Annotated in this window: 38 protein-coding genes and 3 tRNA genes (2 of these 41 cut by a window edge); 23 read left to right on the top strand and 18 right to left on the bottom strand. The window is 73.3% G+C overall.

Going from position 1 to position 57,671, the window contains the following annotated elements; all coding sequences use genetic code 11:
* Nucleotides 1-583 carry the 5' portion of a MerR family transcriptional regulator gene (locus ACFYW5_RS08570; RefSeq protein WP_389416190.1) on the bottom strand. It extends 464 nt beyond the left edge of the window, so the window shows 583 of its 1,047 coding nt (coding positions 1-583); it begins with the start codon at nt 581-583; its stop codon lies off the left edge, out of view.
* Between the two features lie 107 nt (nt 584-690).
* On the opposite strand from ACFYW5_RS08570, the gene ACFYW5_RS08565 reads away from it, so the two are divergent.
* The 5 genes from ACFYW5_RS08565 to ACFYW5_RS08545 all read left to right on the top strand — a co-directional run bounded on the left by ACFYW5_RS08565 (nt 691) and on the right by ACFYW5_RS08545 (nt 8,356).
* Nucleotides 691-1,572: a RimK family alpha-L-glutamate ligase gene (locus ACFYW5_RS08565; protein ID WP_389416189.1), complete on the top strand. Its 882-nt coding sequence runs from the start codon at nt 691-693 to the stop codon at nt 1,570-1,572.
* Nucleotides 1,573-1,672: 100 nt separating this feature from the next.
* Entirely contained in the window at nt 1,673-4,168 is a 2,496-nt protein-coding gene (locus tag ACFYW5_RS08560) for an ATP-binding protein (protein ID WP_389416188.1), read from the top strand.
* 155 nt (nt 4,169-4,323) lie between these two features.
* On the top strand, nt 4,324-5,769 hold the full coding sequence (locus tag ACFYW5_RS08555; RefSeq protein ID WP_389416187.1) for an acyl-CoA synthetase: 1,446 nt from the start codon (nt 4,324-4,326) through the stop codon (nt 5,767-5,769).
* On the top strand, nt 5,762-7,096 hold the full coding sequence (locus ACFYW5_RS08550) for a carboxyl transferase domain-containing protein (protein ID WP_389416186.1): 1,335 nt from the start codon (nt 5,762-5,764) through the stop codon (nt 7,094-7,096). The genes ACFYW5_RS08555 and ACFYW5_RS08550 overlap by 8 nt, the downstream gene beginning before the upstream one ends.
* Nucleotides 7,097-7,318: 222 nt before the next feature.
* Complete coding sequence (locus tag ACFYW5_RS08545) at nt 7,319-8,356, top strand: rod shape-determining protein (RefSeq protein WP_389416185.1); 1,038 nt, start codon at nt 7,319-7,321, stop codon at nt 8,354-8,356.
* A gap of 25 nt (nt 8,357-8,381) precedes the next feature.
* On the opposite strand, the gene ACFYW5_RS08540 is transcribed toward ACFYW5_RS08545, so the two are convergent.
* The 3 genes from ACFYW5_RS08540 to ACFYW5_RS08530 all read right to left on the bottom strand — a co-directional run bounded on the left by ACFYW5_RS08540 (nt 8,382) and on the right by ACFYW5_RS08530 (nt 21,780).
* Entirely contained in the window at nt 8,382-19,412 is an 11,031-nt protein-coding gene (locus ACFYW5_RS08540) for an amino acid adenylation domain-containing protein (RefSeq protein ID WP_389416184.1), read from the bottom strand.
* Nucleotides 19,372-20,655: an MFS transporter gene (locus tag ACFYW5_RS08535; protein WP_389416183.1), complete on the bottom strand. Its 1,284-nt coding sequence runs from the start codon at nt 20,653-20,655 to the stop codon at nt 19,372-19,374. Before ACFYW5_RS08535 ends, ACFYW5_RS08540 begins: the two co-directional genes overlap by 41 nt.
* A gap of 549 nt (nt 20,656-21,204) precedes the next feature.
* Nucleotides 21,205-21,780, bottom strand: a complete 576-nt coding sequence (locus ACFYW5_RS08530; protein WP_389416182.1) for a hypothetical protein — start codon at nt 21,778-21,780, stop codon at nt 21,205-21,207.
* Between the two features lie 306 nt (nt 21,781-22,086).
* Between ACFYW5_RS08530 and ACFYW5_RS08525 the strand changes: the two genes are divergently transcribed.
* On the top strand, nt 22,087-24,387 hold the full coding sequence (locus ACFYW5_RS08525; protein ID WP_389416181.1) for a polyprenyl synthetase family protein: 2,301 nt from the start codon (nt 22,087-22,089) through the stop codon (nt 24,385-24,387).
* 58 nt (nt 24,388-24,445) lie between these two features.
* Here the strand turns inward: ACFYW5_RS08525 and ACFYW5_RS08520 are convergent.
* From ACFYW5_RS08520 to ACFYW5_RS08510, 3 genes are all read right to left on the bottom strand, one after another.
* Nucleotides 24,446-24,522: transfer RNA gene (locus ACFYW5_RS08520), tRNA-Ile, on the bottom strand.
* 178 nt (nt 24,523-24,700) lie between these two features.
* Nucleotides 24,701-24,773 (bottom strand) — tRNA-Asn (locus ACFYW5_RS08515).
* 5 nt (nt 24,774-24,778) lie between these two features.
* A tRNA-Asn gene (locus ACFYW5_RS08510) sits at nt 24,779-24,851 on the bottom strand.
* Nucleotides 24,852-24,984: 133 nt separating this feature from the next.
* Between ACFYW5_RS08510 and ACFYW5_RS08505 the strand changes: the two genes are divergently transcribed.
* The 4 genes from ACFYW5_RS08505 (at nt 24,985) to ACFYW5_RS08490 (ending at nt 30,532) form a co-directional block, all read left to right on the top strand.
* A complete protein-coding gene (locus tag ACFYW5_RS08505; protein ID WP_389416180.1) occupies nt 24,985-25,290 on the top strand; it encodes a YtxH domain-containing protein in 306 nt (101 codons plus the stop codon).
* Nucleotides 25,291-25,326: 36 nt separating this feature from the next.
* Nucleotides 25,327-26,766 (top strand): FGGY family carbohydrate kinase, encoded by a 1,440-nt coding sequence (locus ACFYW5_RS08500; protein ID WP_389416179.1) that lies wholly within the window; start codon nt 25,327-25,329, stop codon nt 26,764-26,766.
* Between the two features lie 104 nt (nt 26,767-26,870).
* Nucleotides 26,871-28,604 carry an ABC transporter ATP-binding protein gene (locus tag ACFYW5_RS08495; RefSeq protein ID WP_389416178.1) on the top strand — a complete coding sequence of 578 codons (1,734 nt, stop codon included), beginning with the start codon at nt 26,871-26,873 and terminating at the stop codon, nt 28,602-28,604.
* Nucleotides 28,604-30,532, top strand: a complete 1,929-nt coding sequence (locus ACFYW5_RS08490) for an ABC transporter ATP-binding protein (RefSeq protein ID WP_389416177.1) — start codon at nt 28,604-28,606, stop codon at nt 30,530-30,532. Before ACFYW5_RS08495 ends, ACFYW5_RS08490 begins: the two co-directional genes overlap by 1 nt.
* A 33-nt stretch (nt 30,533-30,565) precedes the next feature.
* Here the strand turns inward: ACFYW5_RS08490 and ACFYW5_RS08485 are convergent, their stop codons facing one another.
* The 5 genes from ACFYW5_RS08485 to ACFYW5_RS08465 all read right to left on the bottom strand — a co-directional run bounded on the left by ACFYW5_RS08485 (nt 30,566) and on the right by ACFYW5_RS08465 (nt 37,468).
* The gene (locus tag ACFYW5_RS08485; RefSeq protein ID WP_389416176.1) at nt 30,566-31,837 is read right to left on the bottom strand and encodes an RNA polymerase sigma factor; all 1,272 of its coding nucleotides are present in this window, start codon (nt 31,835-31,837) and stop codon (nt 30,566-30,568) included.
* Nucleotides 31,838-31,941: 104 nt separating this feature from the next.
* Nucleotides 31,942-33,843, bottom strand: a complete 1,902-nt coding sequence (gene dnaG, locus ACFYW5_RS08480; RefSeq protein WP_389416175.1) for a DNA primase — start codon at nt 33,841-33,843, stop codon at nt 31,942-31,944.
* Between the two features lie 29 nt (nt 33,844-33,872).
* Nucleotides 33,873-35,138, bottom strand: a complete 1,266-nt coding sequence (locus ACFYW5_RS08475; RefSeq protein WP_389416174.1) for an NAD(P)/FAD-dependent oxidoreductase — start codon at nt 35,136-35,138, stop codon at nt 33,873-33,875.
* 135 nt (nt 35,139-35,273) lie between these two features.
* Nucleotides 35,274-36,554 (bottom strand): deoxyguanosinetriphosphate triphosphohydrolase, encoded by a 1,281-nt coding sequence (locus ACFYW5_RS08470; protein WP_389416173.1) that lies wholly within the window; start codon nt 36,552-36,554, stop codon nt 35,274-35,276.
* A gap of 38 nt (nt 36,555-36,592) precedes the next feature.
* A complete protein-coding gene (locus ACFYW5_RS08465) occupies nt 36,593-37,468 on the bottom strand; it encodes a sirohydrochlorin chelatase (protein ID WP_389416172.1) in 876 nt (291 codons plus the stop codon).
* A 172-nt stretch (nt 37,469-37,640) separates the two neighbouring features.
* Between ACFYW5_RS08465 and ACFYW5_RS08460 the strand changes: the two genes are divergently transcribed.
* Both ACFYW5_RS08460 and ACFYW5_RS08455 read left to right on the top strand, forming a co-directional pair.
* The gene (locus ACFYW5_RS08460) at nt 37,641-38,309 is read left to right on the top strand and encodes a vancomycin high temperature exclusion protein (protein ID WP_389416171.1); all 669 of its coding nucleotides are present in this window, start codon (nt 37,641-37,643) and stop codon (nt 38,307-38,309) included.
* Between the two features lie 103 nt (nt 38,310-38,412).
* Nucleotides 38,413-40,530, top strand: a complete 2,118-nt coding sequence (locus ACFYW5_RS08455) for a molybdopterin oxidoreductase family protein (protein WP_389416170.1) — start codon at nt 38,413-38,415, stop codon at nt 40,528-40,530.
* Here the strand turns inward: ACFYW5_RS08455 and ACFYW5_RS08450 are convergent.
* Complete coding sequence (locus ACFYW5_RS08450) at nt 40,525-40,932, bottom strand: gamma-glutamylcyclotransferase family protein (protein WP_389416169.1); 408 nt, start codon at nt 40,930-40,932, stop codon at nt 40,525-40,527. The genes ACFYW5_RS08455 and ACFYW5_RS08450 overlap by 6 nt on opposite strands.
* Before the next feature lie 110 nt (nt 40,933-41,042).
* Here ACFYW5_RS08450 and ACFYW5_RS08445 point away from each other — a divergent pair, with 110 nt between their 5' ends.
* Complete coding sequence (locus ACFYW5_RS08445) at nt 41,043-42,695, top strand: M4 family metallopeptidase (protein ID WP_389416168.1); 1,653 nt, start codon at nt 41,043-41,045, stop codon at nt 42,693-42,695.
* A gap of 12 nt (nt 42,696-42,707) precedes the next feature.
* Here ACFYW5_RS08445 and ACFYW5_RS08440 read toward each other — a convergent pair whose 3' ends face one another.
* Nucleotides 42,708-43,580, bottom strand: a complete 873-nt coding sequence (locus tag ACFYW5_RS08440) for an NmrA family NAD(P)-binding protein (RefSeq protein ID WP_389416167.1) — start codon at nt 43,578-43,580, stop codon at nt 42,708-42,710.
* An 81-nt stretch (nt 43,581-43,661) separates the two neighbouring features.
* On the opposite strand from ACFYW5_RS08440, the gene ACFYW5_RS08435 reads away from it, so the two are divergent.
* Complete coding sequence (locus tag ACFYW5_RS08435) at nt 43,662-44,111, top strand: winged helix-turn-helix transcriptional regulator (protein WP_389416166.1); 450 nt, start codon at nt 43,662-43,664, stop codon at nt 44,109-44,111.
* Between the two features lie 512 nt (nt 44,112-44,623).
* On the opposite strand, the gene ACFYW5_RS08430 is transcribed toward ACFYW5_RS08435, so the two are convergent.
* Entirely contained in the window at nt 44,624-45,208 is a 585-nt protein-coding gene (locus ACFYW5_RS08430) for an NADPH-dependent FMN reductase (RefSeq protein ID WP_389416165.1), read from the bottom strand.
* Between the two features lie 248 nt (nt 45,209-45,456).
* On the opposite strand from ACFYW5_RS08430, the gene ACFYW5_RS08425 reads away from it, so the two are divergent.
* Entirely contained in the window at nt 45,457-45,978 is a 522-nt protein-coding gene (locus ACFYW5_RS08425) for a hypothetical protein (RefSeq protein WP_389416164.1), read from the top strand.
* A 108-nt stretch (nt 45,979-46,086) separates the two neighbouring features.
* The gene (locus ACFYW5_RS08420) at nt 46,087-46,710 is read left to right on the top strand and encodes a class F sortase (protein ID WP_389416163.1); all 624 of its coding nucleotides are present in this window, start codon (nt 46,087-46,089) and stop codon (nt 46,708-46,710) included.
* Here the strand turns inward: ACFYW5_RS08420 and ACFYW5_RS08415 are convergent.
* On the bottom strand, nt 46,648-47,037 hold the full coding sequence (locus tag ACFYW5_RS08415) for a winged helix-turn-helix transcriptional regulator (protein ID WP_389416162.1): 390 nt from the start codon (nt 47,035-47,037) through the stop codon (nt 46,648-46,650). The two genes, ACFYW5_RS08420 and ACFYW5_RS08415, sit on opposite strands and share 63 nt — an antisense overlap.
* Before the next feature lie 95 nt (nt 47,038-47,132).
* Between ACFYW5_RS08415 and ACFYW5_RS08410 the strand changes: the two genes are divergently transcribed.
* The 5 genes from ACFYW5_RS08410 to ACFYW5_RS08390 all read left to right on the top strand — a co-directional run bounded on the left by ACFYW5_RS08410 (nt 47,133) and on the right by ACFYW5_RS08390 (nt 53,276).
* Nucleotides 47,133-48,032: an NAD(P)-dependent oxidoreductase gene (locus tag ACFYW5_RS08410; protein WP_389416161.1), complete on the top strand. Its 900-nt coding sequence runs from the start codon at nt 47,133-47,135 to the stop codon at nt 48,030-48,032.
* A gap of 347 nt (nt 48,033-48,379) precedes the next feature.
* Nucleotides 48,380-49,594, top strand: coding sequence for an NAD(P)/FAD-dependent oxidoreductase (locus tag ACFYW5_RS08405; protein WP_389416160.1), 1,215 nt, complete (start codon nt 48,380-48,382; stop codon nt 49,592-49,594).
* On the top strand, nt 49,594-52,188 hold the full coding sequence (nirB, locus tag ACFYW5_RS08400) for a nitrite reductase large subunit NirB (protein ID WP_389416159.1): 2,595 nt from the start codon (nt 49,594-49,596) through the stop codon (nt 52,186-52,188). The genes ACFYW5_RS08405 and nirB overlap by 1 nt, the downstream gene beginning before the upstream one ends.
* Nucleotides 52,185-52,583 (top strand): nitrite reductase small subunit NirD, encoded by a 399-nt coding sequence (gene nirD, locus ACFYW5_RS08395; RefSeq protein ID WP_389416158.1) that lies wholly within the window; start codon nt 52,185-52,187, stop codon nt 52,581-52,583. Before nirB ends, nirD begins: the two co-directional genes overlap by 4 nt.
* A gap of 45 nt (nt 52,584-52,628) precedes the next feature.
* On the top strand, nt 52,629-53,276 hold the full coding sequence (locus ACFYW5_RS08390; protein ID WP_389416157.1) for a LysE family translocator: 648 nt from the start codon (nt 52,629-52,631) through the stop codon (nt 53,274-53,276).
* A 3-nt stretch (nt 53,277-53,279) separates the two neighbouring features.
* On the opposite strand, the gene ACFYW5_RS08385 is transcribed toward ACFYW5_RS08390, so the two are convergent.
* Nucleotides 53,280-54,206 carry an oxidoreductase gene (locus ACFYW5_RS08385; protein ID WP_389416156.1) on the bottom strand — a complete coding sequence of 309 codons (927 nt, stop codon included), beginning with the start codon at nt 54,204-54,206 and terminating at the stop codon, nt 53,280-53,282.
* Nucleotides 54,207-54,397: 191 nt separating this feature from the next.
* Here ACFYW5_RS08385 and ACFYW5_RS08380 point away from each other — a divergent pair, with 191 nt between their 5' ends.
* Together ACFYW5_RS08380 and ACFYW5_RS08375 are read left to right on the top strand one after the other, a co-directional pair.
* Nucleotides 54,398-55,558: an alkaline phosphatase PhoX gene (locus ACFYW5_RS08380; protein WP_389416155.1), complete on the top strand. Its 1,161-nt coding sequence runs from the start codon at nt 54,398-54,400 to the stop codon at nt 55,556-55,558.
* A gap of 134 nt (nt 55,559-55,692) precedes the next feature.
* Complete coding sequence (locus tag ACFYW5_RS08375; RefSeq protein ID WP_389416154.1) at nt 55,693-56,091, top strand: LAETG motif-containing sortase-dependent surface protein; 399 nt, start codon at nt 55,693-55,695, stop codon at nt 56,089-56,091.
* A gap of 115 nt (nt 56,092-56,206) precedes the next feature.
* Here ACFYW5_RS08375 and ppdK read toward each other — a convergent pair whose 3' ends face one another.
* Nucleotides 56,207-57,671, bottom strand: the 3' portion of a protein-coding gene (ppdK, locus tag ACFYW5_RS08370) for a pyruvate, phosphate dikinase (protein WP_389416153.1). It continues 1,241 nt past the right edge of the window; only the last 1,465 of its 2,706 coding nucleotides appear in the window; its start codon lies off the right edge, out of view; it ends in the stop codon at nt 56,207-56,209.

Raw genomic sequence — 57,671 nt, 5'->3', positions numbered from 1 at the left:
CGTGCGCGGCGTCCCGGAGCGCCTCCTCCAGGAGGTTCAGCACGTTCCCGGCGGGCAGGTCCGTCGTCTCCAGGCGGCGCAGCGCGGCCACCGCCGCGTCGCTCGCCGGGCCGCCCCCGGGGCCGTAGCCGTCGGCCACCGCGAGCAGCCGGGTGCCCGCGTACGCCGTGTCCTGGTTGGCCGGGCGGACCAGGCCGCGGTCCGAGCGGGCCGAGTGACGCAGTTCCAGCATGGTGGTGTCCTTCCTCGATGTCGTCGTCAGCTGGTCGATCAGGAACGCGGCCAGGTCCCGTCGTACAGCCGTCTCCGCCTCCACGCCCGCCCAGTACGCCCGGATCTCCGCCGCCGCCTCCCCCGGGTCCAGCATGCAGACCTCCCGGATGCGGGCCAGCGGCATGCCGATGCGGCGCAGCCAGGCCACCAGGCGGGCCCGTTCGAGCTGGGCGGGGGCGTAGCGGCGGTAGCCCGTCTCCGGGTCCACGTGCGCGGGGCGCAGCAGGCCGAGTTCGTCGTACAGGCGCAGCGCCTTGGGCGACAGCCGGCAGGCCCGCGCGAAGGCCCCGATCGTCAGCATCTCCTCCATGGGTCGATGCTGGGGCTTCACCGAGGGGGAAGGTCAATGCGGTTGTCCCGGCCACGGGCGCTGTGGTTAGCCTGCGGGCGTCCTGCCGTACGAGTCTGGAGCCCGCCGTGTCCCGAATAGCCCTGGCCACCTACGACCCCCGGCCCGAGCCGAGCCACGACCGTGACCTGCCGGTGCTGCGCGAGGCGCTGGCCGCCGCCGGGGCCGCGGCGGACATCGCGTACTGGGACGACGAGGGCGTCGACTGGGGGGCCTACGACCTCGTGCTGATCCGGTCGACCTGGGACTACAGCTGGCGCACCGCCGAGTTCCTGGCGTGGGTCGAGCGGTGCGGCAAGGTGACGCGGCTGGCGAATCCGCCGGCCGTCGTGCGGTGGAACGTCGACAAGCGGTACCTCGGGGACCTCGCCGGGGCGGGTGTGCCCGTGGTGCCCACGCGGTATCTCGCGCCGGGCGCCGCGGCGGACCTCCCCGACGACCACGAGTACGTGGTCAAGCCCACCTCCGGGGCCGGCGCCCGCTATGCCGCCCGCTACACGCCCGACCAGCACGCCACGGCCGTACGGCATCTCGCGCGGATGCACGAGGAGGGGTTCACCGCGATGGTGCAGCCCTATGTGCGCAGTATCGACAGCCGGGGTGAGCGGGCGCTGCAGTTCTTCGGCGGGCGGTTGCTGCACGCCAGCCGCAAGCAGGCCGTGCTGGCGCCGGGGACGGCCTTCGACGCGAAGAAGGTGGCGCACCCGGGTCTGGAGCCGTGGACGCCGAGCCCGGCCGAACGCGCCGTCGCCGAGCGCGCCCTGGCCGCCGTACCGGACGCGGCCGGGCTGCTGTACGCGCGCGTGGACCTCGTCGACGGGGAGGACGGGCAGCCGCGGGTGATGGAGCTGGAGCTGGTCGAGCCGAACCTGTTCCTGTTCCTGCATCCCGGGTCGACCGAGCGGGTGGTGGCGGCGGTGCTGGCCGCGGCCCGGGCCGGTCACCCGTAGCGGCGGGAAATCCGCGAACCCGCCGTGCTGTGCGGATCTTCTGCTTACGCTGCGGGGAAGAGCACGCGTGCGTGACCACAGCAGAGGGCGTGACCGGATCGTGGGCGGATCCCTTTCGCGGCGCACCTCCGGCTTCCCCGCGGAGCTGACCAGCTTCGTGGGGCGACGGGACGAGTCGGCGGACGTCAGACGGCTGCTGGCCGAGGGCCGGCTGGTGACGCTGACCGGGCCCGGCGGGGTCGGCAAGACCCGGCTGGCCTCGCACGTGGCGAAGCGGACCGCGCGCGCCTTCCCCGACGGGGTGTGGCTGGTGCCCCTGGCCGCGCTGGCCGACGAGGCGTTCGTGCCGCATGCCGTGGCCGACGCGCTGGGGGTGCGCAACGAATCCGGGCGGCCGCCGCTGGACGTCCTGGCGGAACATCTGCGGGGCCGCGCTCTGCTGCTCGTCCTGGACAACTGCGAGCACCTGCCGCGCAGTTGCGCCCGCCTCGCGCAGACCCTGCTGGCCGCCACCGAGGGTGTGCGCATCCTGGCGACCAGCCGGCACCGGCTCGGGCTCCCCGGTGAGCGGCTCTACGAGGTGCCGCCGCTGCCCACGCCCGAGCCGGCGGAGCTCGGCGCCTCGGCCGCCGAGCACTTCCCCGCGCTGCGGTTGTTCGCGGACCGGGCGGCGGCCGTGCTGCCCGGGTTCACGGTCGACGAGGGCAACCAGCAGGCGGTGGCCCGGCTGTGCCGTCGGCTCGACGGGCTGCCGCTCGCCATCGAGCTGGCGGCGGTGCGGGTGCGCGCGCTGGGCGTGGACCAGCTCGTCCAACGGCTCGACGACCGCTATCAGTTGCTGACCGGCGGCGACCCGGCCTCGGCGCCCCGGCATCGCACCCTGCGCTCGGCCGTCGACTGGAGCCATGAACTGTGCACCCCGCAGGAGCAGTTGGTGTGGGCACGACTGTCGGTGTTCGTCGGCGGCTTCGACCTGCCGGCGGCGGAGGCCGTGTGCGCGGGCGAGGGGCTGGGCGAAAGACTGGGCACGGACGACGGACCGGGCACGGACGACGGACCAGGCGCGGGACCGGGCACGGACGACGGACCAGGCGCGGGGCCGGGCGCGGGCGCGGGGCCGGGGGCGGGCGCGGGGCCGGGGGCGGGGCCGGGGGTGGGCGCGGGGCCGGGGGCGGGGCCGGGGGCGGGCGCGGGGCCGGGGGCGGACGACGGACCGGGCGCGGGGCCGGGCACGGGCGCCGTACGGGGCGCGGGCGCCGTACGGGACGCGGTTGCTGGGCTCGTCGGCAAGTCGGTGCTGATCCGTGAGGGGCGCGGCGGGCAGGACCGGTACCGGCTGCTGGTCTCGCTGCGCCACTACGGCCTGGAGAAGCTGGCGGACATCGGCGAGGTGACCGTCACCCGGCGCCGGCACCGCGACCACTTCGCGCGGCTGGCCGCCACGTACGAGCAGACGTGGTTCGGCCCCGACCAGGCCGCCGTCACCGACCGGCTGCGGCTGGACCGGGACGACTTCCGGGCCGCGCTGGACTTCTGCGTCACCACCCCCGGCGAGGCCCAGCACGGGCTGCGGATGGCCGCGACGCTGTGGTTCCACTGGGTGGCGGGCGGCGCCTGGGGCGAGGGCCGGCACTGGCTGGACCGGGCGCTGCGGACCGGGGCGCGCCCCGAGGCGGCGCTGACCCGCGCCATGTGGGCGGGCGCGCTGATGACGCTCGTGCACACCCGCACCGCGGCCGTCCTCGCCGGCGCCGACCCCCCGCACGGCACCCGGTCCGCCGACGCGGAACTGCCCGTGCCGGCCCCGCCCCCGATGGCACCCGACGTCTACGGCACCGGCCGGGCGGCCACCACCACCGTCGGCTTCGTCGTCCTCACCCGCGTCGAGCTGGCCTGCACCCTGGTCAGCCGGGGCCGGGCCCGCGAGGCGACCGGGCTGTGTGCCGAGGCCGTCGCCGTCTGCGAGGCGTACGGCGAACAGTGGGCGCGCGCCTGGGCGCTGCGCACGCTGGGCCTGGCGCACTGGTCGCTGGGCGAGTACGACCGGGCCGCCGAGCACGCGCGGGCGTGCCTGCGGCTGCCGTACACCGGCCACCGGCGCCAGAGCCTCGCCCGCACCCTGGACCTGCTGTCCGCGGCGGAGGCGCTCGCCGGGCACGCCGAGCGGGCCGCCGTGCTGCGGGGGGCCGTCGACCGGATCTGGCACGACATCGGCGGCGATCCGGCCCAGCCGCAGGGCGCGGCGCGCCCGGGTCCGGCCGAGCGGCACGCGCGGCGGGCGCTCGGGGACCAGGGCTACGAGCGGGCCCACCGGCGCGGCGCCGCCCTGTCCCGCGACGACGCCCTCGCCTACGCGCTGGGCACCCTGCGCCGCCCGGCGACCGGCACGACCGCCGAACCGGACACCCGCCCGCTCACCCGCCGGGAGGCCGAGGTGGCGGCGCTGGTCGCGCGGGGCCTGACCAACCGGCGGATCGCCGAGACGCTGGTCATCTCGCAGCGCACCGCGGAGGGCCACGTCGAGCGCATCCTGGTGAAGCTGGGCTTCAGCAGACGCAGCCAACTGGCGGCCTGGTTCACGGCCCGGTCGGCCTGAAAGGGGTCGCGCCGCGGGAGGGACGCGTCGGCCACGTCCCACGGGTGGCGTGGGCGCACTCACACCGGCAACCGGGCGATGCGGGGCGGTTATCCGGGGTTCGGTCGGCATCATGGCGTAACCGGAGCCCGTACGACGCCCAAGGAGTACGACGCGTGTCCACTCTCTTCCCGGCCCTGGCCGACGGCCCGCCCGACCGGACCGCTCTGCGGTTCGGGGAGCGGTCCCTGACGTACGCCGAACTCGCCGCCGCGACCGGCGCCCTGGCGGACCGGATCGCGGGGCGCGGCAGGGTCGCGGTGTGGGCCACCCCGGCGCTGGAGACCGCCGTGGCGGTGGTCGCGGCGCTGGAGGCCGGGGTCGCCGCCGTGCCCCTCAATCCGAAGTCGGGCGAGAAGGAGCTCGGACACATCCTGTCCGACAGCGCACCCGGCCTCGTACTGGCCGCGCCGGGTGACGAACTGCCTGCGCCACTAAGGGCTTTGGAGCGCGTGGACGTCGACGTGCGCGCCACCGGCCCACGTCACCCCCGGCCCGCCGACGACGAGGACCCCGCCCTCGTCGTCTACACCTCCGGCACCACGGGACCGCCCAAGGGCGCCGTCCTGCCCCGCCGGGCCGTCGCCCACACCCTCGACGCCCTCGCCGACGCCTGGCGGTGGACCGGTGACGACGTCCTCGTGCACGGCCTGCCCCTGTTCCATGTGCACGGTCTCGTCCTCGGCATCCTCGGACCGCTCCGGCGCGGTGGATCGGTGCGGCACCTCGGCCGGTTCAGCCCGGAGGGAGTCGCGCGCGAGCTGGCCGACGGCGCGACCATGCTGTTCGGCGTGCCGACGATGTACCACCGCATCGCCCAGGCGCTCCCCGGGGACCCGGCGCTCACGCGGGCGCTGGGCACCGCACGGCTGCTGGTGTCGGGTTCGGCGGCGCTGCCCGTGCACGACCACGAGCGGATCGCGGCGGCGACCGGGCGGCGGGTCATCGAGCGGTACGGCATGACCGAGACGCTGATGAACACCAGCATCCGCGCCGACGGCGAGGCCCGCCCCGGGACGGTCGGGGTGCCGCTGCCGGGCGTGGAGCTGCGGCTGGTGGAGGAGGACGGGGCACCGATCACCGCGTACGACGGGGAGACGGTGGGCGAGATCCAGGTGCGCGGTCCGAACCTGTTCACCGAGTACCTGAACCGGCCCGACGCCACGGCGGACGCCTTCACGGCCGAGGGCTGGTTCCGCACCGGGGACATGGCGGTGCGCGACCCCGACGGGTACGTCCGGATCGTGGGCCGCAAGGCCACCGACCTGATCAAGAGCGGGGGTTACAAGATCGGGGCGGGCGAGATCGAGAACGCGCTGCTGGAGCACCCCGCGGTGCGGGAGGCGGCGGTGACAGGGGAGCCGGACGCCGACCTGGGCGAGCGGATCGTGGCGTGGGTGGTACCGGCCGACCCGCAGGCCCCGCCCGGCGTCGAGGAGCTGGCCGAGCACGTGGCCCGGCGGCTTGCCCCGCACAAGCGGCCGCGGGTGGTGCACCACTTGGACGCGCTGCCCCGCAACGACATGGGGAAGATCATGAAGCGGGCGCTGAACCATGGCTGACCGGCTCCGCGCCCGGGAGTTCCTCGCCCTGGTCACCGACGACTTCGTCGAACTCCCGCACCCCGAGCGGGACTCCGCGCCCGACGGCCCGCTCGGCTGGCGCGGGTACGACGGCTCCCGGCTGCGGGCCGCCGAGCGCACCGGCGAGGAGGAGTCCGTGGTCTGCGGCACCGGGCGCGTCGGCGGCACCCGGGCGGTGCTGATCGCGTTCGAGTTCGGCTACCTCGGCGGCTCGCTCGGCGAACGCACCGGCGACCGGCTGGAGGCGGCCCATGCGCACGCCCGGCGCTACCGGCTGCCGGTCGTGCCGCTGATCGCCACCGGCGGCAGCCGGATGCAGGAGGGCATGCTCGCCCTGACCCAACTCCAGCGCGTGGCTCGCGAGTCGGTGCTCACGCGGCAGGCGGGCCTCGCGCAGATCGCCGTCCTGCGGGACCCGACGACGGGGGGCGGCTGGGCCACGCTGGGCGCGGGCGCCGACGTGGTGCTGGCGCTGCCCGGCGCCCAGGTCGGTTTCGCCGGGTCACGGGTGCGGCCCGTGACCGCGGACCCCGCCGCCTACACCGCGGAGGCACAGGTGGCGGCGGGCGCGGCCGACGCGCTCGTGGAGCCGGAGGAGCTGCGCCCGACGCTGGCCCGGTGGCTGCGCCTGCTGACGGCGCCCTCGGGGGAACCCGCGCCGGTGCCGGCGCCCCTCGGCTCCACGGAGCTCCCGGCGACCGGCTGGGACGCGGTACGCCGGGCCCGCACCCCCGAACGCCCGCGCGCCGAGGCCTATCTGGACGCCTACTTCACCGAGCGCGTCGCGATCGGCGGTGACCGCGCGGGCGGCACGGACCCGGACGGCATGCTGTGCGGCTTCGGGGAGCACCAGGGCCGTACGGTCGCCTACGCGGCGCAGACCGGGCGCGCCACCCGGCCCGCCGGATACCGCACGGCCGCCCGGCTGATCCGGCTCGCGGACCGGCTCGGCATCCCGGCGCTGACGCTGGTGGACACCCCGGGCGCGGCGAATGACGCGGAGGCGGAGCGGCAGGGCGCGGGGGCGGCCATCGCCGACCTGTTCTCGGCGGTGGCCGCGGCGCGGACGCCGGTCACCACGCTGGTCATCGGCGAGGGCGGCTCCGGCGGGGCGCTGGCGCTGGCCGCGCCCGGCAACACCTGGGCCACCCCGGACAGCTACTTCTCGGTCATCGCACCGGAGCTGGCGGCGGCCATCCTGAAGCGCCCGCCGCACGAGGTGGAGGCAACCGCGGACCAACTCCGCATCCGGCCGCAGGACTTGGCAGGGCTGGGGGTGATCCGCGGTGTCGCACCGAGCGGCTGACTCCGCCACAGGCCCGCACAGCTCGGGCTCTCTCCACCCCTCGAAAGCCGCCGCCTCCACTGACCTTATGGAATATTCATAAGGGAGATAAGCGACAAAACCCCCCATTCAGCGGCGCCCCGCCCGGCCCACCACAACACGCGCCGTCTCCCCGCCCCCCGCACGATGCGAGTGAGGCCCGCCACCCGGCGGGCCACGGTCCGTGCTCTCGGGAGGCCTGCCATGACCGCCAGTCTGGAGCAGCTGCGCCGCTGCCACTTCGCCGTCGACCTCGGCGCGGCGAGGACGCGGGTGTACGTGAAGGGGGCCGGGCTCGTCGTCGACCAGCCCTCCGCCGCCGCCGTGAACACCCGCACCGGCGCGCTGATCGCGGTCGGCGAGTTCGCGGAGAAGATGACCGGCCGTACGCCGGACTACATCCGTGTCGTCCGCCCCGTCTCCGGGGGCACGGTCGTGGACATCGAGATGGCGCAGCGCATGCTGCGGCATCTGCTGGGCGACAAGATCCGCCGCAATCTGCGCCGCAAGCCGCGGCTGCGGGCCGCCGCGTGCACCCCGCACGACGCCGATCCGCTGGCCCAGCGCGCGGCCATCGAGACGCTGGTCGGGCTCGGGGCGCGCCGGGTGGAGCTGGTCGACACGCTGATCGCCGCCGCCGTGGGCTGCGGGCTGCCCGTGGAGCGCCCCGAGGCCACCATGATCATGGTGTGCGGCGCGGCGGCGACCCAGGTCGCGGTGCTCTCCCTCGGCTCGATCGTGACGGCCCAGCGGATCGCCGTCGGCGGCGAGGCCGTGGACCACGCGATCGTCCAGCACCTGCGCCACCAGCACGAACTGGTGCTGCCGAGCCAGTCGGTACGGCCGCTGCAGCTCGCCCTGTCCGGGAACGGGCTCACCCCGCACGGGCCGGCCTCCACGGAGATCCACGGACGGGACGTCGCCACCGGCCTGGCCCGCTCGGTCCAGGTCGACACCGCCGCCGTACGGAACGCCATCCAGACCCCGCTGACCGCCGTGCTCGACGGGATCGGCAAGGTGCTCCGGGACTGCCCGCCCGACCTGGTCGCCGACCTCGCCGACCGGGGGATCATGATGGTCGGCGGCAGTGCCCTGCTGCCGGGCTTCGACCAGATGCTGCGGCAGGCCACGGGGATGCCCGTGCACATCGCCGAGCGCCCGGACGTGTGCGCGGTCCAGGGACTCGGCACCATGCTGGAGGGCCGCATCCAGCCCCTGGAACTGGACCCCCTGGGCTCCTGAACCCGAGCCGGTCCCCCGCGCGCTGTCACGGCAGCCGCTGGAGCAGCGCGGTGAAGGTGTCGGCCCACCCTTCCACGGTCGACGCGGTGAACAGGTCCGTGGAGTACTCGAAGGTGACCCTGATCTCCGTCTCGCCCGGTTCCAGCACGACGTAGAGCTCGGTGCGCGCCACCTCCGGTAGCGCCAGGCCCGCCACCTGGGTCCGCAGCGGGGACAGGTCCAGGGTCGGCGGCGGGGTGGTGACCACGGTGAACAGCACGGTCGGGAACAGGCCGTCCCCGGGCTCCACCAGGTCCACCGCCTCCGTCAGCGGCAGCTCCTGGTGATCCAGTGCCGCGAACAGGCTCCCGGCCACCTGGGTCGCCAGCTCCCCGAAGTCCGCGGCCCGTGACAGCCTGGCGCGCACCAGCACCGCGTCCCCGAGCAGCCCGACCGTCCCCGCCCGCTCGCGCCGGGTGCGGTTGGCGCTGGACGCGGCCAGCACCACGTCCGCCGGATCACCGCACAGCCGCCCCGCCCACCGCGCGAAGGCCGAGGCCAGCACGGCGTACGGCGTCACCCCCAGGCGGGCGGCGGTCTCGGCGATCCGGGCGGGCGTGTCGCCGCCGACGGTCCAGGTGTGCAGAGCGCCTCGGCCCGACAACCGCTCGGGGCGGGGTCGGTCGTACGGCAGCGGCAGCCGCAGGGGCGCTCCGGCGAGTTCCGTCCGCCAGTAGCGCTCCAGCTCCGCCCGCCGCGCCGGTGTCAGCTCGTGCTCGTCGCGCGCGAAGTCCGTGAACTGTCCATAGGCCCGCGGGAGTTGCCGCCCCTGATACAGCTGCCCCAGCTCCTCCCGGAGCACGCCCAGCGACCAGCCGTCGCACACCGCGTGGTGGAACACCGTCAGCAGGATCCAGCGGTCCGCCGCGAGCCGGCCCAGCCGGAAGCGGAACAGCGGGGCCCGGTCCAGCGCGAAGGGCACCCGGGCGTGTTCCTCGCACCAGCGACCGGCGTCGACGACGTCCTCGACCGGCACCTGCACCGGCACCTCGGCCAGCACCTGGAACTCCTGCTCGGTGCACCTGCCGCGCAGCGCGTCGTGCCGCCGCACCAGCTCCGCCAGCGCGCTGCGCAGGCGCTCGACGTCCAACTCGCCCTGAATGTCGATGCGATGGGCGACGTTGTAGACGGACGGGTCGGGGCGTTCGTGCTGCCGCCGCCACAGCCGGCGCAGGGTCGAGGTCAGCGGCACGGTCGCGGCCACCCGCCGGTCGGCGGCCCGGGACGCGATCCCCCTGATCGTCGGCGCCCGGAAGAAGTCCGCCATCGACACCTCGACGTCCAGTTCCTCCGCCATCCGGTGCAGCAGCCGGATCGCGCCGAGCGAATGACCGCCCAGCTCGAAGAAGGGCCGGGTCACCGGCACCCGGGGCACACCCAGCTCCTCGCACCACAGCTCGTGCAGGGACTTCTCCAGCGGGGTGGCGGGCTCCGCGTCCGCCCGCGCGGGACCGGTGGGCTCGGGCAGCCGGGCCCGGTCCAGCTTCCCCGACGCGTTCACCGGCAGCCGGTCCAGGGCCACCCAGCGCCCCGGCACCAGATGCCCGGGCAGCTCGGCGGCGAGCGCGTCCCGCAGCGGCGCCGGGTCGTCGGCGACGACGTAGGCGACCAGCTCGCTCTCCCCGTGCCGGTCCCGGCGCGGTACGACCGCCGCGTCCCGCACCCCCGGCAGCGCGGCCAACGCCGCCTGCACCTCGCCCGGTTCGACCCGGTGACCGCGGATCTTGACCTGGTCGTCGGCGCGTCCGCAGTACTGGAGCGTGCCGTCGCCGCGCCAGCGCGCCAGATCCCCGGTCCGGTACAGCGCCCCGCCGTCGACGAAGGCCGCCGCCGTCTCCTCGGGCCGGCCGAGGTAGCCCAGCGCCACGGGGACTCCGCCCACGCAGAGCTCGCCGACGGCACCCACCGGCACCGCCCGCCCGGCCGGGTCCCGCAGCAGGATCCGCGCGCCCGGCACCGGCGTGCCGATGGGCGGCAGGGTCTCGCCCCCGGGATCGACCCGGTGCGAGGTGACGATGACCGACGTCTCCGTCGGGCCGTACTGGTTGTACAGAGCGCACGCCGGGTGTCCGGCGAGGAACCGCCGGAAGGCGTCGGTGAGGTGCAGCGCCTCCCCCGCCGAGAACAGCTCCCGCAGCGCGGGCAGTTGGGGGCCGGTCTCCATCAGGTACCGCAGCGGCGTGCACGGCATGAACATCCGCTGCACCCCGTGCCGCCGTGCCGTCTCCGCGACGGCCGCCGGGTCGTACCGCACCTCGTCGTCGATCAGCACCAGTTCGGCGCCCGCGGCCAGCGTCGTGAAGATCTCCTGCACGCTGACGTCGAAGGACGGCGAGGTCCACTGGAGGGTGCGCAGCGGCGGGTGCGCGGCGAGGTGGGCGCGGACCAGGTTCACCGGGCCCCGGTGGGGGACGACGACTCCCTTGGGGCGGCCGGTCGAACCCGAGGTGTAGATGCAGTACGCCGGATCCTCGGGGCGTACGTCCACGGCGGGCGGGTCTCCGGGCAGGGCGGCGTCCGTGTCCTCCATCAGGTGCGCCTCGGTGCCCAGGCCTGGGTGCCGGGCGAGCAGTTGGCCCGAGGTCAGCAGGAGGACCGGGCGCGCGTCGGCCAGCAGGGCGGCCAGCCGCGGGGTGGGCGCGGACGGGTCGAGCGGCAGATAGGCCGCACCGCTCTTCAGCACCCCCAGCAGCGCCGTGATCAACTCCGGCCCCCGCGGCAGCAGTACGGCGACCCGCGCGCCGCGTCCGGCGCCCCGGCCGCGCAGCAGGTGGGCGAGCCGGTTGGCGGCGGTGTTCAACTCGCCGTAGGTGAGCCGCCGTTCCGCCATGACGAGGGCCACGGCGTCCGGCGCCTGCCGCTCGACCAGGCCGTGCAGGGTGTCCGCGACGTCGGGGTCGGGTTCGTCGAGGCGGCCCAGCCGGGCGAGGAGGCCCGGATCGGGGTCGGTGAGGTCGGCGAGCGGGGCCGCGGGGTCCTCCAGGGCCCGGCGCAAGACTTGTTCCACCTGGTCCACCAGGCGCCGCACGGTCGCCTCGTCGAACAGGGCCGTGTCGTACTCGACCATGAACCGCAGGCCGTCCGCGTGGTGGGTCAGATAGACGCTGAGGTCGAAGGGGGCGCGTTCGCTCGGCACGTCCAGCAGGGCCGCGGTCAGCCGGGGCGGGTCGAAGTCGACGCCGCCTTCGTTCTCGTACTCGACCATCACCTGGAAGAGCGGATTGCGGCTCGGGTCACGGGGCGGGTTGAGGGCGCCGACCAGCTCGTCGAAGGGAACGCCCCGGTGCTCGTACGCCGTCATGCTGCCGTCCCGGACCCGGCGCAGCAGGGCCGGGAAGTCCGGGTCGCCGCCGAGGTCCACGCGCAGCGGGACGGTGTCCAGGAAGAGGCCCACCTGGTCCTCCGCGCCGGCGGGACGGGCGGCGACCGCGGTGCCGAGCACCACCTCCCGCTGTCCGCCGAACCGGCCGAGCACCGCACCGATCGCGCCGGTCAGCGTCATGAACAGGGTGGCCCGCTGCCCGGCGGCGAAGGCGCGCAGCCGCCCGACGAGTCCGGCGTCCAGGTCGTGCGTCAGGCTCGCGCCCTCGCCGGTCCTGACCGGTGGGCGGGGGCGGTCGGTGGGCAGGGCCAGCTCGGGGGCGCCGGCCAGCTCGCGGCGCCAGAAGTCGAGGGAGGCGGCGGCTTCTTCGGGGCCGGGGCGGGCGGGCGCGGGCGGCTCGGGGAGCGGCGGCGGCTCCTCACCGCGGTAGTAGGCGGCGAGGTCGCGGGCGAGGACGGCGGTGGAGGAGGAGTCGAAGACGATGTGGTGGGCCAGCAGGAAGAGCAGGTGCCGCTCCTCCGAGAGCCGCAGCAGCCGGGCGGTGACCAGCGGTCCCGCGCCGAGATCCATGCCGCCGCGCGCGTGGGCGGCGAGGACGGCACGCAGCGCCTCCCGCTCGGTCGCGCCGCTGTGGTCGTCCACCGGGCAGTCCAGGTCCACCCGGGGCCGTATCTCCTGGTAGGGCACCCCGTCGGCCTCCCCGAACACCGTGCGCAGGGCGGGATGCCGGTCCGCGACCCGCTGCAACGCGCGGCGCAGCGCGGGCACGTCGAGCGGTCCGTCCAGCCGGATCGCCTTCGGCTCGCAGTACATGGTGGTGCCCGGGTGCAGCCGCTCCAGGAACCAGATGCGGCGCTGGGCGGGCGACAGGGGCGTACGGCGGGGTACGGCGACCGCCGGGCCGGGCTCGTACGCGCGGCGCCGCACCCGGTCCAGTACCGGCAGCCCGGCCAGCACCTGCTCCCTCGGCACGCCGAAGTCCACGAAACAGGCGATCTCGTCGGCGCCCGCCGCCACCAGCCGCTCCACCGACCCGGCCGCCGAGCGCTCGTCGCCGATGAGCGCACGGGAGGCGCAGTAGCGCTCGTAGGCCCGCCCGAGCAGGAACTCGACGTCCTCCTCTGGGGTGTTCGCCAGGTCCACGTCGAAGCCCAGGCTGTTGGTGACCTGGTCGAACAGGGCGAGCGAGGAACGCAGATACGCCACGAACGGCCGGTACGCCTCTGCCCGGGCCCGCTCGGCGTCCTCGCCGAGGTAGGTGTGCACCAGGACCACGACCCGCCCGGCCGCCGGATCGAGGCCGTGCTCGGCACGGGTACGCCGGTACAGCGCGATGTTCGCCGCGAGCTGCTCGACGGTCTGCGTCATCAGGTTGGTGACGACACCGAGCCCTTCGGCGGCGGCCCGCCGGTAACTGTCCGGGTTGCCCACCACCGCCGCGTAGAGCGGCAGTTCGGCCTGGACGGGGCGGGGGTGCAGCCGTACGTCGACCTGTGCGCCGTCGCCCGCGGTGACCGTGACCGGCTGTCCCGACCACAACTGCCGGACCGTCGCAAGCCGTTCGTACATCACCTCGCGGTGGCGGCCGTAGTTCTCCGGTGCCAGCGCGAAGTCGGTGGCGTGCCAGCCGCTCGCGACGCACAGGCCCGCCCGGCCGCCGGAGATGTTGTCGACGACCGACCACTCCTCGGCGACCCGCACCGGGTGGTGCAGGGGCAGCACGACCGAACCGGCGTTCAGCCGGATCCTGCTGGTCCGGGCGGCGAGGGCGGCGGCCAGGACGGAGGGGTTGGGGAACAGGGCGCCGAAGGAGTTGAAGTGCCGCTCGGGGAACCAGAGCCCGTGGAAGCCCTGGCGGTCGGCGAACTCGGCCGCGTCCATGATGAGGCCGTACTTGTCGTGGGCGGTGTCCTCGGGGTAGTCGCCGAAGAAGTAGAGGCTGAAGTCGGGGCCGGTGGTGGGGGTGTAGGGGGTGGGGGTGAGGGGGGTGGGGGTGAGGGGGGTGGCGGCCGGTTCCGGTGCCCTTACCGGCTCCGAGTGCGGGTTCGGGTCCGGTTTCGGGTTCGGGTCCGGTGGGGCGGCCAGGACGTCGAGTTGGCGGTTGATGACTCCGGTGACCTGGTCGGCGAGCTGCTGGGCCAGCTTCAGCTGCTGGGCGAAGAGGTCGTGGAGGGCGGGGGGTGTTGCTTCGGGGGCGATGGGGGTGGCGAGGGGGGCGGGCTCGGGTTCCGGTGCTTGCCGGGGTTCCGGTGCCGGAGCGGGATCCGTCGTCACTCCCGCCCCCGCCCCCAGCAGCTCCGCCAGCCTCGCGGGCGTGTCCGCCGACCCGAACAGCTCCCGCACCGGTACGCGCACGCCGTACCGCTTCTCGAGCTGGGACGCCATCCCCATCAGGGCGAGGGAGTCCGCGCCGAGCTCGAAGAAGGAGCGGTCCGGCGCGAGGTCGGCAACCTCGCACCCGAGTGCGGCGGCCGCCAACTCGCGTACGGAGGCGAGTACTTCACCGGAGGGTGCCGCGCCGGTGACTTCGGTGGCCCGACGCGCCCGCAGCGGATGCCCCGGCAGCGACACCCGCCCGCCGCGCCCCGTGATCGCCCGCCAGTCCAGCTCCGCACCCCGCTCGTACGCCGCCCCCAGCCCGGTCAGCACCCCGCGCACCTGCTCAACGGCCCCGGCTCCCGGGCCCTGCCCGCCCAGCCACCGGCTGCCCGGCGCGCAGTGCCGCCCGATACCGGTGAGCGTGTCGCCCGCGCCGATCTCGACGAAGTCGCCGAAGCCGCGATCGACGGCGGTGGCCATGGCGAGGTCGAACCGGACCGGCCGCCGGGCCTGGCGGAGCAGATAGTCGGCGTCGACGGTCCAGCCCTCGGACCGCAGTTCACCGTCGGCGGTGGTGATCAGCGGGGTGCGCAGTGGCCGGTACGTCACCTGCTCGGCGTACGAACGGAATGCGCGCAGCGCCTTGTCCACGGCGGCGGAGTGGAAGGCCCGGTCCACGGGCAGCGCCCGCCATCGCAGCCCCGCCTCGTCGAGAAGGCGGGCCGCGACCTCCAAGGTGGCCGGGGACCCCGAGATGACGTGGGAACGCGGCCCGTTGACGGCGGCCGGTTCAGCTCCCGCCTCCCGCGCCACGCGCTCGACCTCCTCCCGCCCGCCCCGCACCGCGAGCATGCCGCCCGCCGGGCACAGGGTGTGCATGAGCTCTCCGCGCCGGGCGGTGAGCCGCAGCCCGTCCTCCACGCTGATCGCCCCGGCGACGCACAGCGCCGCGTACTCCCCCACGCTGTGTCCGAGGAGCAGTGCCGGGCGTACTCCGGCCGCCCGCCACGCCTCGGCGAGCGCGACCTGGTGGACGAAGAGGGCGGATTGCGCGGTCTCGGTGGGCCAGACCGGGTCGTCCTCCCCCGCGTCGAGGAGCGGCGACAACGAGTCGTACCGGTCGAGGATCCGCCGGGCGGCGGGGAACGCCGCGTACAGCCCGCTCGCCATCCCCCGGCGCGCACTGCCCTGGCCCGGGAAGGCGAAGGTCGCCGGCCCCAACTGTGCGCGCTCCGGAGCTTGTTCGGTCAGCGTCCCGGCCAGTTCCTCGGCCGTACGGCCCACCGCGGTGACCCGGCAGGGGCGATGCGGGCGGCCGAGGGCGAGGGTGGCGGCCACGTCACCGGCGGCGAGGGCGGGCTCCTGGCGCAGCCGTTCGGCGAGGGCGTCGGTGAAGGACCGCAGGGCCTCGTCGTCGGTGGCCGAACCCGGTACCAGAACCGGGAGTTCGGGATCGGCGGCCTTCCGCACCGGCGCCTCCTCCAGCACCACGTGCGCGTTGGTGCCGCCGACCCCGAGGGCGCTGACCCCGGCCCGGCGGGGGGTGCCGTCCGTGACCTGCCAGGGGCGCAGCTCGGTCGCCAAGGTGAGCGCGGGCGCGCGGAGTTCGGGGTTGGGCCGGGTCAGATGAAGCGTCGGTACCAGTGTGCGGTGCCGCAGCATCAGGACCGTCTTGATGAGTCCGGCCATGCCGGCGCAGCTGTCGAGATGCCCGATGTTCGGCTTGACCGACCCGACGGCACAGGGAACGGTACGCCCGGCCCCCTCGCCCAGCGCCCGCCCGAGCGCCTCGAACTCCACCGGGTCGCCGAGCCGGGTGCCGGTGCCGTGGGCCTCGACGTACGAGATGGTCTCCGGGGGGACCCCGGCCCGGCGCAGCGCCTGCCGCACCACCTCCACCTGCCCGGTGACCCCCGGGGCCGTGAAGCCGACCTTGCCCGCGCCGTCGTTGTTGACCGCCGAGCCGAGGATCACCGCGTGCACGGTGTCGCCGTCGGCGAGGGCGCGGTCGAGCCGTTTGAGCAGGACGGCGGCGACGCCGTTGCCGCCGACCGTGCCGTCGGCGTCCGCGTCGAAGGCCCGGCAGCGTCCGGTGGGCGACAGGATGGACCCGGGGTGGGGGCGGTAGCCGCTCTCCTGGGGCAGATGCACGGCCGCGGCACCGGCCAGCGCCAGGTCCGTGTCCCCGCTCAGCAGGGCCTGGGCGGCCAGGTGGACGGCGACCAGCGAGGTGGAACAGGCGGTCTGCACACCGATCGCCGGGCCGGTGAGCCCGAGCCGGTAGGCGACGCGGGTGGCGAGGAAGTCGGGCTGGCGCCCGATCGCGCTCTGCATGCCGGTCGCGGGGTCGTCGGGGGCCGCCCCGGCTTCGACCGGCGCCTGATGGCCGTAGAGGCTCATGCCGGAACCGGCGAACACGCCGATCCTGGTGCCGGGTTCGGTCGCCGCGTAGCCGCCGTCCTCCAGCGCCCGGTGGCAGCACTCCAGGAACAGCCGGTGCGCGGGATGCGTGAGCCCGGTCTCCTTGGGGCTCATGCCGAAGAACTCGGCGTCGAACTCCTCGGCCCCGTCCAGGACTCCGCCGACCGGCACCCGGTCGGCCGTGATCTCGCCGAAGACCCCGACACTGTCGACGCCGTCCCGCAGATTGGCCCAGAACCGGTCCACGGTGTCCGCGCCGGGAAAGCGCAGCGCCATCCCTACGACGGCGATACGGCGGTCGGCGCCCCCGGCGTCCGCCACCGGCGCCGACGGCACGTCCACCGGCGCGTCCCCCAGATGCGCGGCGAGCGCCGCGACCGTCGGATGCTCGAAGAACACCGTCTGCGGAATCCCCACCCCAAGCCGCTCCTCCAACCGGGCCCGCAACCGAACGACGAGCACGGAGGTCAGACCGAGCTCATAGAAGGGGGTATACGCGTCGACCGCCCGCCCAAGAAGAACCCCAAGCTCCTCCCCCACAACCCGCGCAACGACGCCGACACCGGGCCGGGAGGCGGCGGCGGACCGGGAGGCGGCGACAGACCCGCCGGGGATGCCAGACCCGGAGGCCACGCCGGGCCCGGACGCGGCACCCGGCCGGGAGGGGGCGCCAGACCGGGAGTCGGCGCCAGGCCCGGACGCCATGCCGGGCCCGGACGCGGTACCCGGCCGGGACGCGGCGCCTGGCCCGGAGGGGACGCCGGACCAGGAGGGCCCGCCAGACCCGGAGGAGGCGCCAGGCCCGGAGCCGGCGCCAGACCTGGGGGCGGCACCCGGCCCGGACTCGACACCCGGCCCCGACGCAACACCAGGCCCGGCCGCAGCACCCAGCCGGGACGCGGCGCCAGGCCGGAACGCCACGCCAGGCCCGGAGGGGACGCCGGACCAGGAGGGCCCGCCAGACCCGGAGGAGGCGCCAGACCCGGACGCCATGCCAGGCCCGGACGCGGTACCCGGCCGGGACGCGGCGCCTGACCCGGAGGAGACGCCAGACCCGGAGGGGACGCCAGACCCGGAGGAGACGCCAGACCCGGAGGGGACGCCAGACCCGGAGGCGGCACCCGGCCGGGACTCGACACCCGGCCCCGACTCGACACCAGCCCCGACCGCGGCAGCAGGCCGAGAGGACCCGCCAGCCCCGGAGAGGCCGCCAGACCCGGACGCGGCACCCGGCCCGGAGAGGCCCCCCGGCCCCACCCCGGCCCGCTCCGCGAGGAACCGTTCCCTCAGTGCGGCTCGCCGTACCTTGCCCGCCGGAGTGCGCGGGAAGTCCTCCCCCGGCACGGGAGTGACGTGCGCGGCGGTGAGGCGGAGCCGGGAGTACAGGGCCGCCCTCGCCTCCCGCGCGATCCGTACGTCCTCCTCGGCACCCCGGCTGACGAAGAACAGGGCCAGCTCCTCGGTGCCGCGCTCCGCGTCCGGCACCCCGCACGCGCCGACCTCTCCCTGCCGGATGCCGGGCACGGTGCTGACGGCCTCCTCCACTTCATGGGCGTGGACGTTGTGCCCGTTGAGGATGATCAGGTCCTTGCGGCGCCCGGTGATGACGACCTGCCCCGCGTCGAGGAACGCCAGATCGCCGGTGTCCAGCCAGTCCCGTCCGGCGGGGAAGGCCGCCGCGTCGGCGTCGGGGTCGTCGACGTAGCCGGGGGTCAGCCGGGCCGGCGCGTGGACCTGGAGGCGGCCGATCCGCCCGTCGGCGGCGAGGTCGCCCCGGTCGTCGACGATGCGCAGGGTGACCCCGTGCGCGGGCGCGCCGGCCGCGACGAAGGTGACGGTCTCGTCCTCGGGCGCGGCGGCGTCGGCGCGCACCAGGTCACCGCCCAGGCTGCGCTTGAGGAGACGGTGCACGGTGCCGGGCCGGTCGAGACGGCCGTAGGTGACCGCCGTGACCGTCTCCGCCATCCCCCAGGCGGGCACGATGTGCCCCTCGCGGACGCCGTAGGCACCGGTCGCGTCGAGGAAGCCGCGCATCACGGGCAGCGTGATCTGCTCGCCGCCGCAGACGAGGGTCTTGAGCCCGCTCAGGTCCCAGGACCTGCCCGGGTCCTGGTCCGCGGCGCCGAGCGCGTCGGCGACGAGCCGGTAGGCGAAGGTCGGCGCCCACGCGTGCCGCGCCCGGTGTTCCTGCATCAGGTCGAGCCAGCGCAGCGGATCGGCGAGGACCCGCTCGGTCGGCGCGTGGACGTTGTCGCAGCCGACGAAGACGGCGAGCAGGTGGTAGAGCAGGAACGCCCCGCTGTGGTCGACCGGGAGCCAGTTGACCATGGTGTCCTCGGGCCGCACGTCCAGGATCCGCCGACTGCTCGCGGCGAAGTCGGCGAGGCCCGCGTGGGTGAGCCGCGCGGCCTTCGGGGCGCCGGTGCTGCCGGAGGAGAGCATCAGCAGCGCGACGTCCGCCCCGTCGGGATGGACGTACTCGTGCGCGGGCGCGGCGGTCGCACACTCGCGCACGCCCGCCACCCGCACTCCCTCGACGCCGGTCCCGTCGGTGAGGACGAGCGGGTTGTCCAGCAACGCGCAGGCGTGCAGCAGGCGTTCCCGCGCGGGCGAGCCCGGCAGGGGCGGCTCCGCGATGGCGACGGGCCGCATGCCGCCGAGCACACAGGCCCAGAAGGCGGGGAAGAAGTCGACGAGCGGCAGCCCGCAGAGCACGACGACGTCCCCGCGCCCCACCCCGCGCTCCCGCAGTCCGCCGAGCAACCGGAGCGCCCGCAGGAGGAGTTCGGGATGGCTGAGGCGGGTGGCGGACCCGTCGGCGCCGACGGCGACGACCCCCGCGTCCGTCGCCGACTCCGCCGCCCGCAGCAGCGCCTCCACCGCGTTCGGCGGATCCGAGGCGTCCCGTTCCGGCTCAGGTCCCCGGCAGACGGCCGTCCCCCGTACGCGTTCCATGCGACCCCTCTCCCTCTTGCGGTGCCTCGGACGTCGGTTGATCTCTCGTGTAGCGCACGCCGGTGGTCTTCCGGTCGACGCGTCCCGCGCGCAGCGCGAGCAGCAGGGCCAGGGCCCCGCACACGGCGACTCCGTGGAAGAGCGCGACGACGGTCAGCGGCGACAGGGACTCCAGAGCGGCCGCGGCGGCGACCGTGCCCAGCGCGAAGCCGCCCTGTTCCGCCATGGCGGACAGCCCGAACAGCCGCCCGCGTTCCCGGTCCCCGGCGGCTTGCAGGCGTGAGGTGTAGACGATCTCGGTCCAGCCGTCGGCGAACCCGGCCGCCGCGGCGGCGACCGTCAGCGCCACGGCGGGCAGCCCGGTGAAGGCGAGGACGAAGGAGCAGGACATCGCGCAGGTGCCGAGCGCGAAGGCCCGCTCCCCGCGCGCCGTGCCGCCCCGCTTGAGCACCTGATGGGCGAGCAGGGTGCCGACCGCCCAGGCGACCCAGAACCGGCTCATGTACAGCGCGGGGTCCGCGGCGTCGGCGAGTTCGGCCGCGATCGGCAGGGCGACGTTGTGCGAGGAGGAGGCCAGCGCGTCCGTCCCGCGCAGCGCGATCAGCCCGAGCAGCAGCGCGGGCACCCCGGCCGCCGCCCGCCACCAGGGAAGGGCGGGCCCGGAGTCGGCGGCCTGGCCCGGGGTCTCCTCCTCGGTGCGCGGCCGCAGCACCAGCAGGGCAACCCCGGACACCACGAAGCTGGCGGCGTTGACGGCGAAGGCGGTGCCGTAGCCGCCGTGGGCGATGACGGGGGCGGCGGAGGCGAAGCCGAGGACCGTGGCGAGTGAACGGGCGGTGACCAGCAGCCCGTTGGCGTGCGCGCGGCCCTCCTGCCCGACCATGACCGGGACGGCGCTGCGCAGGGCGACCCCGAAGAAGGTGTTCCCGGCCCCCAGCACCATGACGGCAGCGCCGAGCACCCATAACGGCGTCCGCGTCCCGCACACCGCGAGCACGGTCATGGCACCGGCCTGCGCGGTGTCGGCGCCGATCATCACGGCCCGGCGCCCGACCCGAGCGGCGACCGCTCCGGCGGCGGGCCCCGCCGCGACCCCCGCGAGCAGCCGCAGCGCCATCACGGCCCCGATACCGAAGGCGGTGCCCGTGACCTCGTAGGAGAAGAGGCTCAGCGCGATCAGGTTGAGGTAATTGCCATAGGCGGACACGGCGTACGAGGTCACGAGCAGCCGGAACCTGAACATCTGAGCGAGCATATCGAGTGCTCCGGGGAACGGGCACTGTCAGGCCAAGGCGGCCGGAACACACCTGAGTTGGCCGAGAATCACCGCCCGGGCGAACCCATCGCATCGGCGTCCGCCCTCCCTTCGGGTGTTCTTGGGCGGATCGCGATCCCCTGTTCCGGCGTGGTTCGTTGGCGGATTCGGGTGGCTGCTGCTACCCGCCGCGCACGCCATGGCGAGGCGTGGCCGTACGGTGAGAGGCGCAGTCGATGGGGCTCCATCAACCGGTTCTGACCGGTGTTCTGATCATGCTCGCGGGGGCGTATACCGCTGCCACGGTTCTGGTGTGCCGCCGGGCCGTACGCGGCCGACAGGCAGGTGGTGCGTTCCCTTCCTGGGGGGCCGTCCTCGCCGGTGCCGTGGCGGCCGGTGCGCTGTGCCAGGGGACGGCATCGTGGAGACGAACGCTCCTCACCGCCGTCGCGCTGGCCGCCCTGGGGGTGGTGGCAAGGCCGTTGGCGAGGCATCTGCAACTTCCCGGGTATCTGCTGGTGGCCAGCGGGCTGCCGCTCAGAAGGGGCTGGCGGCCCTGCACGCCACCCACCCGGAAATGAGCGTGTGCGCGCTGTGGCTCACCGCCGCCCTCTCCACCCTGGCCGTCGCGGGTCCGACCACCCGGGTGGCAGCCTTGAGCGCCCTGCTGCTCCTGCCCGCGCTCAAGGCACTGTCCTCGCCGCTGATGGCTCTGCACGCCGATCGCTGCCTGGCTCGGCCCGCGGCCCCGGTGCCGCGCCAAGCGGTTAGCCCGAACGCCGTAACCAGCACACCAAGAGAATCGTTCACCCGATGATCACCCCCCCGGGGGAAATCAGCACCATACTGCGCCACGAAGAAGGCAAGGACGGTGGTGAACTTGCCGGTCGAGTTGCCGCCGAGGCAGGACAGGACACCGTTGCCGGAGTACACGTACGTGCCGTAGGACAGATTCGGAACGTCGGACACGCAGTTGCCGGCCGTGCCGGTCTCGTTGATCGCCGTTTGCCGCGGCGTGTAGGTGATGGGGTTCGAGAACTCCTGGGTGCTGTTGCCGGTCAGACACTCTATGAAGGTGCCGGCGCTGTCAGCGTGTGCGGCAGTTCTGGCCACCGGACACCACCGGATGCTCACCGTTGGCGCAGCGGTGGGTACTCCCCTCGACGGAGGGCCTGCGTCACGGACGCCCCTCTGCTGAGGGAGTCTGACCCGCCCCGCCCTGCCACCCCGGCGAGCCGCGACAACCAGCTCGCGAGCGTCATGGCACAGCGCACTCCTTCGAGTGGTGCTGCCCTCTCGGACGGTGCCGCTCTCTTACGGCGGGAAAGTGCACTGATGGCCAGGCGGGAGAGCATGCAAGCCAGTGCCCCTCGCCCGCCTCCGGCGAGCCCGAGGCACCTTGACGATGTGGAGTTCGCGATGTCGGACATGATGCTCGGCGGACCGGCGGGTTCGGTGGCGGCGAGGCGGACGTCGGCTCTTCGGTATCTCTCAGCGCTGGACGAGCAGGGCGACCCGGACCTGCCGCACGCCGGGGCCGGGATGGAGTGGTGGTACGTCAATCTGCACCTGACGACCGCCGGTGGCCACCCCGTGTCGGTGTTCGCCGCGTTTTTCCGGATCGGCGAGCGGCGCCCCGACGGAACGGCGGGGCACTCACACACCATGGCCGCCGCGTGGAGCGAGCCGCAGCAGCGCCGCTACACCTCAATGTCCTGCGTGGACCCGGCCAACCTGGCGCTCATCCGGTCGGTGCTGCACCATGACCAGGCCTACGCACCACTGCTGAGGAAGGCCCTGCAGCATCTGCTGTCGGCCGACCAACCACCCCTGCCGGACCTGCCGCTGGAGGGCACCGTCACGTTCGGCACCTCCCCGTTCCGTATCGGCTACGGCCCGCACGGCGGACTGCTGCGTGACGAGGAGGGCCGCTATCACCTCGACGTGAATCATCCGCAGCGGGGCTACGCACTGCGCTGCGTGCTGACTCCGCAGCGTTCAGCCGCCTGGCAGGGCGAAACGGGTGAGGTGGCCGGACTGGGCGACGGTGAGGACGGAATGCGCTACTACAGCGTCACCCGCCTGGACGTCACCGGAAGCGTCACGCTCGACGGCACCCGGCACGACATCGCCTCCGGCACCGCGTGGTACGACCACGAGTGGGGCATCGACCTCATCCGGGCAGAGGAGGGCTACGCGCACAGCGAGCCGGAGTGGGACTGGTGCGGTCTGCACCTGGACAACGGCTACGACCTGTCCGTGTCCACCTGGCGCAAGGTCGACCACCGGGACGGAACCAGGCGGACCGCGGACCGTACGTCCCTCCTGGTCGGCCCGCCGGGCACCGGCGCGGAGCCGCTCACCGACTGGGCACTGGAGCCACAAGCCCATTGGACGTCACTGGCCACCTGTAACCGCTACCCCGTCGCATGGCGCCTGACGGCCCCGTCGCGTGGCATCGACCTTCTGCTGCGGGCGTCCTATCCGCAGCAGGAGGTGCGGACGATCACTGTGCACCGCGGTTTCTGGGAGGGGCGGGTCGAGGTCAGCGGGTCCTTCGGTGGCCGCGCCGTCAGCGGCACCGGTTTCGTCGAGGTCAAACCGGCGCAGCTGCTGCCCAGCCTGGACCCTGTGATGGAGACGATCGGAGCCGAGACCAGGGCCCAGGTGCGGCTGTTCTACCCGGCCGAGGCGGGGCCCGACGCCACCCGTGACCTGATCGGGCCCGTCGCCGAGCCGCTGCTGGCGGCCGTACCGCACGAGGTGCTGCACCGCGCCCTGGCCGCCCCGGTGCGGCACACCGTCGAAGGCGCCGGCAAGAGCTGGAGGTCGTTCGCCTTCGCCGCCGTTCTGGAGGCGCTGGGAGTCGACAGCGACCCCTACCGGCCCCTGCTCGCGGCAGTGGAACTGCTGCACACCGGCAGTTTGATGGTGGACGACGTGCAGGACGCCGCAGAGCTGCGTCGTGGCCGGGTGGCGGCCCACCGGCTCTACGGCCAGGCGACCGCCATCAACGCGGGCACGGCGGCGTACTTCACCTTCGACCGGGCACTGCGGCGCATTCCTCTGGAACCGGCCGACCGGCTGCGCGCCTACGAGGTGCTGTGCTCGATGCTGCGTGCCGCACACGCCGGGCAGGCGCTCGACATCGCGGGCGGCTCCGACGCCGACTTCCCTCGGCAGGACGGGCGGACTCTCGGTGAGAGCGTCCTCGCCGTGCACCGTCTCAAGACCGCCCTGCCGGTCCGCGCCCTCGCTGAGATCGGGGCGGTGCTGGGGCGCGCCACACCCGCCCAGGAAACCGCGCTGTGCGCGTACTTCGAGGCACTGGGGCTCGGCTACCAGATCGCCGACGACGTGTTCGACCTGCTCGGGCACCGGTCGCGTGTCGGGGACGTCCGTAAGGAGACGGGTGAGGACGTCCGCAACGGCCGCCTCACGTATCCCCTCACCTGCGCGCTGGAGATCTTGCCCAGGGACGCGGCCCTCCGCCTGTGGCGTCAGGTGCGGGCCCGGCCGACCGACGCGCACGATGTCGCCCGGTGCGTCGATGCGATCACCGGTTGCGGGGCTGCGGACCTCGCGCTGGCCCGGGCACGGGCGCTGGTGGAGCAGGAGTGGACGGCCCTCGAACCCGTCCTGCCCCACTACCCCATCACCGCCGTACTGCGTTCCCTCGGGTTCTATGCCGTCACACGCGACGCCGAACTGAACGGGTGATGTCCCGACTTCGGGGACGGGGCGCATAACAGGTCAGAACGTTTCTCCGGCCTGCTCATGGTGGGGCGGGTGGGACTCGAACCCACGGCCGACGGATTATGAGTCCGCTGCTCTAACCGGCTGAGCTACCGCCCCATAGCGGCGTGTCGCGCACATTTGTACGCGCCGTCTGCCGCAGCATAGCCGCTCATACGATCTCCTGCTTCGGATGGTCGACTACGCATGCCCTGAAGGACTTCGGCGCGCCGCGCGCGGTTCCCGGCACCGGATCAGGACATGAAAAAGGACCCCGAAGGGGCCCTCGTTCAACCTGCTCCCCCGACTGGACTCGAACCAGTAACCTGCCGGTTAACAGCCGGCTGCTCTGCCAATTGAGCTACGGAGGACCGAGCTCCCCCGACTGGACTCGAACCAGTAACCTGCCGGTTAACAGCCGGCTGCTCTGCCAATTGAGCTACGGAGGAATGCCTCGTTGCATCGAACGTTGCTACCTGGGTATTCGCCAGGGGGCGGACGCTCGCTGCGACACATACATTAGCGCAAGCAGGGGGGTGCTCCGCCAATCGGTACTCCGCCCACGAGGGAAGGCTCGCCGCCATGCGCTACAAGCTCACGTTCGCCGTCGGGCTGGCTCTGGGTTACGTGCTCGGCACACGCGCCGGACGCGAACGCTATGAGCAGCTGAAGAAATCCGCGCGCCAGGTCACGCAGAACCCGGCGGTGCGCAACACCGCGGAGACCGCGGCCCAGCAAGGCCGGGTGTACGCGGGCAAGGCCTACCAAGCCGTCAGCGACAAGGTCGGCGACAAGGTCCCGGAGTCGGTGACCCAGCGCGTCCGCCACCTCCGCGACCGTCATCCGAACGGCGCGGCCGAGGACGACTGGGGCACCAGCACCACGTAGCCGCCGACGCAGCGCGGGACCCATAGAATTTTCGCCATGGGGATAGTCGCCGGGTTGGACAGCTCGCCCGAGTTCACTCGAATCGTCGTCTGCGACGCGGACACCGGAGCCGTGCTCCGGCAGGGGTATGCGCCGCACCCGGTCGAGGGGCGGCCGTCCGATGTCGACCCCCAGGCCTGGCTGCTCTCCCTCGGCGAGGCCGCCGGTGGCGGTCTGCTGGAGGGGGTGCAGGCCATCGGCGTGTCCTCGCAGCAGAACGCCGTCGTGCCCCTGGACTCCCAGGGCAACACCACCCGGCCCGCCATGGTCGGCGGCGACAAGCGGGCCCAGGTCGCCGCGGCCGATCTCGTCGACGCGCTCGGCGGGCGGGAGGCATGGGCGCAGGCCGTCGGCTGTGTGCCGCAGGCCGCGCAGCCGGTGACCAAGCTGCGCTGGCTCAGCAAGAGCGAACCCGACGCCGCCGCCCGCACCGCCGTCCTGCTCCAGGCCCACGACTGGCTGGTGTGGCAGCTGCTCGGGCGGCCGGTGCGCCGGACCACCGACCGCGGCGGCGCCTCCGGCACCGGCTACTGGTCCGCTGCCACCGGCGCCTACCGCACCGATCTCATCGAGCTGGCGCTCGGTCACCAGGCCATGCTGCCGGAGGTGATCGGCCCCGCCGAGGCCGCCGGTACGACGCCGGAGGGGCTGCTGATCTCCGCCGGGACCGGCGAGACGATGGCTGCCGCCTTCGGGCTCGGCATCGGCCTGGGGGACGCCGTCGTCTCGCTCGGCGCCTCCGGATCCGTGATGGCCGTGCACCCCGAGGCCCTGCACGACCCGACCGGGATGATCACCGCGCTGGCCGACGCCACGGGCATGCACCTCCCGGTCGTCACCACCCTGAACGCCGTACGGACCCTGCGCGGCACCGCCGAGCTGCTCGGGCTGCCCGATCTGGAGGGCCTGTCCGAGCTGGCGATGAAGTCGACGCCGGGGTCGCACGGGCTGGTGCTGCTGCCCTATCTGGAGGGCGAGCGCACCCCGAATCTGCCGCACACCGCCGGCACCCTGGCCGGGCTCAGGCGGGAGGCGATGCGGCCGGAGCATCTGGCGCGGGCCGCCTTCGAGGGCATGCTGTGCGGACTCGCGGACGCCCTCGACGTCCTGCGCGGCCGGGGGGTCGAGGTGCGGCGGGTCTTCCTGCTGGGGGCCGCCGCCGAGCTGCCCGCGGTGCAGGCCTCGGCGCCGTCGCTGTTCGGCGCCCAGGTCGTCGTACCGCAGCCCGCCGACTACGCGGCGATCGGGGCCGCCCGGCAGGCCGCCTGGGCGCTCGGGACCTCGCAGGGCACGCTGGACGCGCGGAATCCGCCGGCCTGGCGGGGCGCGGCGGCGCAGGTGCTGGAGCCCGGCGAGGAGCTGGCGGTGGGACAGGCGGTGCGCCAGCAGTTCGTGTCGGTGCGCGAGCAGACCCATCCGGGGGCCTTTCGCCCGTAGCGCACCCTTGCTGGGTTAATCAGTTGAGGTAACACGGGCTGAGTGTCCGACGATAGGGGCCAGGGGCAACCAACCGCCCCGCCGCCGACTCCGAGAGACACAGCGTGCTCATACGACTCCTGCGGACCTATCTCAGGCCCTACCGAAAACCCATCGCACTGCTGGTGCTGCTCCAGTTCCTGCAGACCTGCGCCACGCTCTACCTGCCCACCCTGAACGCGGACATCATCGACAACGGTGTCGTCCACGGCGACACCGGCTACATCATCAGCTACGGCGCCCTGATGATCGGCATCTCGCTGGCGCAGGTCGTGTGCAACATCGGGGCCGTGTACTACGGCGCCCGGACCGCCGCGGCGCTCGGCCGGGACGTGCGCGCCGCCGTCTTCGACCGGGTGCAGTCGTTTTCCGCGCGCGAGGTGGGCCACTTCGGCGCGCCCTCGCTGATCACCCGGACCACCAATGACGTGCAGCAGGTCCAGATGCTGGCCCTGATGACGTTCACCCTGATGGTCTCGGCGCCGATCATGTGCGTCGGCGGCATCGTGCTGGCCCTCGGCCTGGATGTGCCGCTGTCCGCGGTGCTGGTCGCCGTGGTGCCGGTGCTGGGCATCTGCGTGACCTTGATCGTGCGGCGGATGCGGCCGCTGTTCCGGGCCATGCAGGTGCGTCTGGACACGGTGAACCGGGTGCTGCGCGAGCAGATCACCGGCAACCGCGTGATCCGCGCCTTCGTCCGCGACGAGTACGAGCAGCAGCGCTTCCGCAAGGCGAACACCGAGCTGACCGAGATGTCGCTGGGCACCGGGAACCTGCTCGCGCTGATGTTCCCGATCGTGATGACGGTGGTGAACCTGTCGTCGATCGCGGTGGTGTGGTTCGGCGCGCACCGGATCGACAGCGGCGGCATGCAGATCGGCGACCTGACCGCGTTCCTCGCCTATCTGATGCAGATCGTGATGTCCGTGATGATGGCCACCTTCATGTTCATGATGGTGCCGCGCGCGGAGGTGTGCGCCGAGCGGATCCAGGAGGTCCTGGACACCGACTCCAGCGTGGTGCCGCCGGTGGCACCGGTGCGGGAGCTGCGCCGGCACGGCCATCTGGAGATCCGCGGGGCGGGATTCCGCTACCCGGGTGCCGAGGAGCCGGTGCTCAAGGGCATCGACCTGGTGGCGCTGCCCGGAGAGACCACCGCCGTGATCGGCTCGACCGGCAGCGGCAAGTCCACCCTGCTGGGTCTGGTCCCCCGGCTGTTCGACGCGACGGACGGGCGGGTCCTGGTGGACGGCGAGGACGTGGCGACGATCGATCCCCGGCTGCTGGCCAGGACCGTCGGCCTGGTCCCGCAGAAGCCGTACCTGTTCGCCGGGACCGTCGCGACGAACCTTCGCTACGGCAATCCCGACGCCACCGACGAGGATCTGTGGCACGCGCTGGAGGTCGCCCAGGCCGAGGAGTTCGTGCGGCGGCTGGACGGCGGGCTCGACGCGCCGATCGCGCAGGGCGGCACCAACGTCTCCGGTGGTCAGCGCCAGCGGCTCGCCATCGCCCGGACACTCGTGCAGCGCCCGGAGATCTATCTGTTCGACGACTCCTTCTCGGCTCTCGACTACGCCACCGACGCGGCCCTGCGCGCCGCGCTGGCCCGGGAGACCGCCGAGGCGACCGTGGTGATCGTCGCCCAGCGGGTGGCGACCATCCGGGACGCCGACCGGATCGTGGTGCTCGACGAGGGCCGGGTCGTCGGCACCGGGCGGCACCGGGAGCTGATGGCGGACAACGAGACGTACCGGGAGATCGTGCTCTCCCAGCTGACGGAAGCGGAGGCCGCCTGATGGCCGGGCCGATGGGGCGGATGATGGCGGGCACCGGCCCGGACCACCGCTCGCTGGACTTCAAGGTGTCGGGCCGCCGGCTGGTCGCCCAGTTCAAGCCGGAGCGGCTCACCATCTGGGTGCTGCTGGCGTGTGTCGTGGTCAGCGTGGGGCTGACGGTCGTCGGGCCGAAGATCCTCGGCCAGGCCACCGACCTGGTCTTCGCGGGCATCGTCGGACGGGAGATGACACCCGGCGCCACGAAGGAGCAGGTCCTTCAGGACATGCGGGACCGGGGCGACGACAACGTGGCCGACATGCTCCGCAGTACCGACTTCACGCCGGGCGAGGGCATCGACTTCACCGCCGTCGGGAACGTGCTGCTGCTCGCGCTCGCCGTGTTCACCGTCGCCGGGCTGCTGATGGCGGTGGCGACGCGGCTGGTGAACCGGGCCGTGAACCGGACCATGTTCCGACTGCGCGAGGACGTGCAGGTCAAGCTGGGGCGGCTGCCGCTGTCGTACTTCGACGAGCGGCAGCGCGGTGAGGTGCTGTCCCGCGCCACCAACGACATCGACAACATCGGGCAGACCCTCCAGCAGTCGATGGGCCAGCTCATCAACTCGGTGCTGACCATCATCGGGGTGCTCGCGATGATGTTCTGGGTGTCGTGGATCCTGGCGCTGGTCGCGCTGGTGACCGTGCCGCTCTCCTTCTACATCGCCACCCGGGTCGGCAAGCGCTCGCAGCCGCACTTCGTGCAGCAGTGGCGCTCCACCGGCACGCTCAACGCGCACGTCGAGGAGATGTACACCGGGCACACCCTGGTGAAGGTGTTCGGGCGGCAGGACGAGTCGGCGCAGCAGTTCGCCGAGCAGAACGAGGCGCTGTACGAGGCCGGGTTCAAGGCGCAGTTCAACAGCGGGATCATGCAGCCGCTGATGATGTTCGTGTCGAACCTCAACTATGTGCTGGTGGCGGTGGTCGGCGGTCTGCGGGTGGCGTCGGGCTCGCTGTCCATCGGTGACGTCCAGGCCTTCATCCAGTACTCGCGGCAGTTCTCGATGCCGCTCACGCAGGTCGCGTCGATGGCGAACCTGGTGCAGTCCGGGGTGGCCTCCGCCGAGCGGGTCTTCGAACTCCTCGACGCGGAGGAGCAGTCGGCGGACCCCGTCCCGGGGGTGCGGCCGGAGGAGCTGCGCGGGCGGGTGGCGCTGGAGGGCGTGTCCTTCCGGTACGACCCCGACAAGCCGCTCATCGAGGACCTCACGCTGACGGTGGAGCCCGGGCAGACGGTCGCGATCGTCGGCCCGACCGGCGCCGGGAAGACCACGCTGGTCAACCTCCTGATGCGGTTCTACGAGGTCTCCGGCGGGCGGATCACGCTGGACGGGGTGGACGTGGCGACGATGTCCCGGGACGAACTGCGCGCCGGGATCGGCATGGTGCTGCAGGACACCTGGCTGTTCGGCGGGACCATCGCGGAGAACATCGCGTACGGGGCCGCGCGCGAGGTCACCCCGGGCGAGATCGAGGAGGCGGCCCGGGCGGCCCACGCGGACCGGTTCATCCGGACCCTTCCCGACGGCTACGACACGGTGATCGACGACGAAGGTTCCGGGGTCAGTGCCGGTGAGAAGCAGCTGATCACCATCGCCCGGGCGTTCCTGTCGGATCCGGTGATCCTGGTGCTGGACGAGGCGACGTCCTCCGTCGACACCCGTACCGAGGTGCTGATCCAGAAGGCGATGGCGAAACTCGCGCACGGCCGTACGTCGTTCGTCATCGCGCACCGCCTGTCGACGATCCGGGACGCGGACACGATCCTGGTGATGGAGAACGGCTCCATCGTCGAACAGGGCGCCCACGGCGAACTGCTGGCGGCCGACGGCGCGTACGCCCGCCTGTACAAGGCCCAGTTCGCGGAGGCGGTCGCCGAGGTGGACTGAGCGTGCGGGGGCCGCCGTCCGGCGGCCCCCCTCCTAGTCCAGGTATCCCCTGAGCTGGTCCGCGAAGGCGTGGTCGCGCAGTTTGTTCAGGGTCTTCGACTCGATCTGGCGGATGCGTTCCCTGGTCACGCCGAAGATGCGGCCTATCTCCTCCAGCGTGCGGGGGCGGCCGTCGGCCAGGCCGTAGCGGAGCTGGACGACCTTGCGCTCGCGCTCGCCCAGCGTGGACAGGACCGCCTCCAGGTGCTCGCGCAGCAGGAGGAACGCCGCCGATTCCACCGGGCTGGCCGCGTCGCCGTCCTCTATCAGGTCGCCGAGCGCCACGTCGTCCTCCTCGCCCACCGGGGCGTGCAGGGACACCGGCTCCTGGGCCAGCCGCAGCACCTCGCTCACCCGCTCCGGAGCGAGGTCCAGCTGGCCGGCCACTTCCTCCGGGGTCGGCTCGTAGCCGCGTTCCTGCAGCATGCGGCGCTGCACCCGGACCACCCGGTTGATCAGCTCCACGACATGGACCGGGACGCGGATCGTGCGGGCCTGGTCGGCCAGGGCCCGGGACATGGCCTGGCGGATCCACCAGGTGGCATACGTGGAGAACTTGTAGCCGCGGGCGTAGTCGAACTTCTCCACCGCGCGGATCAGGCCCAGGTTTCCCTCCTGCACCAGGTCCAGCATGGTCAGGCCACGGCCGACGTACCGCTTGGCCACCGAGACCACCAGGCGCAGGTTCGCCTCGATCAGGCGGCGCTTGGCCATCCGGCCCATCACGACCAGCCGGTCCAGGTCCAGTGCCAACTGGCTGTCCAGGTCGGGGGTGCTGCTGAGCTTCTCCTCCGCGAACAGGCCGGCCTCGACGCGGCGGGCGAGTTCGACCTCCTCGGCGGCCGTGAGCAACGGGATGCGGCCGATCTCCCGCAGGTACTGGCGGAACAGGTCCGAGGACGGCCCGCTGTTGTCGGCCCGGGGGGCGCGCACCGGCTCGGGCGGTTCGTCGAGGGCGGCCGGGGTCTCCGGCTCGGTCTCGGGGTGGTGCGCGGCACGGTTCTGCGGGGGCACCGCGACGAGGACGTCGGGCTCCTCGTCCGGTGCGGCGTCCGTGCCGCCGGCGGTACCGGTGTCGGTCTGGGTGAGGGTCTGGGTCTGCACGGGGGCGACCTCCAGGATGATCGCTGCTGAAAAGAGCGGCAGCGCGGCTTCGGGGGCGGAGTCGGCGGCCTCGCCGCTGTCCGTCCCGTACGCGATGAGCGGAACCGCGGGGGTATGGGACCCGTAGGGGACGGATCGGCCGCGCTCCGAGGACTCAGGCACCGGAACCCAGTGTTGCGTACGACACATCGCCGCCACGAGGGGCGTGCGGTGACTTTTTGCGTTCGGTCCGTGACCGCGCGGTTATCGCGGGAGCGCCCGCAGGGCTACAGAGCTGCGGCTCCGTGCTCCCGCAGAGCCTGGTCGTACTGCTGGAGAACCCACAGTTCGTTCTGCACCGCGGCGAGTCGGGCCGGGTCCCCGCCCGCGGAGAGCCGGGTCATCTGGGACTGGATGTCACGGATGCGGCGCTCGACGGCCCGGCGGCGGACGGTGACGAGCTGTTCGCCCGCGTAGTTCTCGTCGACGGTACGGCGCATGATCGCCTCGACGGCCAGCTCGGTGACCATCGCGCGGACCGCGTCGTCGGGCGCCGCGTCCCGCACCCGGACCAGATAGTCCTGCGCGTCCTGGACGCCGTACTCGACGCCGCCCGCCTCCATGACCGCCTGGCGCACGGCGGCGTAGGGCGCGGCCGTGAACTCGTCGATGCCGTACGCGTCGAAGGCCGGGGAGACCAGCTCGGGGCGCTGGAGGGCGAGCTTGAGCAGCTCGCGCTCGGTGGCGTAGACGGGGTTGCGGAGGTTGAGCGCCGGGCCCCCCGCCATCGGCCGGGGGGCGGCGTCGTACGGCTGCCGCGGGCCGCGCGCCGGGGCCGGGCCCTTGCCACCGCGGTCCCGGGCCCAACGGGCCAGCTGGGCCACCCGCTTGACCACGAACTGGGTGTCGAGGATGCCGAGCATGCCGGCCAGCTGGACGGCGACCTCGTGCTGGGCGCCGCTGTTCTTGATGCGGGCGACGATCGGCGCGGCCTCGTCCAGTGCCGCGGCCCGGCCGCCGGGGGTGTCCAGGTCGTAGCGCAGGACGATCTGGCGGAGGGCGAACTCGAAGAGCGGGGTGCGGGGTTCGACCAGGTCGGCGACGGCCTCGTCGCCCTTGGCGAGGCGCAGGTCGCAGGGGTCCATGCCGTCGGGGGCGATGGCGATGTAGGTCTCGGCGGCGAACTTCTGGTCGTCCTCGAAGGCGCGCAGGGCCGCCTTCTGGCCGGCCGCGTCACCGTCGAAGGTGAAGATCACCCGGGCCGAGCCGTTGTCCATCAGGAGCCGGCGCAGGATCTTGATGTGGTCGGTGCCGAAGGCGGTGCCGCAGGTCGCGATGGCCGTCGGGACCCCGGCGAGATGGCAGGCCATGACGTCGGTGTAGCCCTCGACGACGACCGCGCGGGAGGACTTCGCGATCTCCTTCTTCGCCAGGTCGATGCCGTAGAGGACCTGGCTCTTGCGGTAGATCGCGGTGTCGGGGGTGTTGAGGTACTTCGGGCCGTTGTCCGCCTCGTACAGCTTGCGCGCGCCGAAGCCGACGACCTCGCCGCCGATGTCGCGGATGGGCCACATCAGCCGGCCCCGGAAGCGGTCGATGGGGCCGCGGCGGCCCTCCTGGGAGAGACCGGAGAGGATCAGCTCCTTGTCGGAGAACCCCTTGCCGCGCAGATAGCGGGTGAGGTGGTCCCACCCCTGCGGGCTGTAGCCGACGCCGAAGTGCACGGCGGCGGCCTGGTCGAAGCCGCGCTCGGCGAGGAACACCCGGCCGGTCTCGGCCTCGGGGCTGGCGGCGAGCTGCTCGGCGTACCACTCGGCGGCGATCTTGTGGGCCTCGACCAGCCGGATCCGCTCGCCGCGCTGGTGGGAGGGGTTGTAGCCGCCCTCCTCGTAACGCAGGGTGATGCCGGCCTGGCCGGCGAGGCGCTCGACCGCCTCGGAGAAGGAGAGGTGGTCGACCTTCATCACGAACGTGATGGTGTCGCCGCCCTCCTGGCAGCCGAAGCAGTGGAAGAGCCCCTTGCTCGGGCTGACCTGGAAGGAGGGCGACTTCTCGTCGTGGAACGGGCAGAGCCCCTTGAGGTTGCCACCGCCCGCGTTGCGCAGCTGGAGGTACTCGGACACCACGGCGTCGATCGGGACCGCGTCCCGAACCGCCTTCACGTCCTCGTCATTGATCCGACCTGCCACGCGTGAATACTACGGCGACGGACCGACAGCTAAGGGATGAGGCTTTCGAGCGCTGTGTGCGGGTCCGCCAGCGCCTCGGCGTTCACCCGGGCCCGGGCGCGGATCAGCCGCTGGACCGGGTCTGTGACGTCCCACACATTCACGTTCATCCCGGCCAGCACCCGGCCCTCCTTCAGCCAGAACGCGACGAACTCCCGCTTGCCCGCGTCCCCTCGGATCACCACTTCGTCGTAGGAGCCGGGGGGCGCCCAGCCGGAGTACTCCATCCCCAGGTCGTACTGGTCGGAGAAGAAGTAGGGCACCCGGTCGTGGACGACGTCCCGGCCGAGCATCGCGCGGGCCGCGGCCGGGCCGCCGTTGAGGGCGTTGGCCCAGTGCTCGACGCGCAGGCTGGTGCCGAACAGGGGGTGCGGAAAGGACGCGACGTCGCCGGCGGCGTAGATGTCCGGGTCGGAGGTGCGCAGCCGTTCGTCGACGACGAGTCCGCCGCCGTGGGCGCGGTCGGCGATCTCCAGGCCCGCCGCCTCCGCGAGGCCGGTCCGCGGCGCCGCCCCGATCGCCGCCAGCACGTCGTGCGCCGGGTGCTCCTCGCCGTCGTCCGTGCGCGCGGACAGCACCACGCCGTCCTGCCCGATGATCTCCGTCAGCCGCGCCCCGAAGTGGAAGCGCACCCCGTGCTCCCGGTGCAGCTCGGCGAAGAGCTGGCCGAGCTCCGGGCCGAGGACGCCGTGCAGCGGGGTCGGCTCCGGCTCGACGACGGTGACCTCGGCGCCGTACTCCCGGGCCGCCGCCGCGACCTCCAGGCCGATCCAGCCGGCCCCGGCGATCACGATGTGGCCGTTGTCCCGGCCGAGCGCGGCCAGGACGCCCTTGAGCCGCTCGGCGTGCGCGAGCCGGCGCAGATGGTGCACGCCGGCCAGGTCGGTGCCCGGGATGTCCAGGCGCCGGGGCTCGGCGCCGGTGGCGAGCAGCAGCTTGTCGTAGTGGACGACCGTGCCGTCCTCGCCGAAGCGGACCGTCTTCGCCGTACGGTCAATCCTGTCGACGGTCTGGCCGAGGTGCAGCTCGACGTCGTGCTGCGCGTACCAGCCGGGCTCGTGCACGAAGACGCTGTCGCGCTCCTCCTTGCCGAGCAGATAGCCCTTGGACAGCGGCGGACGCTCGTAGGGGTGGTCGCGCTCGTCGCAGATCAGTATCACGCGGCCCGTGAAGCCCTCCGCGCGCAGCGTCTCGGCCGCCTTCGCGCCGGCGAGTCCTCCTCCGACGATGACGAATGTCTGATCCGCGTCGACCACTTGATGCCTCCTCGTAAGGGTGCCGCCACTTGCGAGCGTCCCGCACGGAGTGTGATGGGGGAAGAGGGAGTGGCCCGATCAGGCCACGGAGGGTCACAATCGGGCGCGTTGCATGTCACACACGCCCCCTCACTCTCACGCGTGCCCCGTAAGGCGTACGTGAAGCGAACGGGCCGAGGCGTCGGTGAGGGACGCGATCTGGTCCACGATCACCCGCTTGCGCTCCCGGTCGTCGGGCGCCCGGTCGAACAGCGCCCGGAACTGTGGGTCCAGCCCTTCCGGCGCCCGCGCGGTCAGCGCCTCGGCCAGTTCGGCCACGACGATCCGCTGATCGGCCCGCAGCCGCTCCTGCTCGGCCCGCTGCATGACGTACCGGTCGGCGACGGCCTTCAGGACCGCGCACTCCAGCCGGATGTCCCGGGGTACGACGAGTTCGGCGCCGTACCGGGTGAGCCGCCCGGAGCCGTGGGCGGCGCGGGTGGCGCCCTCCGCGGCGAGGCAGAAGCGGCCGATGAGCTGGCTGGTGGCGTCCTTGAGGCGGGCCTGGGCGGCGGCGGTGCCGTCGTAGCCGTGCGGCCACCACTCCTGGTCCTGGAGCCGGTCGAGGGCGGCGGCGAGTTCGGCCGGGTCGGTGTCCGCCGGGACGTACCGTCCGACGGCCACCGCGAAGACCCCCTCGCGTTCGGGGTCGGCGTGCAGGCAGTTGGGGTCGATGTGGCCGGCGTGCAGGCCGTCCTCGACGTCGTGCACGGAGTACGCCACGTCGTCGGCCCAGTCCATCACCTGGGCCTCGAAGGTGGCGCGGGTGCCGGGGGCGCCCTCGCGGACCCAGTCGAAGACGGGCCGGTCGTCGTCGTAGACGCCGAACTTCACCGACGTGGGGTCGGTGGGGTGGGCGCCCCGGGGCCAGGGGTACTTGGTGGCGGCGTCGAGGGTGGCACGGGTGAGGTTGAGTCCGACGGAGCCCTGCGGGGTGAACCGCTTGGGCTCGATCCGGGTGAGGAGCCTGAGCGACTGGGCATTGCCCTCGAATCCGCCGACGTCCTGGGCGAATTCGTTGAGTGCCTGTTCGCCGTTGTGGCCGAACGGGGGGTGGCCGAGGTCGTGGGCCAGACAGGCGGCCTCGACGAGGTCCGGGTCGCAGCCGAGGGCCGCGCCCAGCTCTCGGCCCACCTGGGCGCACTCCAGGGAGTGGGTGAGGCGGGTGCGGGGGCTGGCGTCCCACATCTGGCTGCGGGTGCCCGGGGTGACGACCTGGGTCTTGCCGGCGAGCCGTCTGAGGGCGGAGGAGTGGAGGATGCGGGCGCGGTCCCGCTGGAAGGCGGTGCGGCCCGGGCGCTTGTCCGGTTCCTTCGACCAGCGTTCCACGGAGGGCGGGTCGTAGCCGGGGGGTGGGAGGTGGTTCTCGTGGGCCATGCGTCGACACTATGCGCCGACGCGTCTGCCCTGGACTCTTACGTGGCGAGTGCGGGTTGCCGGTGGCTGGTCGCGCGGTTCCCCGCGCCCCTGAGGTACGTGCCCGCGGCGCTGGTCGCCAGGCTCTGGTCGTAGCGGTGGAGGACCAGTCGGGCCATCGCCGGGTGAGGGCCCAGGGGGGCCGAGGCGAGCCACGGGGCCTGGGTCGCGCACTCCGTCGCGAAGCGGCCGGGGGCCGTGAAGCAGGAGGCGACCGCTATTCGGTGGTGGCCCCGGGCGGTGAGCAGCTTGATCGCGTCGGGAACCGTGGGGGCGGCCGTCGTGGCGTAGGCGGGGAGCACCGGGACGCCGAGGCGGTCCGAGAGGAGGGCCGCCGTGTGGTTGGTGTCCACCTTGGAGTCGGGGTCGCGGGAGCCCGCCGCGGCCAGGACCACGGCCGTTCCGGGGGTCCGGGCCCAGCCGGCCTCCATCAGGCGGTCGTAGAGGGCCTCCACCAGGAGGGGGTGCGGTCCCAGCGGCTGGGCCACGCTCGTGCGTACGGCGGACTGCGCCGCCATCTCGGGGATGTCCCGTTTCACGTGGTAGCCGCGGCTGAGGAGGAGGGGGACCAGCACGGCCGCGTCCGTGTCGAGGGCGGCGAGCGTGTCGGGGAGCAGGGGCTCGTTCAGTTCGATGTGGCCCAGCCGTACGGGCAGGCCCGGGCGGAGTTCGCGGACGCGCTCCAGGAGGGCGTGGACGGTGCTCAGGGCGCGCGGGTCCCGGCTGCCGTGGGCCACGACCACCAGCGCGGGCGGGGTGGGGCGGCGCCGGCCGTCGAGCGCGACGGTGCCGAGCTGGCTGCTGATCCGGTTCATGAGATGCGCCGAACTGTCGAGGGACGTGGACTCGTCGTGAAGTGAGGGCGACGCCGTCATGAACCGATGGTGGGGGCCGGAGGTTGCCACGCCGTTGCGCGGGGGTCACGGGTCTTTTCCGTAGGTTCACCGTCCGGGCCCCGGCGCTGTGAACCGGCCTGACCTGGGCTTTCGGCGGCCCGAGTGACCTTGGTCACGCAACCGGGCGCGGGCGCCCGGCGTCCTACGGTGCATGAGGATCCGCCTGCCGCGCACCCGCACCGCACAACGCCGGCTGGTGCAGGCGCTGATGGCGGCGTGTGTGCTGGCCCTGACTCCGATGACCTGGATGTACGTCTCCACCGGCGACCGGCTGCGCTCCCTCGCCGACGCGCCGCGCACCGACGTGGCCGTCGTCTTCGGCGCGGGCCTGTGGCAGGGGGAGCCGTCGCCGTACCTGGCCCACCGGCTGGACGCGGCGGCCGAGCTGTACCGCGCGGGACGGGTGAAGGTCGTCCTGGTCACCGGCGACAACAGCCGCGAGGACTACGACGAGCCGGACGCCATGCGCGCCTATCTGACCCGGCACGGGGTGCCCGACGCGCGCATCGTCAGCGACTACGCGGGCTTCGACACCTGGGACTCCTGCGTACGCGCGAAGAAGATCTTCGGGGTGGACGAGGCGGTGCTGATCAGCCAGGGGTTCCACATCCGGCGGGCTCTCGCCCTGTGCGAGGCGGCCGGTGTGGCGTCGTACGGGGTCGGGGTGACCGCCGCGCACGACGCCACCTGGTACTACGGCGGCACCCGGGAGATCCTCGCGGCGGGCAAGGCCGCGCTGGACGCGGTGCTCCGGCCGGACCCCACCTTCCTCGGACCGGCGGAACCCGGGGTCGCGGAAGCGCTCGCGGCCGGCCGGTGAACGGTGCCTCACCGCCCGCGGGGGTCGACGGGGAGGTGGCCGTCGACGTGGCGTAACAATCCGCCGTCACGGCACGTAACACGGCCGAAGCACGCTGGAGGGCATGCAGAACACCGCCACGCCCACGCACTGCCCGTACTGCGCCCTGCAGTGCGGGATGAATCTGACGCCCGCCCCGGACGGGACGGTCGAGCTGAGTGAGCGGGCGGACTTCCCGGTGAACCGGGGCGCGCTGTGCGGCAAGGGCCGTACGGCGCCGGCAGTGCTCTCCTCCCGGGTGCGGCTGACCTCCCCGTTGGTGCGCTCCGAGGGCACTCTGGTGCCCGCCTCCTGGGAGGAGGCACTGGACCGGATCGCCGAGGGGCTCAGCCGCACGCGGGCGGAGCACGGCCCGGACGCGGTCGGGGTCTTCGGCGGCGGCGGTCTGACGAACGAGAAGGCGTACACGCTCGGCAAGTTCGCGCGGGTGGTGCTCGGCACCTCGCAGATCGACTACAACGGCCGCTTCTGCATGTCCTCCGCGGCGGCCGCCGGGATCAAGGCGTTCGGCCTGGACCGCGGGCTGCCGTTCCCGCTGGAGGACATCCCGAAGACGGGCTGCGTGATCCTCGTCGGCTCCAATCCCGCGGAGACGATGCCGCCGTCGCTGCGGTTCTTCCACGAGCTGCGGGAGAACGGCGGCACCCTGATCGTCGTCGACCCGCGCCGCACGAAGACCGCGGAGCAGGCCGACCTGCACCTGGCGCCCCGCCCCGGCACCGACCTCGCCCTCGCGCTCGGGCTGCTGCACCTGGTCGTCGCCGAGGGGCGCACGGACGAGGAGTACATCCGCGAGCGGACCACCGGCTGGGAGGAGGCCCGCGCGGAGGCGCTGGCGCACTGGCCCGAGTACGTCGAGCGGATCACCGGCGTGTCCGTGCCGGAACTGCGGGAAGCGGTACGGATGTTCTGCGAGCCGGAGGCGGCCATGGTGCTCACCGCCCGGGGCCCGGAACAGCAGTCCAAGGGCACCGACACGGTGGGCGCCTGGATCAACCTGTGCCTGGCGACCGGCCGCGCGGGGCGCCCGCTGTCCGGCTACGGCTGCCTCACCGGGCAGGGCAACGGGCAGGGCGGACGCGAACACGGCCAGAAGGCCGACCAGTTGCCCGGCTACCGCAAGCTGACGGACCCCGAGGCACGGCGGCACGTGGCCGAGGTGTGGGGCGTGGACCCCGACTCGCTGCCGGGCCCGGGACGCAGCGCCTACGAGCTGCTGGACGCGCTGGGCACGGACATTCGCGCGCTGCTGCTGATGGCCTCCAACCCGGTGGTCTCCGCGCCGCGCGCCGCGCACATCGAGGAACGCATCAAGTCCCTGGACTTCCTCGCCGTCTGTGACGTGGTGCTGTCGGAGACGGCGGCGCTGGCGGACGTCGTGCTGCCGGTGACGCAGTGGGCGGAGGAGACGGGTACGACGACGAACCTGGAGGGGCGGGTGCTGCTGCGCCGGCAGGCGATCACGCCCCCCGACGGCATCCGCAGCGACCTGGAGGTCATGCACGAACTCGCCGACCGCCTCGGGGTGGAGAAGGGCTTCCCCACCGACCCCGAGGAAGTCTTCGAGGAGCTGCGCCGGGCCAGCGCGGGCGGTCCCGCCGACTACTCCGGCATCACCTACCGCAGGCTCATCGAGGAGAACGGCGTCTTCTGGCCGTGCCCGGCGGACGGGGACGCCCCGGAGCCGGTCCACCCCGGCACGCCCCGGCTCTTCCACGACCGGTTCGCCACGGAGGACGGCCGGGCCCGGTTCGTGCCGGTCGCGCACCGGGCGGCGGCCGAGGAACCGGACGAGGAGTACCCGGTGCTGCTGACGACGGGGCGGGTGGTCTCGCAGTACCAGTCGGGCGCCCAGACCCGCCGGGTCGACGAGCTCAACGCCGCCGCGCCCGGCCCCTTCGTGGAGCTGCACCCGCGGCTGGCGGCGCGGCTCGGCGCGGCCGAGGGCGACCCGCTCGCCGTGGTCTCCCGCCGCGGCCGGGCGGTGGCCCCGGCCCGCATCACCACCGCCATCCGCCCCGACACGGTGTTCATGCCGTTCCACTGGCCGGGCGAGGGCCGCGCGAACACCCTCACCAACCCGGCGCTCGACCCGACCTCCCGCATGCCGGAGTTCAAGGTGTGCGCGGTGCGGGTGGAGACGGTGGACGGCTCGCTGCAGACGGTGGAGGGCGCGCTATAGGCGTACGGCCCAGTCGCCGCCGTCGATGAGGCTGCCGTGGGCGCGCAGCCGTGCCGCCACGGCTGGTGCGGCCACGTACACCCACGCCCGCACCGGACGTGATCCGGTGCGCACCTCTCGCTCGACGCGCTCGTACAGGTTGCGTGAGCCCCCCGGCGTGTAGTCCTCCAGCCTGTCCAGGGCCCTCAGGAGGTCCGGGTAGGCGTCGGGGCGCGCCGTGATCAGCTCGCCGTGGACCCGTCCGCCGGGCGCCTCTACGACGTAGGGATATCCGGGTCCGTCGTAGAGCCACGCCCCGCCGAGGGCCGCCGGTTCCTCCGTCAGCGTGCGGCCGCGCAGGAAGAGGTCGTGGTTCGGCCCGCCGGGCCGCAGCGTGCCGTAGACGAAGAACGGAAGGGTCACAGAAACGATTCTGACCCCTCACACATCTCCACGGAACGGCCCTGGTCACTGATCTGTCATGCCCCCTTAAATCGCAGGACAAGATCACCCGCTCCCTCCCGAGGAGATCCATGAGCCGGATACGGCCGCACGTCCGAGGTTCCCGTCTCGCCACCGCCGGTGTCGCCGTCACCGCCGCCGGGCTGCTCGCCGCGACGCTCACCCCGTCCGCTGGCGCCGCCGACCGGCCGACCCGGGCCGTGGCCGTCGAGAACGCGGCCGCCGCCCTCCTCGACCACGCCGCGGCCCTGGGGCTGACCTCGGCGCAGGACACGAAGGTGCGGGACGTCATCGTGGACGCGGACGGCACGCAGCACGTCCGATACGACCGGACGTATCGTCAGTTGCCGGTCCTGGGAGGTGACTTCGTCGTCCACCTCGCCAAGGACGGGACCTACCGCGGCGCCTCCCGCGCCGTCCGGGGAACTCCCGCCCCGCCCGCCGGTGTCACCCCCGCGCTCCCCGCCGCCCGCGCCGCCGACCTCGCCGTGAACGCCCTGCGCGCCGCCAACCTCGGCGAGGCGCTCCGGCAGCTCACCGCCGAGCCCCGGCTCGTGGTGGACGCCCTGCACGGCGCACCGAAGCTGGCCTGGCGGACGGACGTCCTGGCCAAGGACTCCCTGGGCAACCCGGTCGGGCGGACCGTGCTGACCGACGCGCGCACCGGCACCCAGATCGACGCCTGGGACACCCTGGAGACGGTGGGCGGCGACGGGAAGTCGCTGTACAGCGGGACCGTGCCGCTCGACACGACGCTCTCGGGATCGACGTACCAGCTCAAGGACGCCTCGCGCGGCGGCACGTACACCGGCGACGCGGGGGGCCGGTCGGACCTTTGCCTGCTGGGCACGATCTGCCTCAGCCGGGCGCCGTCGACGGTGTTCACCGACGCCGACAACCACTGGGGCACGGGCACGACCACCGACCGCGCTTCCGCCGCGGTGGACGCCCAGTACGGCACCGACATGACCTGGGACTACTTCAAGGGCGTGCACGGCCGCAACGGCATCGCGGGCGACGGCAAGGGCTCGTACAACCGGGTGCATTACGGCACCCGGTACAACAACGCCTTCTGGGACGACAGTTGCTTCTGCATGACGTACGGCGACGGTGACGGGACGAATCTCGGCCCGCTGGTGTCGCTGGACGTGGCCGGGCACGAGATGGCGCACGGGGTGACGTCGAAGACGGCCGCGCTGACCTACTCGGGCGAGTCCGGCGGGCTCAACGAGGCGACCTCCGACGTCTTCGGCACGCTGGTGGAGTTCCACGCGGCCAACTCCTCGGACCCCGGGGACTGGTTGATCGGCGAGAAGATCGTCCGGGACGGGTTCGGGCAGGAGGCGCTGCGTTACATGGACCAGCCCTCCAGGGACGGCAGTTCGGTGGACTGCTGGAGCCCGGCGACGGCCGGTCTCGACGTCCACTACTCCTCCGGCGTCGGCAACCACTTCGCGTATCTGCTGGCGGAGGGAAGCGGCGCGAAGACGATCAACGGCACCGTCCACAACTCCCCCACCTGCGACGGCTCTTCCGTCACCGGCATCGGCCGCGCCAAGCTGGGCGCGATCTGGTACCGGGCGCTGACGGTCTACATGACGTCGTCCACGAACTACGCGGGCGCGCGCACGGCGACGCTGAGCGCGGCGAAGGAGCTTTACGGGGCGGGGAGTTCGGAGTACGCGGCGGTCGGGGCGGCGTGGAGTGCGGTCGGCGTGGGCTGAGCGCGGGCGGGTTCAGCCCGCCGCGGCCTTCGCCACCAGCTCGTGCACCGGGCGGGGCGCCGCTTCCAGCAGCTCGGGCAGGTCGGAGGTGCGGGCCTCCAGAAAGCCCGCGCCCGTGTTGGAGAGCAGGGAGAGGGTGTGGGTGACCTGGTAGTCCTCCAAGCCCTGGTCCGCCAGCGCGGCGCGCGCCTCGGAGAGGGGGGCGGGACGGTAGGTGACGGTCCTGCCGTACCGCTTGGCGAGCAGGTCGGCGATGTCGGCGCCGCCGAGCGCGGTGCCGCCCTCCAGCTCGTACGTCCGTCCCGCGTGGCGGCTGGGGGCGCCGGCCGCGAGCGCGCGGTCGGCCTCGGCCGCCACCCGCACCGTGATGTCCGCGAGGTCCGCTCTGGCCACGACCGACATCCGTCCCGTGCCGAGGGCGGCCGAGAAGACCCCGCTTCGGGCGGCCGCTCCGGCGCCCGCCGCCGCGAGGCCGCCGAGCAGTTCGGCGTAGAGGCCGTTGCGCAGGACCGTGGTGGCGAAGGGACCCTGGGCCAGGCGGTTCTCGGTCCAGCGGTGCGGCAGGGCGAGGGTCGTGCGCTCGCCGGAGCCCGCCAGGCTGGTGTAGATCACCTGGCGTACGCCCGCCTCGGCCGCCGCGTCGGCCACCGCGCCGTGGCGGGCCAGCACGGCGTCGTCCTCGGCGTAGCCGGCCGAGATCATCACCAGGACGTCGGTCCCGGCGAAGCTTTTCGGCAGGCTCACCGGGTCGTCGAAGTCGATCCGGCGGGCAGTCGTACCGTCGCCGCCGCGGGTGCCGGCCACCACCTCGGGTCCGCCGAGCGCGGTCAGGCCCTGGAGCACCAGACGGCCGAGTGCTCCTGAAACGCCGGTCACGAGAATCATTCGAACAGTCCTTGCGTTGATCCCGGTAAGAACAGCACCGAGCATCCGCCGGGTTCGGCGGGTCCGTAAGGAGGCACTTTCGTGTCAGTCCCGAACACGGCCGTAAGTTCCCAGCTCAGCGCCCCTGTTCCGGTAGGGCCGTGTGGCGATGACGACTGCGGGATCCGCGATGTGCTGGACCGGCTCGGCGACCGGTGGACGGTCCTGGTGGTCGTGGAACTCGCCAAGGGCAGCCGCCGCTACGGCGCGCTGGAGCGCGCGATACCGGGCATCTCGCAGCGCATGCTGTCGCTGACCACGAAGCGGCTGTGCCGGGACGGGCTGGTCGAACGGATCGTCCATCCGACCCTCCCACCCCAGGTCGAGTACCGCCTGACCGCGATGGGCGCGGGCCTGTCGGGCATGATCTCCGGCCTCGCGGACTGGTCCCGCGACCACAAACCGGCGATAGCGGCGGCGCGTGCGGCGTGGGACGCCGAACACCCGGGAAGGCCGGCCCCTCCCGGCACCGGCCTTCCCGCAAACTCCTGACGGAGGGCGCCCGCGCCACGACATCTGCCTGTGCCGTCGTACCAGGGCGCCTGGGGGTACGGCGGTGGACCGGGTGGGTCCGGGCGGGGGCGGTGGGTCTGGGTGGGTCCGGCGGGACCGGGCAGGTGCGGCGGGACCGGCGGGATCAGCGAGACCGGGTGGGACCGGCGAGACCGGGCAGGACCGGCAGGACCGGGACCTCGTGCCGTCCGGGGCGAGTTCGGCCGCGACGATCCCGGCCGGCTGCCGCCCGATCTCCGCCCAGGCAGGCACCGGCGTCAGTACGCCGAAGGTGTTCGGTCCCGCGCAGGCGGAGCAGCGGGCCAGCCCCGGGGCGGCCACCGCCGCCTGCGCAGGTGCGAGGGCCGGTCTCGCGCGGCTCGGCGGTCTCCGGACGCGCCCCCCGGCCCGGCCCCGCGGCCTCCGGACCCGCCCCCACCCGGCCCCGCGGCTTCCGGACGCGCCCCCGGCCCGGCCCGGCGGTTTCCAGACCCGTCCCCGCCCGGCCAGGGCTACGCCGCGTACGGCCTGCGTTCCTTTGCCTCCCTCAGGGCCGTTCCCCACCACACCAGTTGGTCCAGCATCGTCTTGGCCGCCGCGTCCGGTCCGGCCGGGTCCTTCAGGCGGCCGGCGTCGTCGAAGGAGGCGCCGGCGTTGTGGAAGGAGACGGTGTCCCGGACCGTCACGGCGTGCAGTTCGGCGAAGACCTGCCGGAGGTGCTCCGCGGCGCGCAGACCGCCCGCGAGCCCGCCGTAGGAGACGAGGGCCACGGGCTTGGCGCGCCACTCGGCGTAGTGCCAGTCGATGAGGTTCTTCAGGCCCGCCGGGAAGGAGTGGTTGTACTCCGGGGTGAGGATGACGAAGGCGTCGGCGCGGGCCAGTTTCGGCGTGACGTCGGCGAGGGCGTCGGCCGCCTCCGGGGTACGGGCGAAGGACGTGGGCAGGGCGATCTCGGCGACGTCGACGACCTCGGGCGTCAGGTCCTCGCGGCGCTGGACGTGGTCGAGGATCCAGTCGGCGACGACGGGGCCGAAGCGGCCGTGGCGGTTGCTGCCGATCACGACGGCGACATTCAGGGGTTCCATGGCGGAAGTCATGCCGACAGCGTGATACCTCAACCATTGTTGAGGTCAAGCGCTGGGGCGCGTCACCCGTTCACACGCGCCGCGCACGCACTTCCCCGGCGCCTCTGCGGAAGGGCACTGACCTGCGTAAACACGGCCCCCTTCCCGGGTTCCTGACACCCATTCACCCCAATTCTGACGGCCCCTCAGGAAGCGCGTCCGGCTCGCTGCCCCTTACCTCGGAAGGGCAGTGATCCACCGCTGATCCCCAGGGAGCATTGATGCGCCGTACCGCCCGTCTGCTGATCGGGAGCGCGCTCGCTGTCGTGACCGCCGGTCCGGTCGCCGCACCGGCCTACGCCGCGGGTGCCGGGAGCCTGGAAGTGCGCCCCGCCTCGGCCGTGCCGGGCGAACAGGTCACCGTGCACACCTCCGCCTGCGGAGACGGCGGCACCGCGACGGGCGACGCCAGCGCGGTCGGCGCCGGGACCTTCACACTGGCGCCGGGCGGCGAGGAGCGGGACGCGAGCGGCCGGTTCCGGGTGCCGCCGAGCGCGCAGCCGGGGACGTACGAGATCACCGCGGCCTGTACCGGTGGCGGGCGCCAGGTCACGGGCGACCTGGTGGTGACGCTGACCTCGCAGCGGCAGTCGGTGCACCCGCGAGGCAGTGTGAAGACGGGGGTCGGCGGCGCACTCGGCCCCGACCCCGTGCAGACCGCGGCCGGTGTGGCGGCTCTCGCCGTCGCCGCCGCGGGCGGTACCTGGCTCCTGCATCGCCGGGCGAGAGGCGACGGGATCTGACGGACACCCTCCGCTGTCCGTCCCGCCGGTACCGCATGTCCCCTCCCCCTCCGGGTCCGACGCCCCTCGCGGCCCGGAGGGGGAACAGGGCTCGTCCAGGAGGCTCGGGTGCGCAAGTACAGCAACGCCGCGATAGCGGCCGTCACCGTGGTCGCCCTGTGCTCCGGGGCCTGGCTGCTGCGCAGCGGCGCCGAGCGGCACCCCCCACCGCAGCCGTCCGCCGCCCAGGCGCACGCCGACCCCGCCGGCCGGCAGCCGTCCGCCGCGCCCGCGCTGCCGCCGTCCCCGCCCGACCGGATCCGCATCCCGTCGATCCGGGTGAACGCCCCCCTGATGGGCCTCGGCCTCACCGCGGCCGGCAGCCTGGACGTCCCGCCCGCCGAGCGGACGAACCTGGCCGGCTGGTACGAGGCCGGGACGACCCCCGGCGAGCGCGGCACCGCGATCGTCGCGGGCCATGTCGACAACGCCGAGGGGCCCGCCGTCTTCTACCGCCTGGGCGCCCTGCGCAAGGGCAGCACGGTGGAGGTGGACCGGCGCGACGGAGGCACCGCCGTCTTCACGGTCGACTCCGTCGAGGTGTACGACGCCCGGGACTTCCCCGACGAGAAGGTCTACGGCGCGGCCCGCCGCCCGGAGCTGCGGGTGATCACCTGCGGCGGGGGCTACTCACGCGCCACGGGCTATCAGGGCAACGTCGTCGTCTTCGCGCACCTCACCGGCAGCCGCTGACCCGCCCAGGATGTTGCTCTTGCCCCAGTCGCCCAGCGGTTCCAGGGCGGTGTTGAGGCTCACGCCCTTCGGTGTCAGCGAGTACTCGACGCGCGGCGGCACCTCGTCGTACTCCTCGCGGTGCACGATGCCGTCCGCCTCCAGCTCCCGCAGCTGGGCGGCGAGCACCTTCTCCGTCACCCCCGGCAGCCCGCGGCGCAGCTCCCCGAAGCGGTGCGGACGCACCGACAGCTCCCACAGGATGAGCACCTTCCACTTGCCGCCGATCACGTCCATCGCCGCGTCGATGCCGCAGACGTACGACCCCGGCCGTCGCCCCGTCGCCATGTCGGTCCCCCTGCCTCGATGCTTTCCCGGAGGTAAGCGCCCACTCCAAAGTACGTACTTGAGCAGGACGTTCACTCTCTACGAGGCTAACCGCCATGACTGACAACGCCTCCTCCCCGACCCCGCGCACCCCCCTCACCCTGCTCGGCACCGGCGCCATGGGCACCGCCCTGGCCCGTGCCTGGCTCGCCGCCGGACATCCGGTGACCGTCTGGAACCGCACCCCCGCCCGAGCCGAGGCGCTGGCCGCCGAGGGGGCCACGGTCGCGAGCAGCGCCGCCCGGGCGGTGGCCGCCAACCGCCTGGTGATCGCCTGCCTCCTCGACGACGACTCCCTCGGCGAGGCCCTCGCCGACGCCGATCTCACCGGCCGGGACCTGGTGAACCTCACCACCGGCACCCCGGCCCAGGGCCGTGCCCGCGCCGCCTGGGCCGAGGAGCGCGGCGCGCGTTTCGTGGATGCCGGGATCATGGCCGTACCGCCGATGATCGGCGGCGCGGACAGCGGGGCGTACGTCTTCTACAGCGGCTCCCCGGAGCTCTTCGAGGAGCACCGCGAGACCCTGGCCGTCCCGGCCGGGACCAGTTGGGTCGGCACAGACCCGGGCTTCGCCGCGCTGCACGACGTGGCGCTGCTCAGCGCGATGACCGGGATGTTCGCCGGGATCTTCCACGCCTTCGCGCTGGTGCGCCGGGAGGACATCGCGCCGAAGGAGTTCGCGGCACTGCTCCAGGGCTGGCTCACCGCGATGGCGCACACCGTCCACTCCACGGCCGACCAGCTGGAGAGCGAGGACTACACGAAGAACGTCGTCTCCAACCTCGCCATGCAGGCGGCGGGCAACGCCACCCTGCTGCGCACCGCCGAGGAACAGGGGGTGAGCGCGGAACTGCTGACGCCGTACATGACCTTGATGGACCGGCTGCTCGCCCAGGACCGGGGCGAGGAGGACACCACGGGAATGATCGACCTGCTGCTGCACGACAAGCGCTAGGCCCCCGGCCGCAGGGCCGCAGGGCCGCAGGGCCGCAGGGCCGCAGGGCCGCAGGGCCGCAGGGCCGCAGGGCCGCAGGGCCGCAGGGCCGCAGGGCCGCAGGGCCGACAGGCCGCCCAGCCACCAGGCCCCCGACCGCCAGACCGCCGGGCCGCCAGGCCGACAGGCCGACAGACCGACAGACCGCCTGGCCGAGGACCCCCCGGAACCCTCCCCGTCCTCACAGCCCGCCCCGGCCGTCCCCGGGAAACCCTCACACCACCCCCCGGGCCCCGCTGAGGGCAGCGTTCCTCGCGGGAAACAGACGTGATGCGGTCGGGAAACACCCGCACCGCACGCTCGATGGCATGACCTCGAATACGCGTGTGGTGGTGATCGGCGCCGGCCTCGCGGGCGTACGGCTCGCCCGGCGGCTCGGTGAGCTCGGCACGCCCGCGCTGCTGATCGGCGAGGAGGAGCACCGGCCCTACAACCGGGTCCTCCTCGCCGAGGTGCTGGCCGGGCGGTACGCCCCCGAGGTGATCGCGCTGCCCACCCCGGCCGGGCTCCTGCGCACCCGGGTCACCCGCATCGACCGCGAGGAGCGCACCGTCGAGTGCGCGGACGGCGCGAAGATCGCATACGACACGCTGGTCCTGGCCACCGGCTCCAACCCGGTGCTGCCGCCGCTGCGCGGACTGTTCACCGCCGATCATGTGCTGCCCGAGGGCGTGCACGCGTTCCGCACCATGGACGACTGCCTGGGCCTGTCCAAGGCGGTACGGCCCGGAGTGCGCGCCGTCGTCATCGGCGGCGGGCTGCTCGGCGTCTCCGCGGCCCGCGCGCTCGCCGTGCGCGGCGCCCAGGTCGTCCTCGCCCAGCAGTCCGAGCGGCTCATGGAGCGCCAGCTCGACCCGGGCGCCTCCAAGCTGGTGCTGCGGCATCTGAGGGACCTCGGCGTCGAGGTGCACACCGAGTGCCGGGTGCGCGACGTGCGCTGCGTCGGCGGCGCGGTCCGCTCGGTGGAGATGGCCGACGGATACGCCCTCGACGCCGACCTGGTGGTGCTGGCCTGCGGGGTCCACCCGCGCGCCGGGCTCGCCAAGGACGCCGGGCTCGCCGTCCACAAGGGCATCCTCGTCGACGACGAACTGCGCACCTCCGACCCGCACATCCGGGCCGTCGGCGACTGCGCCCAGCACGACGGCACGCTCTACGGCCTCGCCACCCCGGCGCTGGAACAGGCCGACGCGCTCGCCGGACTGCTCGCCGGGGACGCCACCGCCCGCTACACCGGCACCCGGTCGCTGACCCGGCTGACGCTGCACGGCAACTCCGCCTTCGACCTCGCCGCGTTCGGCGAGACCGAGGCGCTCCCGGGCGACGACGTCGTCCAGCTCACCGACGCCACCCGAGGCACCTACCGCAAGGTCGTCGTCCGCGACGACCGCGTGGTGGGCGGCGTGCTCGTCGGTGAACTCGGCACCGTCGGCGCGCTCGCCCGCGCCTGGGAGGGAGCGGAGCCGCTCCCCACGGACGGCGCCCCCCTGCTCCACCTGCTCACCAACGACGGAGGCTCCTGATGACCGCCACCCCGGGGCCCACCCCCACGATCGTGCTCGTCGGCCACGGCATGGTCGGCCAGCGCTTCCTCGAAGCCCTCGCCGAGCGCGGCCTGACCGCCACCCACCGCGTGGTCGTGCTGTGCGAGGAGCCGCGTCCCGCCTACGACCGCGTCGCGCTCACCTCGTACTTCTCGGGCAAGACACCCGAGGACCTCTCCATGACGGACATGGAGTTCATCGAGAAGCACGCGATCGAGCTGTACGTCGGTGACCCGGCCGAGACGATCGACCGCGCCGCGAAGAAGGTCACCGCCCGGTCGGGCCAGGTCTTCGCGTACGACACGCTCGTCCTCGCCACCGGCTCCTTCCCGTTCGTGCCGCCCGTCCCGAACAAGGACGCCGAGGGCTGCTTCGTCTACCGCACGATCGAGGACCTGCTCGCGATCGAGGAGTACGCCAAGAAGGCGACCACCGGCGCCGTGGTCGGCGGCGGTCTGCTCGGCCTGGAGGCGGCCGGCGCGCTCAAGGGCCTCGGACTGACCTCCCACATCGTGGAGTTCGCACCGCGGCTGATGCCGGTGCAGGTCGACGAGGGCGGCGGCGCGGCGCTGCTGCGCACGATCGAGGACATGGGCCTGAGCGTGCACACAGGGGTGGGCACGCAGGAGATCGTCGTCGACGAGGAGGGCGCCGTCACCGGCATGAAGCTCTCCGACGGCTCCGAACTCGCCACCGACCTGGTGGTGTTCAGCGCCGGTGTCCGCCCCCGCGACCAACTGGCCCGCGACTGCGGCCTCACCGTCGGCGAGCGCGGCGGCATCGCGGTCGACGAGCAGTGCCGCACGGTGAACGACCCGCACGTGTTCGCGATCGGCGAGTGCGCGCTGGCCGCCGACGGCCGGGTGTACGGCCTGGTCGCGCCCGGTTACGAGCAGGCCGAGACGGCCGCCGCCACGATCGCCGCCGACGAGGCCGCGTTCACGGGAGCAGACCTGTCCACCAAGCTGAAGCTGCTCGGCGTGGACGTCGCCTCCTTCGGCGACGCGCACGGCACCACCGAGGACTGCCTGGACGTCGTCTACTCCGACTCCCGCGCGGGCCTGTACAAGAAGCTGGTCATCGGCCGCGACGGCACCCTGCTCGGCGGCATCCTGGTCGGCGACGCGGAGGCGTACGGCACCCTGCGCGCCTTCACCGGCTCGGTCCCGCCGGTCTCCCCCGAGTCGCTGGTGCTGCCGGCCGGCGCGGGCGCCCCGGTCCAGCTCGGCCCGTCCGCCCTGCCCGACGACGCGATCGTCTGCTCCTGCCACAACGTCTCCAAGGGCACGATCCGCGGCGCGGTCACCGACCATCAGTGCACGACCGTGCCCGAGGTGAAGAAGTGCACCAAGGCCGGCACCGGCTGCGGCAGTTGCGTCAAGGTGCTCGGACAGCTGGTCACCGCCGAGCTGGAGGCGTCCGGCGTCGAGGTCGACAAGGGCCTGTGCGGCTGCTTCGGCCAGACCCGCGAGGAGCTCTACGAGATCGTCCTCGCCCTGCGCATCAACAAGTACCAGGACCTGCTGGACCGCTACGGCCGGGACGGCGCCCGGGGCGGCGACGGCTGCGAGATCTGCAAGCCCACGGTGGCCTCGATCATCGCCTCCCTCGCCCCGGCCATCGGCGCCGAGGGCTATGTCCTCGACGGCGAGCAGGCGGCGCTGCAGGACACCAACGACCACTTCCTCGCCAACCTCCAGAAGAACGGCTCGTACTCGGTCGTGCCCCGCATCCCCGGCGGTGAGATCACCCCGGAGAAGCTGATCGTGATCGGCGAGATCGCCCGCGACTTCGGGCTCTACACGAAGATCACCGGCGGCCAGCGCATCGACATGTTCGGCGCCCGCGTCGAGCAGCTCCCGCTGATCTGGACCCGGCTGGTGGACGCCGGCTTCGAGTCCGGCCACGCCTACGGCAAGTCGCTGCGCACGGTGAAGTCCTGCGTGGGCCAGACCTGGTGCCGCTACGGCGTGCAGGACTCCGTCCGGATGGCGATCGACCTGGAGCTGCGCTACCGAGGGCTCAGGTCACCCCACAAGCTCAAGTCGGCGGTCTCGGGCTGCCAGCGCGAGTGCGCCGAGGCCCAGTCCAAGGACTTCGGCGTGATCGCCACCGCCAACGGCTGGAACCTCTACGTCGGCGGCAACGGCGGCGCCACCCCGCGCCACGCGGACCTGCTCGCCCAGGACCTCTCCGACGCCGAACTGATCCGCCTGATCGACCGGTTCCTGATGTTCTACATCCGCACCGCCGACCGGCTGGAGCGCACCTCGACCTGGCTGGAGCGGATCCCGGGCGGCCTGGACCACGTGCGGGACGTGGTCGTCGAGGACTCCCTCGGGATCTGCGAGGAGCTGGAGTCCCTGATGGCGGCCCATGTCGACCACTACCGCGACGAGTGGGCCGAGACCATCAACGACCCCGAGAAGCTGGCCCGGTTCGTGTCCTTCGTGAACGCGCCGGACACCCCCGACCCGGTCGTCGGCTTCGTCCCCGAGCGCGACCAGATCAAGCCCGACCTGCCGCTGCTGTCCATCGGCCGCCGCCCCCTGGAAGGAAGCGCCCAGCGATGACCCTGGCCCCCGAGACGACCGACCTCAAGGTCCAGCTCCAGCTGGACTCCGGTGAGGACACCTGGTTCACGGTCTGCGACCTGAGCCGGCTGCTCCCGGGCCGCGGAGTGGCGGCCCTGCTGCCGGACGGCAGCCAGGCGGCCCTCTTCCGCGACCGTGCCGGCACGCTGTACGCCATCGACAACCGCGACCCGTTCAGCGGGGCCGGGGTCCTCTCCCGGGGACTGACCGGCACCCACCAGGGGCGGCCCTTCGTGGCCTCCCCCCTGCTGAAGCAGCGGTTCGACCTCGCCTCCGGGCAGTGCCTGGACGACGAGTCGGTACGGGTGCGGACGCACCCGGTCCGCACGGCCGTCGGTACCGGCCCGGTGCTGGACGGCGGGGCCACCGCCTGAGAAAACGGCTGGCCGAGCGGGGGCGGGCGCTGCTTCCATGGCGGCATGGTGCCCACCGACCGTCTCCTCGCCTTCGCGGCCATGTCGTTCCTGCTGATCGTGGTCCCCGGACCCAGCGTGCTCTTCGTCGTCGGCCGGGCCCTCGCCCAGGGCCGGCGGGCCGCCCTGACGACCGTGGCGGGCAACACCGCCGGTGCCTATGTGCTGGTGCTGGCGGTGGCGTTCGGGGTCGGCTCGGTCGTGGAGCGCTCGGTGCTGGTGTTCACGGCCCTCAAGCTCGCCGGTGCCGCCTACCTCGTGTACCTGGGTGTCCGGGCCTGGCGGGAGCGCGGGGCGCTGCGGGCCGCGTTCGCCGAGGACCCGGCGGGGGCCGCCGGGCCGGGCAGTGCGCGCACCTTCTGGGAGGGGTTCGCGGTGGGCGTGACCAACCCCAAGACGATCGTGTTCTTCGCGGCCGTGCTGCCCCAGTTCGTGGACCGGGGCGCGGGCCAGGTGACGGCTCAGATGCTGCTGCTCGGCCTGGTCTTCAACGTCATCGCGCTCGCCTCCGACAGCGTCTGGGGACTGGTCGCGGCGACCGCCCGGGGCTGGTTCGCCCGCTCACCCAGGCGGCTGTCGGCGGTGGGCGGAGTCGGCGGGATGACCATGATCGGCCTCGGTGTCACGGTCGCCGTGACGGGCCGCAAGGACTGACCCTCACGCGGTCAGGGCGTCGTAGGCCACCCCGGTCAGCCGCTCGGAGGCGGCCCACAGGTGCTGCCCCAGCGCGTCGTCGACGGTCCAGGGCGCCCGCCAGGACGGTGCCGGCGCGCCGCGCCAGCCCGCGAGGGACGGCCCGGTGAAGGAGTCGGGCGCCACGCCGGGTGCGGTGGCCGCGTACAGCGTGGGCAGGGCGCCGGCGTCGGCGGACTGGGCGACGACCCGGTTGCCGAGCCCCATGACGCGCTCGGCGATCCGGCGGCCCGCCATCCGCGGCCCCGCCGCCTGGAGGTTGGTCGCCGCGTACCCCGGGTGGGCCGCGGCCGCCACCACGTCCGACCCGTGCGCGGCGAGCCTGCGCGCCAGCTCGTGCGTGAACAGCAGGTTGGCGGTCTTGGACCGGCTGTAGGCGATCCAGCGCCGGTAGCGGCGCTCGCTGTTGAGGTCGGTGAGGTCGACGGTGGACACGGCGTGCATGAGGCTGGAGACGGTCACCACCCGGGCCCCCGGGGTCCGCAGCAGCACCGGCAGCAGCAGCCCGGTGAGCGCGAAGTGCCCCAGATGGTTGACCCCGAACTGCCGCTCGAACCCGTCCGTGGTCGTCCCGTAGGGCAGCGCCATCACCCCGGCGTTGTTGACGAGGAGGTCGAGCCGGTCGTACGGCAGGCGGGACGCGAACTCCCGTACCGAGGCGAGGTCCCCGAGGTCGAGCCGCGCGTACTCCACCTCCGCGCCCGGTACCTCGGTCACCAGCCGGTCCCCGGCCTCGGCGCCGCGCCGTTCGCTGCGGCAGGCGAGCACCACCCGGGCGCCCCGGCGGGCCAGCTCGCGTGCGGTGACGTACCCGATACCGCTGTTGGCGCCGGTGACCACGGCGACGCGTCCGCTCTGGTCGGGGACGTCCCCGGTGTTCCAGCCGGCCATGACCGGGCTCCCTCCGCCGCGGGCTCCCGCTCAGCCTACGAGAGGACGCGCTCCGCGGAACGTCACAACCTGTCCATGGACTGTCAACCCGGTGCCCCTGGGCACGGTAACCCCGCCGCCCTAGCGTCCCTCTCCGCACGGCCCCCGCCGCCGACCGGTGGCGGGGCGGTCACTCCTCCCTTGGAGCGAGAGTGGAACGTCGTACTGTCCTGCGTGCGGCCGTCCTCGGCGGGTCCTCCGCCGTCTTCGGCGGAACCCTGTGGCGCGGCGCCGCGTACGCCGCGCCCGCCCAGCCCGGCACCGGCCCGTACGGGGCGCTCGGCGCGCCGGACGCCCGCGGCATCCGGCTGCCCAGCGGCTTCACCAGCCGGGTGATAGCCCGGTCCGGTCAGACGGTCCCCGGGACGTCGTACACCTGGCACAACGCCCCCGACGGCGGGGCCTGCTACGCGGACGGCACGGGCTGGATCTATGTCTCCAACTCGGAGATCAACCCGGGCGGCGGGGTGAGCGCGGTGAAGTTCTCCGCCACCGGCGCGATCACGGGGGCGTACCGCATCCTGTCGAACACCCGCACCAACTGCGCGGGCGGCAAGACGCCGTGGAACACCTGGCTGTCCTGCGAGGAGGTCTCCCTGGGCTACGTCTACGAGACGGACCCGTGGGGCGTGAACGCGGCCGTGCGGCGGGACGCGATGGGCCGCTTCAAGCACGAGGCGGCGGCCGCCGACCCGGTCCGCAAGGTCGTCTACCTCACCGAGGACGAGACGAACGGCCGCTTCTACCGCTTCGTGCCGAACACCTGGGGCAACCTCTCCTCCGGCACCCTCCAGGTGATGGTCGCGGGCTCCGGCACCTCGGGCTCCTTCAGCTGGGCGAACGTCCCCGACCCGGACGGCTCCCCCACCACCACCCGCACCCAGGTCTCCGGCTCGAAGTCCTTCAACGGCGGCGAGGGCTGCCACTACGCCGACGACAAGGTGTGGTTCACCACGAAGGGCGACAACCGGGTCTGGCAGCTCAACCTCCTCAACAACACCTACGAGCTGGCCTACGACGACTCCCTGGTGACGTCGGGCACGGCCCCCCTCACCGGCGTGGACAACATCACCGGCTCCTCCTCCGGTGACCTGTTCGTCGCCGAGGACGGCGGCACCATGGAGATCTGCGTCATCACCCCGGACGACGTCATCGCCCCCTTCCTGCGCATCGACGGCCAGTCCGGCTCGGAGATCACCGGCCCGGCCTTCTCCCCCGACGGCCGCCGCCTGTACTTCTCCAGCCAGCGCGGCACGACGGGCAGCTCCTCGGGCGGCATCACCTACGAGGTGACGGGTCCGTTCCGGGCCTAGCCTCCACGGCCGGGCGGTGGCGCAGAGCTACCGCCCGGTCACGTCACGCTTGCATCACAGGTCCGTCGAACCGCCGCGCCACCATGCGCCCCTCAATACGGTCAACACCTCAATTCCGGACCAAGGGGGGTTCCATGAACCTGTTCCGCATGCCCGCCGCCTTAGCCGTGGCCGCGTTCGCGCTGGCTGTGACGCCCGGCGCCGCCCAGGCCCACGAGGGCACTCACCCGTTCGAGAACTGCTCCGAGGCGTACGCCAACGGGTACGCGAACATCGCCGAGGGCGACGAGCACTACGGCAGCCATCTGGACCGCGACGCGGACGGCATCGGCTGCGACCAGCCGCCCGCCGACTTCGAACCGGCCGACGAGGCGGCCGACGACGCGGGCAAGGACACCGCCGACGACACCGACCTCGCCGCGACCGGCGGCGACGGCGCCACCCCCTACCTCGCGGGCGGCGGCGCGGTCGTCATCCTCGCCGGCGGGGGCGTACTGATGGCCGTCCGCCGGCGCCGGGCCGGAACGGAGTAGAACGCGCCAAGGAGCGGCACCCCCGCACGGGTGCCGCCCCCTTCTCGCGTTCCGGAGCCGCCGTGGATCGGTACTGAGGGTCGGGGACCCACGACGGCTCCGGAGCCTGGGAAGGTCAGCGGTGGTCGCTGCCCTCCGACTGGGTGGCCGCACGGCCCGCTTCCAGGCGGGCGACCGGGATGCGGAACGGCGAGCAGGAGACGTAGTCCAGACCCACCTCGTGGAAGAAGTGCACCGACTCCGGGTCACCGCCGTGCTCGCCGCAGACGCCGAGCTTGAGGTCGGGGCGCGTTTCGCGGCCGGCCTTCGCGGCGGCGGCGACCAGCGAGCCCACGCCGTCCTTGTCGATCGTCTCGAAGGGGCTGACGCCGAAGATGCCCTTCTCCAGGTAGGCCGTGAAGAACGATGCCTCCACGTCGTCCCGGCTGAAGCCCCACACCGTCTGGGTGAGGTCGTTCGTGCCGAAGGAGAAGAACTCCGCCGCCTCCGCGATCTGACCGGCGGTCAGCGCGGCGCGCGGCAGCTCGATCATCGTGCCGATCGCCAGCTTCAGCTGGGTGCCGGTGGCCGCCTCGACCTCCGCGATCACCGCGTCGGCCTCCTCGCGGACGATCTCCAGCTCCTGGACCGTGCCGACGAGCGGGATCATGATCTCCGCACGCGGGTCGCCCTTGGCGTTCTTGCGCTCGGCCGCGGCCTCCGCGATGGCCCGCACCTGCATGGTGAACAGGCCGGGGATGACCAGGCCGAGGCGTACGCCGCGCAGACCCAGCATCGGGTTCTGCTCGTGCAGCCGGTGCACGGCCTGGAGCAGCCGCAGCTCGTTCTCGTGCGGGTCCTTGCGGGCCTCCGCCAGCGCCACCCGCACCGACAGCTCGGTGATGTCCGGCAGGAACTCGTGCAGCGGCGGGTCGAGGAGGCGGACCGTCACCGGCAGACCGTCCATCGCCGAGAACAGCTCCACGAAGTCCTGCTTCTGCAGCGGCAGCAGCGCCTTCAGGGACTCCTCGCGCTCGGCCTCCGTGTCGGCCAGGATGAGGCGCTCGACCAGCTCACGCCGGTCACCGAGGAACATGTGCTCGGTACGGCACAGGCCGATGCCCTGGGCGCCGAAGCGGCGGGCCCGCAGCGCGTCCTCGGCGTTGTCGGCGTTGGCGCGCACCCGCAGCCGGCGCTTGCGGTCGGCGAACGCCATGATCCGGTGCACGGCCTCCACCAGCTCGTCGGCGTCGTTGGCGCCCGCGTGCATCCGGCCCTCGAAGTACTCCACGACGGGAGAGGGGACGACCGGCACCTCACCGAGGTACACCTTGCCGCTGGAGCCGTCGATGGAGATGAGGTCGCCCTCCTCCACCACATGCCCGCCCGGCACGGTCATCCGGCGCCGCTTGGTGTCGACCTCCAGCTCCTCGGCGCCGCAGACACAGGTCTTGCCCATGCCCCGGGCGACCACGGCCGCGTGGGAGGTCTTGCCGCCGCGGGAGGTCAGGATGCCCTCGGCCGCGATCATGCCGTCCAGGTCGTCGGGGTTGGTCTCCCGGCGGACCAGGATGACCTTCTCGCCCGAACGCGACCACTTC

The organism is Streptomyces sp. NPDC002779, from assembly GCF_042888685.1.
Classification (GTDB): Bacteria; Actinomycetota; Actinomycetes; order Streptomycetales; family Streptomycetaceae; genus Streptomyces.
Note: the sequence above shows the minus strand (reverse complement) of the source record. Positions and strands in the feature narration are given on the sequence as shown.

What these genes read in the sequence shown, in the direction of transcription:
- ACFYW5_RS08550 (WP_389416186.1), top strand. Translation starts at nt 5,762, where the DNA reads ATGGCTGACCGGCTCCGCGCCCGGGAGTTCCTCGCCCTGGTCACCGAC.
- ACFYW5_RS08545 (WP_389416185.1), top strand. Translation starts at nt 7,319, where the DNA reads ATGACCGCCAGTCTGGAGCAGCTGCGCCGCTGCCACTTCGCCGTCGAC.
- ACFYW5_RS08540 (WP_389416184.1), bottom strand. Translation starts at nt 19,412, where the DNA reads ATGGAACGCGTACGGGGGACGGCCGTCTGCCGGGGACCTGAGCCGGAA.
- ACFYW5_RS08535 (WP_389416183.1), bottom strand. Translation starts at nt 20,655, where the DNA reads ATGTTCAGGTTCCGGCTGCTCGTGACCTCGTACGCCGTGTCCGCCTAT.
- ACFYW5_RS08525 (WP_389416181.1), top strand. Translation starts at nt 22,087, where the DNA reads ATGTCGGACATGATGCTCGGCGGACCGGCGGGTTCGGTGGCGGCGAGG.
- ACFYW5_RS08505 (WP_389416180.1), top strand. Translation starts at nt 24,985, where the DNA reads ATGCGCTACAAGCTCACGTTCGCCGTCGGGCTGGCTCTGGGTTACGTG.
- ACFYW5_RS08500 (WP_389416179.1), top strand. Translation starts at nt 25,327, where the DNA reads ATGGGGATAGTCGCCGGGTTGGACAGCTCGCCCGAGTTCACTCGAATC.
- ACFYW5_RS08490 (WP_389416177.1), top strand. Translation starts at nt 28,604, where the DNA reads ATGGCCGGGCCGATGGGGCGGATGATGGCGGGCACCGGCCCGGACCAC.
- ACFYW5_RS08470 (WP_389416173.1), bottom strand. Translation starts at nt 36,554, where the DNA reads ATGGCCCACGAGAACCACCTCCCACCCCCCGGCTACGACCCGCCCTCC.
- ACFYW5_RS08465 (WP_389416172.1), bottom strand. Translation starts at nt 37,468, where the DNA reads ATGACGGCGTCGCCCTCACTTCACGACGAGTCCACGTCCCTCGACAGT.
- ACFYW5_RS08460 (WP_389416171.1), top strand. Translation starts at nt 37,641, where the DNA reads ATGAGGATCCGCCTGCCGCGCACCCGCACCGCACAACGCCGGCTGGTG.
- ACFYW5_RS08455 (WP_389416170.1), top strand. Translation starts at nt 38,413, where the DNA reads ATGCAGAACACCGCCACGCCCACGCACTGCCCGTACTGCGCCCTGCAG.
- ACFYW5_RS08445 (WP_389416168.1), top strand. Translation starts at nt 41,043, where the DNA reads ATGAGCCGGATACGGCCGCACGTCCGAGGTTCCCGTCTCGCCACCGCC.
- ACFYW5_RS08440 (WP_389416167.1), bottom strand. Translation starts at nt 43,580, where the DNA reads ATGATTCTCGTGACCGGCGTTTCAGGAGCACTCGGCCGTCTGGTGCTC.
- ACFYW5_RS08430 (WP_389416165.1), bottom strand. Translation starts at nt 45,208, where the DNA reads ATGACTTCCGCCATGGAACCCCTGAATGTCGCCGTCGTGATCGGCAGC.
- ACFYW5_RS08425 (WP_389416164.1), top strand. Translation starts at nt 45,457, where the DNA reads ATGCGCCGTACCGCCCGTCTGCTGATCGGGAGCGCGCTCGCTGTCGTG.
- ACFYW5_RS08415 (WP_389416162.1), bottom strand. Translation starts at nt 47,037, where the DNA reads ATGGCGACGGGGCGACGGCCGGGGTCGTACGTCTGCGGCATCGACGCG.
- ACFYW5_RS08410 (WP_389416161.1), top strand. Translation starts at nt 47,133, where the DNA reads ATGACTGACAACGCCTCCTCCCCGACCCCGCGCACCCCCCTCACCCTG.
- ACFYW5_RS08405 (WP_389416160.1), top strand. Translation starts at nt 48,380, where the DNA reads ATGACCTCGAATACGCGTGTGGTGGTGATCGGCGCCGGCCTCGCGGGC.
- nirB (WP_389416159.1), top strand. Translation starts at nt 49,594, where the DNA reads ATGACCGCCACCCCGGGGCCCACCCCCACGATCGTGCTCGTCGGCCAC.
- nirD (WP_389416158.1), top strand. Translation starts at nt 52,185, where the DNA reads ATGACCCTGGCCCCCGAGACGACCGACCTCAAGGTCCAGCTCCAGCTG.
- ACFYW5_RS08390 (WP_389416157.1), top strand. Translation starts at nt 52,629, where the DNA reads ATGGTGCCCACCGACCGTCTCCTCGCCTTCGCGGCCATGTCGTTCCTG.
- ACFYW5_RS08385 (WP_389416156.1), bottom strand. Translation starts at nt 54,206, where the DNA reads ATGGCCGGCTGGAACACCGGGGACGTCCCCGACCAGAGCGGACGCGTC.
- ACFYW5_RS08375 (WP_389416154.1), top strand. Translation starts at nt 55,693, where the DNA reads ATGAACCTGTTCCGCATGCCCGCCGCCTTAGCCGTGGCCGCGTTCGCG.